Annotated in this window: 31 protein-coding genes (1 of these 31 running past the window's edge); 12 read left to right on the forward strand and 19 right to left on the reverse strand. The window is 49.2% G+C overall.

The window, feature by feature from the left end:
• Nucleotides 1-62 precede the first annotated feature (62 nt).
• The 7 genes from cysG to B2739_RS07280 form a co-directional block, all read right to left on the reverse strand.
• Nucleotides 63-1460: a siroheme synthase CysG gene (cysG, locus tag B2739_RS07250; protein WP_331345199.1), complete on the reverse strand. Its 1398-nt coding sequence runs from the start codon at nt 1458-1460 to the stop codon at nt 63-65.
• Between the two features lie 8 nt (nt 1461-1468).
• The gene (locus B2739_RS07255) at nt 1469-1738 is read right to left on the reverse strand and encodes a Txe/YoeB family addiction module toxin (RefSeq protein WP_331345200.1); all 270 of its coding nucleotides are present in this window, start codon (nt 1736-1738) and stop codon (nt 1469-1471) included.
• Complete coding sequence (locus tag B2739_RS07260) at nt 1719-1991, reverse strand: type II toxin-antitoxin system Phd/YefM family antitoxin (RefSeq protein WP_331345201.1); 273 nt, start codon at nt 1989-1991, stop codon at nt 1719-1721. Before B2739_RS07260 ends, B2739_RS07255 begins: the two co-directional genes overlap by 20 nt.
• Nucleotides 1992-2111: 120 nt before the next feature.
• Nucleotides 2112-3035, reverse strand: coding sequence for a hypothetical protein (locus tag B2739_RS07265; RefSeq protein WP_331345202.1), 924 nt, complete (start codon nt 3033-3035; stop codon nt 2112-2114).
• A 28-nt stretch (nt 3036-3063) separates the two neighbouring features.
• A complete protein-coding gene (serS, locus tag B2739_RS07270; RefSeq protein WP_331345203.1) occupies nt 3064-4350 on the reverse strand; it encodes a serine--tRNA ligase in 1287 nt (428 codons plus the stop codon).
• A gap of 127 nt (nt 4351-4477) precedes the next feature.
• A complete protein-coding gene (gene crcB, locus B2739_RS07275) occupies nt 4478-4852 on the reverse strand; it encodes a fluoride efflux transporter CrcB (RefSeq protein ID WP_331345204.1) in 375 nt (124 codons plus the stop codon).
• A gap of 14 nt (nt 4853-4866) precedes the next feature.
• Nucleotides 4867-6207: a replication-associated recombination protein A gene (locus B2739_RS07280; protein ID WP_414633216.1), complete on the reverse strand. Its 1341-nt coding sequence runs from the start codon at nt 6205-6207 to the stop codon at nt 4867-4869.
• Between the two features lie 276 nt (nt 6208-6483).
• Between B2739_RS07280 and B2739_RS07285 the strand changes: the two genes are divergently transcribed.
• Nucleotides 6484-11142 (forward strand): Ig-like domain-containing protein, encoded by a 4659-nt coding sequence (locus B2739_RS07285; protein ID WP_331345205.1) that lies wholly within the window; start codon nt 6484-6486, stop codon nt 11140-11142.
• Nucleotides 11139-11756, forward strand: a complete 618-nt coding sequence (locus tag B2739_RS07290; RefSeq protein ID WP_331345206.1) for an outer membrane beta-barrel protein — start codon at nt 11139-11141, stop codon at nt 11754-11756. Before B2739_RS07285 ends, B2739_RS07290 begins: the two co-directional genes overlap by 4 nt.
• Nucleotides 11757-11884: 128 nt before the next feature.
• Here the strand turns inward: B2739_RS07290 and lolA are convergent, their stop codons facing one another.
• The 7 genes from lolA to B2739_RS07325 form a co-directional block, all read right to left on the reverse strand.
• Nucleotides 11885-12517: an outer membrane lipoprotein chaperone LolA gene (gene lolA / locus B2739_RS07295; protein ID WP_331345207.1), complete on the reverse strand. Its 633-nt coding sequence runs from the start codon at nt 12515-12517 to the stop codon at nt 11885-11887.
• 98 nt (nt 12518-12615) lie between these two features.
• A complete protein-coding gene (locus tag B2739_RS07300) occupies nt 12616-14985 on the reverse strand; it encodes a DNA translocase FtsK (protein WP_414633217.1) in 2370 nt (789 codons plus the stop codon).
• Between the two features lie 126 nt (nt 14986-15111).
• The gene (locus B2739_RS07305) at nt 15112-16620 is read right to left on the reverse strand and encodes a diguanylate cyclase (RefSeq protein ID WP_331345209.1); all 1509 of its coding nucleotides are present in this window, start codon (nt 16618-16620) and stop codon (nt 15112-15114) included.
• Nucleotides 16621-16698: 78 nt separating this feature from the next.
• Nucleotides 16699-26730, reverse strand: a complete 10032-nt coding sequence (locus tag B2739_RS07310) for a putative Ig domain-containing protein (protein ID WP_331345210.1) — start codon at nt 26728-26730, stop codon at nt 16699-16701.
• A gap of 204 nt (nt 26731-26934) precedes the next feature.
• A complete protein-coding gene (locus B2739_RS07315; RefSeq protein WP_331345211.1) occupies nt 26935-27783 on the reverse strand; it encodes an efflux RND transporter periplasmic adaptor subunit in 849 nt (282 codons plus the stop codon).
• A gap of 81 nt (nt 27784-27864) precedes the next feature.
• Nucleotides 27865-30054: an efflux RND transporter periplasmic adaptor subunit gene (locus tag B2739_RS07320; RefSeq protein WP_331345212.1), complete on the reverse strand. Its 2190-nt coding sequence runs from the start codon at nt 30052-30054 to the stop codon at nt 27865-27867.
• A complete protein-coding gene (locus B2739_RS07325) occupies nt 30054-32081 on the reverse strand; it encodes an efflux RND transporter periplasmic adaptor subunit (protein WP_331345213.1) in 2028 nt (675 codons plus the stop codon). The genes B2739_RS07320 and B2739_RS07325 overlap by 1 nt, the downstream gene beginning before the upstream one ends.
• A gap of 432 nt (nt 32082-32513) precedes the next feature.
• Here B2739_RS07325 and B2739_RS07330 point away from each other — a divergent pair, with 432 nt between their 5' ends.
• The 4 genes from B2739_RS07330 (at nt 32514) to trxB (ending at nt 38127) form a co-directional block, all read left to right on the forward strand.
• The gene (locus tag B2739_RS07330; RefSeq protein WP_331345214.1) at nt 32514-34691 is read left to right on the forward strand and encodes a sensor histidine kinase; all 2178 of its coding nucleotides are present in this window, start codon (nt 32514-32516) and stop codon (nt 34689-34691) included.
• Nucleotides 34684-35139 carry a response regulator gene (locus B2739_RS07335; RefSeq protein WP_331345215.1) on the forward strand — a complete coding sequence of 152 codons (456 nt, stop codon included), beginning with the start codon at nt 34684-34686 and terminating at the stop codon, nt 35137-35139. Before B2739_RS07330 ends, B2739_RS07335 begins: the two co-directional genes overlap by 8 nt.
• A gap of 53 nt (nt 35140-35192) precedes the next feature.
• On the forward strand, nt 35193-36950 hold the full coding sequence (locus tag B2739_RS07340; RefSeq protein ID WP_331345216.1) for a putative bifunctional diguanylate cyclase/phosphodiesterase: 1758 nt from the start codon (nt 35193-35195) through the stop codon (nt 36948-36950).
• 226 nt (nt 36951-37176) lie between these two features.
• Nucleotides 37177-38127: a thioredoxin-disulfide reductase gene (gene trxB, locus B2739_RS07345; RefSeq protein ID WP_331345217.1), complete on the forward strand. Its 951-nt coding sequence runs from the start codon at nt 37177-37179 to the stop codon at nt 38125-38127.
• Between the two features lie 165 nt (nt 38128-38292).
• On the opposite strand, the gene B2739_RS07350 is transcribed toward trxB, so the two are convergent.
• The 3 genes from B2739_RS07350 to purL all read right to left on the reverse strand — a co-directional run bounded on the left by B2739_RS07350 (nt 38293) and on the right by purL (nt 44353).
• Complete coding sequence (locus B2739_RS07350; protein ID WP_331345218.1) at nt 38293-38985, reverse strand: DUF3313 family protein; 693 nt, start codon at nt 38983-38985, stop codon at nt 38293-38295.
• A 245-nt stretch (nt 38986-39230) separates the two neighbouring features.
• Nucleotides 39231-40292, reverse strand: coding sequence for a hypothetical protein (locus B2739_RS07355; protein ID WP_331345219.1), 1062 nt, complete (start codon nt 40290-40292; stop codon nt 39231-39233).
• A 194-nt stretch (nt 40293-40486) separates the two neighbouring features.
• Nucleotides 40487-44353 (reverse strand): phosphoribosylformylglycinamidine synthase, encoded by a 3867-nt coding sequence (gene purL / locus B2739_RS07360; protein ID WP_331345220.1) that lies wholly within the window; start codon nt 44351-44353, stop codon nt 40487-40489.
• Between the two features lie 1295 nt (nt 44354-45648).
• On the opposite strand from purL, the gene mltF reads away from it, so the two are divergent.
• The 6 genes from mltF (at nt 45649) to B2739_RS07390 (ending at nt 57060) form a co-directional block, all read left to right on the forward strand.
• Nucleotides 45649-47166 (forward strand): membrane-bound lytic murein transglycosylase MltF, encoded by a 1518-nt coding sequence (gene mltF / locus B2739_RS07365; protein ID WP_331345221.1) that lies wholly within the window; start codon nt 45649-45651, stop codon nt 47164-47166.
• Between the two features lie 136 nt (nt 47167-47302).
• Nucleotides 47303-50356 carry a D-2-hydroxyglutarate dehydrogenase YdiJ gene (gene ydiJ / locus B2739_RS07370; protein WP_331345222.1) on the forward strand — a complete coding sequence of 1018 codons (3054 nt, stop codon included), beginning with the start codon at nt 47303-47305 and terminating at the stop codon, nt 50354-50356.
• Nucleotides 50357-50394: 38 nt separating this feature from the next.
• Nucleotides 50395-52986: a DUF349 domain-containing protein gene (locus B2739_RS07375; RefSeq protein ID WP_331345223.1), complete on the forward strand. Its 2592-nt coding sequence runs from the start codon at nt 50395-50397 to the stop codon at nt 52984-52986.
• Nucleotides 52987-53478: 492 nt separating this feature from the next.
• Complete coding sequence (locus B2739_RS07380) at nt 53479-54198, forward strand: GntR family transcriptional regulator (protein ID WP_331345224.1); 720 nt, start codon at nt 53479-53481, stop codon at nt 54196-54198.
• Nucleotides 54199-54402: 204 nt separating this feature from the next.
• Entirely contained in the window at nt 54403-55107 is a 705-nt protein-coding gene (locus tag B2739_RS07385; protein ID WP_331345225.1) for a transglutaminase-like cysteine peptidase, read from the forward strand.
• Nucleotides 55108-55146: 39 nt separating this feature from the next.
• Nucleotides 55147-57060 (forward strand): bifunctional diguanylate cyclase/phosphodiesterase, encoded by a 1914-nt coding sequence (locus B2739_RS07390; protein WP_331345226.1) that lies wholly within the window; start codon nt 55147-55149, stop codon nt 57058-57060.
• A gap of 120 nt (nt 57061-57180) precedes the next feature.
• Here the strand turns inward: B2739_RS07390 and B2739_RS07395 are convergent, their stop codons facing one another.
• Complete coding sequence (locus B2739_RS07395) at nt 57181-57510, reverse strand: hypothetical protein (protein ID WP_331345227.1); 330 nt, start codon at nt 57508-57510, stop codon at nt 57181-57183.
• 77 nt (nt 57511-57587) lie between these two features.
• Nucleotides 57588-57671, reverse strand: partial view of a retention module-containing protein gene (locus B2739_RS07400; RefSeq protein WP_331345228.1) — the end only. The gene runs 6312 nt beyond the window's last position; only the last 84 of its 6396 coding nucleotides appear in the window; its start codon lies off the right edge, out of view — the gene reads right to left on this strand; the stop codon is at nt 57588-57590.

The raw sequence follows: 57671 nt of genomic DNA on the forward strand, positions 1-57671 counted from the left end.
CAGTTATTACTTGAATCCGCGTTTAATGTTAAGAAAAAGAAAATAAAAAAACGCCTGAGCAATCAGGCGTTTTTTATTTGCGGTGTAAACCAGCGCAAACTTTCATGCAACTGCACCACTTCACCGACAATAAATAATGTAGGGGCATGTACATCATTGGCCGCAACAACATCAGCGATAGATGTTAAATCCGATACAAGAACACGCTGTTGCTGCGTCGTCCCTTTTTCAATCAAAGCAACCGGAGTATTGGCCGCGCGGCCATGTGCAATCAGGGATTCACAAATTTCTTTTAAACCTACCAGCCCCATGTAAAACACCAGTGTCTGGGTTGGATTCGCCAACTCTGGCCACTGTAAATTAGTATCGTCTGATTTCAGATGCCCGGTCACAAACCGCACTGACTGGGCATAATCACGATGCGTTAATGGAATACCCGCATAGGCAGCGCAACCAGAGGCAGCGGTAATACCAGGCACCACTTGGAAAGGAATATTGTGTTGCGCCAGTAATTCGATTTCTTCACCGCCGCGACCAAAAATAAATGGATCGCCGCCTTTTAAACGCAATACGCGTTTACCCTCTTTGGCCAAATCCACCAGCAACTGATTAATATTTTCCTGCTGCATAGCGTGTTCATTGCGGCGCTTGCCCACATAGATACGCTCGGCATCGCGGCGCACTAATTCCATCACACCGTCTGATACTAAACGGTCATAGAGCACTACATCCGCCTGCTGCATCAAACGCAAAGCGCGCAGGGTTAATAGTTCCGGATCGCCGGGGCCGCCACCCACCAAATAGACTTCACCTTGAGTCAGCTGGGTTTGATCGCCCGCTAATTCACGCGCGATTAATTCATCCGCTGCAGCTTGTTGCCCGTTAAACGTTAATTCAGCAGCAGGGCCTTGCAGAATTTTTTCCCAAAATTTGCGGCGGCTATCGCCATCATCAAAACGCGCTTTCACACGATCACGCCATGAACTGGCCAACTGCGCTAATTTTCCATAACTCGCTGGAATTAATGTCTCTAACTTTGCACGCACCAAGCGCGCAAGAACTGGCGCTTCACCTCCACTTGACACCGCAATCACCAGCGGCGAGCGGTCGATAATTGCAGGGGTTATGTAAGTACAAAGCGCCGGTGTGTCTACCACGTTCACCGGTAAATTCAGGGCTTGGGCATCCGCAGAAATTTTTTCATTCAAGGCTTCAATATCCGTTGCCGCAATCGCCAACACACAGCCTTGCAAATCGCTCGTGTGATATTCGCGCTCATGCAGCTCGCCATTATTCTGCATCACCAAACTGCGCAGCTCGGCAGAAATCTCCGGCGCCACAATACGCAACCGCGCACCCGCTTTAGCAAGCATACGCCCTTTGCGAGTTGCCACTTCACCTCCGCCCACCAACAAGCAGAGGCGGTTTTTTAAATCGAGAAAGACGGGGAAATAATCCATAGAAGTATCTACTGATCGTAATGACCACCGATTGCGAAAACATAAATCGCGTGGTCATCAAACTTATAAATGAGGCGGTCTTTGTGGGAAATACGTCGCGACCAAAAACCAGAGAGATTGTGCTTGAGCGCTTCAGGCTTACCAATTCCTTTGGTTGGATCTTTAGAGCGCAATAACTCCTTCAACACTTTACACAGGGCTTTATGCAGTGCTTTGTCGCGCTCGCGCATAGTTTCATAAGCCGCCCAGGTTTCGCCCTCAAACACCAGTGATTTCATTGAGTTCCCCTTCCGTGGGTTGGTAACCGGAGCTTTGGCTGTGGGTTTTCAGTGAAACGGCTATCTGCCGCATCAAGTCACTGGACTGCAAAACATGCAGGGTTTCTTGCTCCCGCTCCCAATCATCGGCACTCACCACCACAAAATCCTCACCAGCGCGGCGAGTGACTTTCAAAGGGGTGTGGTTATTAATAACCCCCTCCACCACCTCTTTGAGATTGTCACGGAAGCGGTTGACACTAATAGTTTCCATAGCTCACCTGATATGTACGGATTTTCCGTACATAATACCCAAAAAGTGAAATGAAAGATATTGGCATTTTTGGAATCAAAAATAAGACTTATGCATATAACTTTGCCGCCGATGAACCACCTAGCATATAAACTCTTTTGTTATTACTTCAACCAATCTGACGAGTTCATTGGAACGAACTGAAGATGGAGATTTCACACTTAAATCAGATGATCTCAATAAACAAAATCGGCTTAACGTTTGCAGCACGTACTGCATCTGTGAAAATGACAACTCAAGATCAGAAGGAATACTCATCAATGCTTCCCTCCCGGCAAAATATTTAGCCCCTATTTGACTTGTAACTTTTACACCACCCGCAAAACTGATATGCGTTTCTAATAAAAAGTTTGAATATCCACTCAACCACCGTGCAAATACATCAGTGTGAACAAATCGCCCCTCATTCGAAAGGGAGCCATGAAAAATTTCATCTAATTCTTCCATTTTTGAGTTAAATTTATCGACCCAAAATATTATCAATGACTTCTCAGAATCTATTGATCGGGAACTAAACTCAACGCGTAACGGAGAATTAAAAGGAAACAACTCCGCATAAATTTTCTCCTTGTTTGAAATTTCAATTTTCTTATTCTCTTCAAGCCCACTTAAAATATCCATAAATGATTTTTTATGATCCAAATAATTTTTAAATATATTTTGATTTAATGACTCTTGAATTTGTATGCTAGTTTGTTGGCTACGAAAAACAACCGCATAAAAACCGGCTACGGCAAACACTGCAGTTAAAATTGCAATCGGAAGCTTTAAAACATCCATCATGCTAGCCATACAGGAGTAGCTATCGCAGATAAAGGTTAAACCATCCCAGTCAACTATTAAAATCCATAAAATTATTGCTACTGTAATCAACAACCCCAAAATTAGGATTGTTCGAAACACACAATCTTGTCCAAGAGTACGAACGCGCTGATCTTTTACCTTGTGACACCACATTTTCATATCTCCAATAAAAAAGGTGGGTATCGCTTGCGCTCTACCCACCCTACGTTCACATAAGTGAATCTTGTAATTACTTTTTAACTGGCACCAATACTTCAGTACCACCCATATAAGGGCGCAACACTTCCGGAACAATCACGCTGCCGTCTTCTTGTTGGTAGTTTTCCAACACTGCTAGCAAGGTGCGGCCAATCGCCAAGCCGGAACCGTTAAGGGTGTGTAGCAATTCAGGTTTGCCGGTTTCTTTGTTGCGGTAGCGCGCCATCATGCGACGAGCCTGGAAGTCGCGGAAGCTGCTGCAAGAGGAAATTTCGCGGTATTTATCTTGCGATGGCACCCACACTTCGATGTCGTAAGTTTTGGCGGATGAGAAACCAATATCGCCGCCGCACAAAATAACAGTGCGATGAGGTAGAGCTAAATCGTGCAGGATTTTTTCGGCGTGACTCACCAAGGCTTCAAGCGCTGCATCTGATTCTTCCGGGCGTACAAACTGTACCAGCTCTACTTTTTCGAACTGGTGCTGGCGAATCATGCCGCGGGTATCGCGGCCATAGCTGCCTGCTTCAGAACGGAAGCAAGGTGAATGGCAGACGAGTTTAATAGGCAGTTGGGTTTCATCCACAATTTCATCGCGATAAATATTGGTCACCGGCACTTCGGCAGTGGGGATCAAATAAAATTCGCGGTCGTCGGTTAATTTGAATAAATCTTCTTCAAATTTAGGTAGCTGGCCGGTGCCGAATAATGAATCGCGATTCACGATAAAAGGCACGTTCACTTCTTCGTAACCGTGTTGGTTGATGTGGGTATCCAACATAAATTGTGCGAGCGCACGATGCAGACGCGCCACGCCGCCGCGCAATACCGCAAAGCGGGTGCCGGTGATTTTGGTGGCGACTTCAAAATCCAAACCGCCCAGTTCAGCACCCAGATCAACGTGATCTTTAATAGGGAAATGAAAACTGCGTGGCATGCCCCAGCGGCGCACTTCTACGTTGTCTTCATCACTTTTACCTTCCGGTACTTCAGCGGCTGGTACGTTGGGAATTGCTTTTACAAACTCATCCCACTCGGCTTGAATTGCCGCAAGCTCTACTTCTGCACCGGTCAATTGCTGCTTGATGTTTTCCACCGCTTGCATCATGGGCGCAACATCTTCACCGGCTTGTTTGGCTTTGCCGATACCTTTGGAAATGGAGTTGCGCTCGGCTTGCAGGTTTTCAGTTTTTACCTGAATTTCTTTGCGTTTTTCTTCCAGTGCTTGAATTTTGGCAACATCTAATTGATAACCGCGTTTTGCCAAACCCTGTGCTACTTCTTCAGTAGCGGTGCGAAGTAATTTTGAATCTAACATGATGAGTAATTATCTATTTGAAAGTTAAAAAAATGTTATCCGTAGCCCGTATGGAGCCTAGCGGAATACGGGGGAATAATTGCCAATACAAACCCGGCATTTCGTTAGGCTCCATGCGGGCTACAATCTAAAAAAACTTCTGTGTTAAGGCCATTCCAGTGAACGCCATTAACAGACCGACAATCACTGAGCTGCTTGCATAAATAAGCGCATTCAATACATAACCGCTCTGCCACAACTGAAATATTTCCAGCGAAAACGCGGAGAAGGTTGTAAAGCCACCCAAAACGCCGGTGATAAAAAACAACCGCCATTCAGCAGACAAGGTTGTTTTTTCAACCAGCAGCACATAAGCAACGCCGATTAAAAACGATCCGACAATATTCACGATAAACGTGCCTAGCGGAAAACGAATCCCTAACAGTGGTGTTAGATAGCCGACCGCCGCGAATCTGAGTACAGATCCGAGCGCACCACCTAATGCGATTGCTAACCACTGCATTGTGTTTTCCCAGTCTATTTTTTGTAGCGTTGCTGCTTACTTTGTTTATCCAGCTCTTGCAAATGCGCGAGCTTTTCCTGAATTTTTAATTCCAAACCACGCTCTACCGGTTGATAGTAACGCGCTTGCGCAATCTCTTCCGGCAAATAATTTTCACCCGCTGCATAAGCGCCCGGCTCATCGTGGGCGTAGCGGTACTGCGCACCATAATCCATGTTTTTCATGAGTTTGGTGGGGGCATTGCGTAAATGCAGGGGAACATCGTAAGCCGGTTGGTTGCGCACATCGGCCATCACTTGGTTGAACGCATTATACACAGCATTACTTTTGGGTGCGCAGGCGAGATACACCACTGCCTGAGCGATAGCCAACTGCCCTTCCGGGCTGCCCAAACGTTCCTGCACATCCCACGCGGATAAACACAACGGCAGCGCGCGCGGGTCGGCGTTGCCTATATCTTCACTGGCCATACGCACTACACGGCGGGCGATATAAAGCGGATCGCAGCCGCCATCGAGCATTCTGGCAAGCCAATAGAGCGCGCCATCGGGCGAGGAGCCGCGCACAGATTTATGCAGCGCAGAAATTTGCTCATAAAAAATATCGCCGCCTTTATCAAAGCGGCGCACATCACTGGCGAGCACTTCGGCCAGAACGTGTTCATTGATGACTTTTTTATCGCCATCGTCATCGGCCAAATCAGCAGCGATTTCCAACAAGTTGAGCGATTTACGTGCATCACCATCGGCCGCTTGTGCGAGCGTCATCAGGGTATCGTCGTCGATACTGATCTGCTGTTCACCCAAACCGCGCTCTTTGTCATTGAGTGCTTGCAGCAATACGTTTTTCAATTGCTCTGGCTGTAAGCCACGCAGTACATATACACGACAGCGCGAGAGCAACGCATTATTTAATTCAAACGAAGGGTTTTCAGTCGTCGCACCGATAAAAATAAAGGTGCCGTCTTCCACGTAAGGCAGAAATGCATCCTGCTGGGATTTATTAAAGCGATGCACTTCATCCACAAACAAAATCGTTTTGCGACGAGTTGAGATTCGCTCCTGCTGCGCCGCCGCAACCGCCGCACGAATTTCTTTTACGCCGGATAACACCGCCGAAAGCGTTTCAAAACGGGCATCAGCTTGTTCGGCAAATAATTTTGCGAGCGAGGTTTTACCCACACCGGGAGGCCCCCACAGGATCATGGAATGGAGTTGACCGCGGGTAATGGCTTCGCGCAGGGGTTTGCCCGCGGCGAGCAGATGCTCTTGCCCGATGTAATCATCCAGATTGCGCGGGCGCATACGCGCGGCAAGCGGTTGATAGGCGGGTGTGGGTGATCCGAATAAATCCATGTCTATCCTGTTATGAAAACAGCAAATTAATCTTGTAACACCTCAACACCTTCCGGTATTTGAGTAAGAAATGGGAGTGCAGCCATTATAAGTCGCGAGATCATCAATCTCATATAGATAGAGTCAAAACCAATATAATGTACGAGCTTTTTATTCTGTTCTATCTTTACTCAATAGGATTTTGATCAAGCAGTCCCTAACCAATAGATCGATCAACAAAAAAGCCCTACCAATTTTAATAACAACTAACAGTAATCCAGATCTGAGGTGTAGCTATTGACTCGCTCATTGAATCGCCACAAAAACGGGGGGTGTACATACCTCGCCCACCTATTCACCCTGACAATGTTCTGTGGTGCTACCCAAGCCCATGCGGGGGATTTGGTCGCTTATTGGAAGTTTGATGAGACTGTCGCTGGAACCCAAGCCGCAGACAGTTCGGGCACAGGTTATCCAGGCACACCTACAGGTGCTGGCGGGGCACAAAACATGCCCCAACCCAACACCACAATAAAAGCGCCCACTGACTTCCCCAACGCCGCCAGCCTGTATTTTGATGGAGATGATGACTATCTGGATTTGCCGGATGGATTTGCCGATTTCCGCACGGGTATGACCATCACCCTTTGGGCTCACCCTACTGAGTTGAAAGAATGGGGGCGTTTTTTTGACTTTGGTAATGGTGCATCGAGCGACAACATCATCATTGCCAGAAATGGCAACTCTCAATTTTTTTACTACGAAGCTTATAACGGCAGCAGCACCATCAAGGTGAATGGCGCTACACCCATCAAACTCAATGAGTGGCACTACTACACAGTGACGGTTGAAGGCGCAGATTCAGCCACGCCCGGACGAACCCGGATTTACGTAGATGGCGTGCTGGATGCAGACCAGATGGGCAATGTTCCGTTGAACTTAACCCGGATAAATAACTACATCGGCAAAAGTAACTGGGGCGACCCTTATTACAAAGGTTATATCGATGAACTGCGTATTTATAAACGAGCTTTGACAGCGGCAGAAGTACTGGCATTAGCAGAAGGAGAAGAAGGCCCTTCCGGCCTGCCCATGTCCACTACTCCCGATATGCAAGCCGCCAGTGATTCGGGAGCATCCAATAGCGACAACATCACCAAGATTGTCCAGCCCGTTTTTTCCGGCACCGCGGATGTGAGCACCACTGTTACACTCAGCTCCGATATTGATGGCGATCTGGGGACAGTAGCTGTGGATGGCAGCGGCAATTGGAGTATCACCCCCAGTAGCGCCCTGACCGCGGGCACCCATAAGATCACGGCCAAAGCAACCGATGCAGGGAACAACACCGGTATTTCCAGTGCCCCGCTCACCGTTGTTATCGATACCACTGCTCCGGTAGTGACGGTAAGTACCCTCACGACCAAAGACACCACACCGCCTTTGTCCGGTACTGTGAATGATGCCAACGCCAGCGTCAGTGTGACGGTAGCAGGCCAAACCCTTGCCGCAACCAACTCGGGAGATGGCAACTGGAGCCTTGCCGATAATAGCCTGAGCGCACTCACTCCCGGCGTACTTGGCGTATTGGCCACCGCTACCGACATTGCCGGTAACTCAGGCCAAGACGCTACCAACAATGAGTTGAACCTTGACCTTACTGCACCCAGCGGTCACAGCCTGGTGATAAATCAGGCAGTAATTAACACAGCAAACGAAAACGCCCTCAGCTTCACCATCAACAGCGGTGAAGTAGGTGCGAGTTATACGTTTACGATTACCAGCAGCGGCGGTGGCACAGCCGTCACCGGTTCGGGCACGATCAGCAGTGCCAGCCAGTTGATCAGCAACCTGGATGTTACCGCTCTAGGCGAGGGAACCCTCACGCTCACCCTCGTCCTGACAGACCCGTTGGGGAATGTCGCCAGCGATGTGACGGCCACTGTGCTGAAGCAATATGCACTGCCACCAGTCATTACCCAAGGGGCAAGCACCAATGTCACCATGAGTGAAGATGGCGCACCCCAATCCTTCGCACTTAGCCTTTCCGCCACGGATCCCAATGGCGATACGCTCAGCTGGAGCCTAATGTCTGCCCCAGTACAGGGAACCGCCAATGCCAGTGGTAGCGGGGGCAGTATTAGCCCGGGTTACAGCCCTCGTGCTGACTACAACGGTAACGACAGCTTTGTCGTCCAGGTCAGCGATGGTGCCCTCACCGATACTATCCGGGTGAATATCACCATCACCCCAGTCAACGATGCGCCTGTCATCACTGGTACACCGGCCACCCGTGTCAGTGAAGACAGCCCCTACACCTTCACACCCGGTGCCAGTGATGTCGATACCGGAGACCTGCTGGGTTTTACCATCGCCAATAAGCCTGCATGGGCACTGTTTGACCCCGCAACAGGCCGCTTGAGTGGCACTCCAACCAATGCGGATGTGGGTGTTTATAACGCCATACAAATCAGTGTGACCGATGGCGTTGCAAGCACCGCGCTGCCAGCTTTTAACCTTGAAGTCATGAATAGTAATGACACTCCGGTTGCCAGAGCAGACCGTTTTTCTATGACCGCCAATAGCAACAACCAGTACCTGCTGGATGTGTTGGTTAACGACGAAGATATGGATGGCGACTCACTCCAGCTGATGCAGGCGCGAGCACCCCTCGGGCAAGTCAGTATGGAGACCGGAGGGCTGAGATATATGGCACCTGCCGGTTTCCGCGGTCAGGTCAATCTCAGCTACACCATCCGCGACCCTTCAGGTGCTACAGCCCAGGCGGATGCAGTGCTGCTGATTACGGGCGAAAGCAATGCGGCAACACCCATTATTACGCCACCGGAAGATGTGGAAGTGAATGCCACCGCGCTCTATACCAAAGTAGATTTGGGGCAAGCCTCGGCGGTAGATACCAACAATCGCCCCATAGCGGTATCACTGGTGGACGGCACCTCCATATATCCCCCCGGGGTTTACCAAGCCTATTGGCAGGCAACCGACAGCAACGGCAACCAAGCGCTGGCCAGCCAAAAAGTCAGTGTCCATCCGCTGGTTTCCCTGGGCAAGGATCAAACGGCCAGTGAAGGCACCCAAGTGACCCTTAAAGTGCATTTGAATGGTGTCAGCCCGGTTTATCCACTCGTGATTCCGTTCAGTGTCGGCGGCAGTGCCGATATTAATGACCACGACCTGCGCAGCGGCTCAGTCACGATCACCAGCGGCACAGAGGCCAGTATTCAAGTTCATCTGCTGGAAGACGGTCTTGCAGATTCCGGTGAGGAACTGGTGATCAGCCTGTCACCCTCGTTAAATCTGGGCGCAAAATCCTCCTCACAGATAACAATCAGCGAAGCCAATATTGCGCCTGAAGGGCGTATCGAGGTGACCCAAAATAGCCAGAATCGCCTCACGGTGAGCCAACTGGACGGGTTGGTTACTGCACAAGCCAAGGTGAGTGATGCCAACCCTGATGACGCTTTAACATTAGTGTGGGATGGGGGCTCTTTGGTTAACTTTTCCACCCGCCCCGATCACTTCCAATTTGACCCCAAGTCGCTCGCTGCAGGGGTTTATCCTCTCGCGCTCACAGTGACCGATGCAGGAGGCCTGAGCAACCGCGTTCAAGTCTATGTAGAGGTTCTGCCGCAATTGGCAGTGCTGGGTGACGCAGATACCGATGGCGACCTGATTCCCGATGCCATTGAAGGTTATGCCGATGCTGACGGCGATGGTATACCTGACTATCTGGATGCCATTAGCGACTGCAACGTCATGCAAGAAACTTTGCAGACATCGGTCGAGTACCTTGCCGAAGGTGATCCGGGTGTCTGCCTGCGTAAAAATGCCTATCTGACAACAGATTCAGCAGCAAATCCATCGGGCGGATTGTTGGTTAACACCGTCGGGATTGCCGATGAGGCCGCGCACAATACCGGCGGTTTATTCAGCTTTATCGCCTACGGCCTGCCACAGGCGGGGCAAAGCTACAATCTGGTTCTGCCCCAACGCCAATCCATTCCCGCCCAAGCGGTCTATCGCAAACTGCTCAATGAGCAATGGCAATTTTTCATCCAAAATGAGCGCAATCAGCTATTCAGCACACGCGGTGAACCCGGATTCTGCCCACCACCGGGCGATGCGCTCTGGCAACCCGGATTAACCGAGGGCGACCACTGTGTCCAATTATTGATTGAAGATGGCGGCCCCAACGATGCAGACGGAGAGGCTAATCGCGCGATTCTGGACCCGGGTGGCGTAGCGGTAATGTTGAGCGACAACCGGCCACCTCTGGCAGTGGGTGAAACTCTGCAAAGTCTGTGGAATCGCACTGTCGAGCTGGATGTATTGACCAACGACAGCGACCCCGATGGCGATAACCTGACTTTGGCCAGTGCATCTTCCCCGCTGGGACAAGTCGCTGTCATCGACCGGACTCGCCTGAGTTATAACCCGCCGACCAACTTTGGCGGCAACACCTGGATTGACTATTCCGTGAGCGATGGCCGTGGTGGCATTAGCACTGCGAGGGTAAACCTCACCGTAATAACGAATAGCCTTCCGGTGGCGCAAGTCGATCAGGCCAGTACCGATGACCGCACCCCCATCACCCTGAACGTTCTGGCCAACGATACCGATGCCGATGACCATACCCTCAGCATTGTCTCGGCGACCGCCCAGCATGGCACCCTGAGCATTAATAGCGATCAAACCCTCACCTACACGCCTAAAGCGGGGTTCGATGGTATGGATCAGATTGTCTATCAAGTCGATGACGGCAATGGCGGTCAGGCTCAGGGGACTGCCAGTATCAGGGTCAAGGCATACCAAACCACCAGTATCAGTAACCAGTCTTCGTCCGGCGGCGGCAGTACAGGCACCAGTCTTCTGTTGCTGCTACTGGGCTTACTGGTGCCCTACTCTTACAGGCTCCACAAGGATCGCATTCAATGAAAAAAATAATCCTCATCGGCAGTTTATTCTTCGCCCTGCCTGCATTGGCAGAAGACCTACGGATTGGCCTGCAACTTGGCAAAAGCAACACTGCAACACCCGCCCTACCTGACAATCTGCCGGGGCAAAATACCGCGATAGTGACCAGTAAAGATTCCGATACCAGTTGGGCAATCGAGCTCAACTACAGCTGGGGGGATAACAAGGAGTCATGGAAGGGAAAAGGCTATTGGTTGTTGGGTTACAGCGACTTGGGAGAAGGTAGCGCCAGTATCCGCGGCGATAGCCTAACACCAGAGCAATATCATCAGGCACTAGCAGAAGTTACCCCTATTTTAGGAGCAGGCTGGTTACTGGGCGCGGGCTATGAGCTGGTACAAAAACAGGCCTGGTCACTGGTGGCCGATGCGGGAATCTTTAGCTGGGAAAACACCATCAAAAGCAATGCAAACAACCGCACACTGAAGAGCGAGCAGGATGGCAATGATCTATTCGTTGGTGCGAAGTTGATTTACGAATTGGATAGCCGCTGGGCCTTGCAAGCCGCTGTACGCCAATACCAATTGCCAGAGCCGGTGACGGATTTCAGTGTGGGCGCAAGGCTGCAGTTTTAAACCCGCCAAGCGCTCTTATGCAAACAATCGCTGTTATACAAATACGCAGTGAACATTCACCGCAACGTAACCCCCGAGAGCAGGGATTCACAAGACTAATCGCAACAGAGATTAGTCTTTCAACACACTTAATCTTGTAACACCTCAACACCTTCCGGTATTTGAAAAAAGAATTTTTCTTCCGCGAGAGGTTTGTTGCGCTGAACATTGCTGAGCGCACAGCGAGTTACCTGCCCCAAGCTGTCTTTGATCGAAAACTCGGTTAACTGGCCGTTTTTAAATACCAGCGTTAAATGTTGGAACATGCCTTCAGTCACTTTGGGCGTGAGTGTAAACGCATCGGCAGTTTTGTTGCTGGTATCGCGCGTGACTGAAAATTGTTTGCGCAATTGCTCGGCATCTGCACTCAATAAAAGTGCCGGGGTTTCGCGCAGGTCATCGGTGAATTCGCGCACGGTGACGGTTTCCAGATCCGGGTCGTACAACCAAATCGTTTTATTGTTGGAGACCAATAATTGCGGCATAGGATCGAGCGTTTTCCAATAAAACTTGCCCGGGCGCATAAGCATAAATTCGCCGCTGCTGGAGTCTTGTTCAGCGCCGTCTTTGTTGTCGTAAGTGGTTTGTACAAAATTGCCTTGCAGGCTATTCATGGCATCGAGTTGCTTGCGCAATTGCGCAGCAGCCTGATCATCGGCCGCCAGCGCGGAAAACGAAAATACACACAATAAGCCAGCAAATATTCGGGCGAATAGTTTCATAGAAAATCCAATAGTTAATGAAGTGACCGACACCCGAATCCTATCGGGTGCGGATGAACGGCAGGTAAATCACGCGCGATAAATTCTGCACAGAAACGCTAATTAAAATCGCGCCCGCCACCAACTAATACTTCGCGGTTGCCGTTATGGCCCGCCGAGGAAACAACACCGGCCGCTTCCATGGTCTCGATCAGACGTGCGGCGCGGTTGTAGCCGATGCGCAATTTGCGCTGTACCGATGAGATAGAAGCTTTGCGCGATTCAATTACAAACTGCACGGCTTCATCGTAAAGAGCATCGGTTTCACTATCATCACCTTCGCCACCTTCACTCGGTAATCCCGGTACCGGAATGGAGTTGTTGTCATCATCGGTAATGCCGTCGATATATTGTGGAGCGCCGCGTTTTTTCCAATCCGCCACGACTTTATGCACTTCGTGGTCATCCACAAACGCACCGTGGACACGAATGGGAACGCTGGTGCCCGATGGTAAATAGAGCATGTCGCCGTGACCAAGCAACTGCTCTGCCCCGCCCTGGTCCAAAATGGTACGCGAGTCGATTTTGGAGGAAACCTGGAATGCGATACGTGTGGGCACGTTGGCTTTAATCAAACCGGTAATGATGTCTACCGATGGCCGCTGGGTCGCGAGAATCAGGTGAATACCTGCCGCACGCGCTTTCTGCGCGATACGGGCGATCAGTTGTTCGACCTTTTTCTTATCGACAATCATCATCATGTCGGCGAATTCGTCGATCACCACCACGATAAACGGCAGCTCTTCCAAATCCGGCGCGGTTGCAACTTCGGCTCCCGGTTCAAAATTTTCTTCCGGTTTGAACAACGGATCTTTGATAGGTTCACCCGCTTTAATCGCATCATCTACTTTGCGATTAAAACCAGCGAGGTTACGCACACCCAGCGCTGACATGAGCTTGTAGCGGCGCTCCATTTCCCCCACACACCAACGCAGGCCGTTGGAGGCGTCTTTCATATCGGTGATTACCGGGGTAAGAAGGTGAGGAATCCCCTCATAGACCGACAATTCCAGCATTTTTGGGTCCACCAGAATCAAGCGCACTTCTTTGGGAGTGGACTTATACAACAGGCTGAGCAGCATTACGTTCACGCCCACGGATTTACCCGAACCGGTAGTACCGGCCACCAGCAAGTGCGGCATTTTGGCGAGGTCAGACACAATCGGCTCGCCGGAAATGTCATGCCCCAATGCCATAGTGAGCGGCGATTTGGCGTTATCGAAAACATCAGACGCGATCACTTCTGACAAACGCACCATTTCGCGATGCGCATTAGGGATTTCGATCCCCATCACCGATTTGCCGGGAATAACTTCCACCACACGCACAGAAACTACTGCAAGTGAACGCGCCAGATCTTTCGCCAAACCGGAAATACGGCTGGCTTTAATACCCGGTGCAGGTTGGATTTCAAAACGGGTCACTACTGGCCCCGGCTGTACCGAGACTACTTCAATCTCAATACCGAAGTCTTTGAGTTTCAACTCCAACATGCGCGACATGGCTTCCAGCGATTCTTTGGAATAACCCTTATCGCTGCGTTTATCAGCAGGATCGAGCAAGCTCAACGGCGGCAACTGCCCCACCGCGGGCTCCAGCGATTCAAACAACGAAGGCTGTTTTTCTTTCTCGATACGCGGGCTGGGTGCCGGTTTCTTTTTAGGCGGCTCGGTAATAATGACCGGCGCAACGCGTTTGGCTTCCTGTTTTACATGCTGCTCAACCACTTCACGGCGATGTTCCTGAGCTTTGGCGGCAATTTGTTTTTCTGCTTTTTCACGGCGATACACCTGCCACTTTTCCAAACCACGGTTAATGCCGATAAGCACCCAGCGGCCAATATCTTCACTGAGCTTTAACCATGAAAGATCGGTAAAAATAGTCATGCCCACCAAAAACATCGACAGCATCAGCAAGGTGCCGCCGGTGTAATTGAACGCATTGAATACACCATCAGAAACCGCTGCGCCTAATAATCCACCGTTTGAATAAGGCAATACCGATGCACCATCGCTGTAGTGCATGGCCGCAATACCGGTGCCTGCCACCATCACCAAAATAAGCCCTACCGCGCGCAATCCGAAGAACAGCCAGTCAATGCCATCCTGCTTGGTGCGGTCGCGCAGTACCAGCCAGGCGCGGTAAGCAATCATTACCGGAAATAAATACGCGAGATAACCAAACAGCGAGAAAAATACATCGGCGATCCAGGCACCAAAAGCACCGCCAGCATTCTGGGCGATAGCATTCTCACCGGTTTTTGACCAGCCCGGATCGTTAGGATCGTAACTGGCCATCGCAATCAACAGATACAAACAAACAGCGCCCAAACCAATCAGGGCACCCTCTTTCAGCAGGCGGACCAGCAGGTTGGATGTTTGCTCGGATGCGGGGGCACGGCGTTGTGGTGTGGCTGATTTCAAAACAATATCCCGTTAGCTTTTTATAGAAGTCGATACGCAATGGCGTATAACAGATGGGGCTATTGTAATTACTGGCGGCAGATTTACCACCGGCAAGATCATCTCGTGAGGAATAGACAGACAATTAACCGCTTAATGCTGGGTTTCAGCAATGATGGATTCCATACCCGGAGCCCAACAAGTGACCTGATTGCGGCCGTGTTGTTTGGAATAGTAGAGGGCTTCGTCTGCTTGTTGGACTAATTGGTTGGGCGTAGTCGCCCCCATGCGGATGGAGGTCACGCCAAAACTGCCGGTCACTTTAATGCCGTTGGTTTCGGCTTGGGCGATTTTTTCGCGGCAGCGCTCGGCAATCATTTGCGCCTGCTCCAGCGGGGCGCCGGGCAGAATGACGCAGAATTCCTCACCCCCAAAGCGCGCCACCATATCCATATCGCGTACCACTTCGCGCAGGCTGTTGGCGGCCATTTTAATCACTTCATCACCCGCGGCATGGCCGTAGGTATCGTTTACTTTTTTGAAGAAATCGATATCCGCCATGATGCAGCTGAACTCGGTATCGCCCGCGCGCGCGCCATCAAATTTCCCGTTGAGATGCTCATACAGTGCACGGCGGTTGAAACAGTTGGTCAACGGATCGCGCGTGGCAAGGTAGGTCAGCTCTTTATTTTTGCTTTCAATCGCCGCCTGGCTCGCCGCCAGCTCCTGGATCATGTTCTCCAGCAAACGGCTTTTGGATTCCAGCTCGGTAATGTCTTCAAATACCGCAATGGTGCCCTGGCTTGAGCCTTTGGCATCCAAAATGGGAACCGCATTCACATGGAAGATTTTATCCTTGTCATCGGCCTGTGGTAGCAACACACGAACACCGGTCTGTTTGATGCCGGTATTGATGGCCGTAATCCAGGGATATTCGAGCGCCTCCTGCTTGGGGTCCAGATACCAGCCGAGGTTACTGGCCTTTTTCGCCAAAACCGACTGTTCACTGCGCCCTAAATGTTCAATCAACGCGGTATTGGCCAGCACGATCTGTTCACGCCTGTCCAGAATCAGCACCCCTTCCGCCAGAATATTCAATGCATTGCGCACCCGTGAGGGTACAACTGCACTGGGGTCAAGGTGTTTCAGTGCGCGCTTGATGTAATACCAAAATCCCACAAAGCCGCTGAGCGATACAAAAATAATCAACAAAACGAACGTTGGAATCCCAAAAATGGGATGGCTGTCGCTCATCAGGGGTTCAAAAGTGATTTCAAAATCGGCGCGCTTGGCTCCGTTGATCATGAGTGGAAAACGCACATGGGTCGGCGTGGATTCGTGCGGTTTTGCCTTTGTCCATTTTTGCGCATGCAATTTGGTTTGCGCGACGATAATGCCGTCGTTGCGGCGCACACCGGCCGATTCAATTTCCGGATTGCGCTCTACGGTGGATTCCAGCAAATACTGCAGCAGCACATCATCGCCACGCAAAATAGCTACCGTCACTTGCGATGCGAGTGTTTCCGTCAGGCGCTTGCGCACATCCAATTGTTGGCGCTCGGCACCGGGAGCCAACCCGATGGCTTGCGCGAGGATCAGGATGGACACTGTGAGTACCACCAAGCCCAAACTCAACCTGACTGCAGGAGTAAAACCTAACATTATCTCGCTGGATTCCTTAAATAATTAGCTACATCAATAATTAGCTACACACGACCCATGACAACACCTGCTGATAGATCAGGGGCCTGGTTCTTTACGTTGGGCATGGTCAAACAAATAGCCCACTTCTTTGGAACTCTTGTCTTCACGCTCACGGTCTTTGCGCTGCTGCTCCAATTCTTTTTTGCGTTTATTGACTTCATCCAGAATCGGCAAGGGGTCAAGCCCACGCCAGAGCGGCAGCATCGACATCATGGTTAACAATAGACTGCTCGCGCGCAAAGACCAAACCAGCAAACCGGTTGTGATGGAAAAGGTAATACCCGCCACTATGGCGCGGCGATCTTGCTCCTCTTCCATGGCCTCATCCATTTGCGCGCGCAAACGACGGACTTCGCTATCAAAATCCGCTTCTTCCCATGGGGCGAAACCCGAATCCGGTGCGATCAACCCCGCCAATGCGGTTGAGGCTGTGAGGGTGGTGACAGGAGTAGCATCTGCCTTGAACATCTCTTGCGCGCGCTCTATATCGCGGCTGGATTTATCATCAAACCCGGCATCGGAGCGTGGCTCTGTATCAAGCGAATCCACAACCAGAGCCTGACCATTGCCGGGCAATCCGGGAGGAGTGAGGATGCCTGAGCCTCCATCACCGCCAGACCCACCAGCGTCAGGCACGGGATTGGTGCCCGGCACCTCGGTTGAGGGAGGTGTTGTCGGTGGTGTTGTGGGTGGATTCACAACCGGTGGTGTTGTGGGCGGAGGCGGTGTGACCGGAGGTTCGATCACCGGAGGCGTGACAGGCGGCACAACCGGTGGTGTTACAGGCGATCCGGCAACAATCACTTTGAAGCGAGTGTCTACCCAGGCCCCGTCTGCATCCTGGGCACGCAGGGTGATGGTGGACTCACCTCCCGTCGCCGGGGCGAATGATAATGTCATCACACCGGTCAGCGGATCTATCTGCACACTGGTGGCGACTGCGCTATTGGTATTGTCTACCAATGACCACACCAGATTCGTCCCATTTTCGATATCACTGAACACATTGCCCAAGTTCATTTGCTGCGGGGAACTACCTGCAGCCACTCTGATATCGGCAATGCCTGTGGATACGGGGGCGTCATTCACCGGCTCGATAATGATACTTACCCGATTATCGACCCAGGCACCCTGCGCATCCTGGGCGCGCACAACCAGATCGCAGCTGCCAAACTGGTTAGCGCCATAATTCAGCTGCAATTTCCCGGTTGCGGGATCGATGCTGGCATTGGTAACCAATGCAGGGTTGCTATTGCCAAGGAGGCTGTATACCAAATCACGGCTGGCGGTTTCGGCATCGCTAAACATCGCCCACAAATCAACCTGATCACCTGCGGCATCTTCAAGATTGTTAATCACCACAGTGCCCGATGTCTGCGGCGCTTCGTTGACTGCCGTTACACTCAAGCGGAAGTTGGCCGTTGCGGTAGCAATACCGTCGCTCGCAACAATCTGGATGGCGATGCTGCCTTCATCTGCATTGGAAGGCGTACCGCTAAAATTCAAAGTCGATGAACTAAATACCAACCAATCGGGCAAGGGTGAACCATCTGCCTGGGTAGCGGTGTAGGTCAACACCGTACCTGCATCGGCATCGGTAAACATATTCGCGGGAAAGGTCACGCTGAATGGGCTGTTGGCCACAGCAGCCTGGTCGGCAGGTGCAATCGCCAATACCGGAGCGTCATTCAGGTTATTGATGGTGATGACAAAACTGTCGCTCACACTGCCGTTACGGCTATCGGTTGCAGTGACTTGCACGGTGATGCTGCCGATATCGCTCGCCGAGGGTGTCCCACTGAAAGTTCCTGTCGCGGCATCAAACACAAGCCAGGAGGGCAAAGCCCCTCCTCCACTCAATTGCGCGCTATAGCTCAAGGTATCGCCATCCGCATCAACAAAGGTAGATGCGGGGATCGTAAAACCAAATGCCTGATTCTCTTCCACTGACTGATCGGCAATCGGGTTTTGCACCACAGGTAATACGTTAGGTGGTTGCGGGGCGATGGTGATAACAAAACTATCGCTTATTAAGCCGCCGGTACCATCGTCAGCCGCCACTTCAATATTGAGCGCACCCACAGTCCCGACAGGCGGTGTGCCACTAAACGTACGGGTAGCACTATTGAAATTGAGCCAACCCGGTAAAGCGCCGCCATTAGAGGTAGCGGTATAGGTCAGTACATCGCCAACATCTTCATCACTGAATGCAGCGTTGTTAAAAGTGAACGTAAATGGAAGGGTTTCCGTCGCGCTCTGGTCGGGTATAGGGCTGGCAACAACCGGAGCGTCATTGGTATTGGCGACCACAATGTCAAACGTCTCAACCACTTCACCGCCAAACCCGTCATTGGCTGTCACTTCAACCGTCCAGGTACCGACATCACCATTGGCAGGTGTACCGGAAAAGGTGCGTGTCGCGGCATCAAAACTCAGCCATGGCGGCATGCCACCCAGAGTGGCAAGCTCGGCGGTGTAGGTAAAGGTTTGGCCAGCATCCACATCGGCGAAAGTATTGCTATCAAACTGGAAGCTCCAGACAGAGTCTTCATTGACTGTCTGGTTGGGGATTGCCTGATTTACCGTTGGCGCGATGTTGGTGTTGACGACGGTGATATCAAAAAAATCAGAGGTGGATGTGCCGTGGTTATCCGTCGCGATCAACTCAACAGTAATAGTGCCCGCCTGATTCCAATGCGGGGTTCCCCAGAAAGTTCTGGTGGATTCGTTAAACTGCAACCAACCCATACTGCCACCACCCGCCAATTGCGCGCGATAGGTAATGGTGTCGTTCGGGTCGGGGTCTGAAAACGTATTGAGCGGCACCACCAGATTAAATGGATCTTCCGCATCGATTGTTTGGTCATTAATCGGGTAATCCACTATCGGTGCGGTATTGGTGCCATCATCTTTGGCGATTTTGAATACCAGATCCCAACCCGCTGCATCCGGTACCCCATTATCGATAAATGTTCCATCGGGGAAGACATCCCCCGGCAGGCGCGAGAACAGCACTTTGTCGTCGGTGCCGCTACTGCTCACCTGAATGACATAGGTCTGGGAGTCGTTGAGTGCGACATTGGCAAAACTGAAAGTGTGCCACCCAAAACCATCACTACTGATTTGGGTTGATGAAATAGAGGCAGTGCCCAGTACCGCACCATTCCATCCATCGCGCAGCTCTACCGTAATGGTTTGCACCGCCGCATCGGCGAAACGCGCCAAATACAAACCAACTTCATTGACGGTGTAAGTCGCGCCCACACTGTTATAGAAAAAGCTCTGACCAATCGGCGTTGGCGATAGCGGTAGCTGGGTTGTGCCATTGCCTGTGTCGATGTATTCAAGATCGCCTACCGGATTAACCGTCAGGGTAAAGGTGTCAGTTACGGTTGCACCGGTCGAATCTTCTGCTGTCACATCGATAGTTAAGGTGCCGATATCGCCCACACCCGGTACGCCGCTAAAAGTGCGAGTGGCGGGGTCAAAACTGAGCCATGCAGGCAAACCACCGCCACCATTTAATTGCGCAGAGTACGTGAGCGTATCGCCCGCATCTGCATCGACAAACGTGCCCGCATTAAATTGGAAATTAAATGCCGAGGCTTCTGTGGCAGTGCGATCAGGAATGGGAGTCGCAACCGTGGGTGCATCGTTGGTGTTGGCGACAGTAATGGTGAAAGTGTCAGTTACGGTTCCGCCGTTGCCATCATTCGCGGTGACATCAATGGTAAGCGTGCCTACATCACTGTTTGCAGGTGTTCCGCTAAATGTGCGCGTAGCGGAATCAAAACTCAGCCACGTAGGTAAACCACCTCCGCCATTTAATTGCGCGGAATATGTCAGCGAATCAAGCTCAGCATCCGCAAATGTATTGGATGCAAATTGAAAATTAAACGCCGCATCTTCTGTCGCATTTTGGTTGGGAATGATGTTCGCAACAGTGGGTGCGTCGTTGGTATTCGCAATAGTGATTGTGAATGTATCGGTTACGGTTCCACCGTTGCCATCATCGGCTGTGACATCAATGGTGATTGTGCCCACATCACTGTTTGCAGGTGTTCCGCTGAAGGTGCGCGTAGCAGAATTAAAACTCAGCCACGCCGGTAAACCGCCGCCGCCATTTAATTCCGCGGAATACGTCAGCGTTGCTCCGGCATCGACATCGGCAAATGTATTTGCGGCGAACTGAAAATTAAATGCAGCATCTTCGGTCGCGTTTTGGTCGGGAATGATGTTCGCTACGGTAGGCGCATCATTCACATTTGCAACGGTAAGCGTGAAGGTGTCGGTGACAGTTCCACCGTTGCCATCATCGGCAGTCACATCAATCGTGAGCGTGCCTACATCACCGTTAGCTGGTGTACCACTGAAGGTGCGCGTAGCGGAATCAAAACTCAACCACGCTGGTAAACCACCGCCGCCATTTAATTGTGCGGAATACGTCAGAGAATCAAGCTCAACATCCGCAAATGTATTGGATGCAAATTGAAAATTAAACGCGGCATCTTCTGTCGCATTTTGATTGGGGATGATGTTTGCAACGGTGGGCGCATCATTCACATTTGCAACGGTAAGCGTGAAAGTGTCGGTGACAGTTCCACCGTTGCCATCATCGGCTGTCACATCAATCATGAGAGTGCCTACATCGCTGTTGGCAGGAGTGCCACTGAATGTGCGTGTAACAGGATCAAAACTCAACCACGCCGGTAAACCACCTCCACCGTTTAATTGTGCTGAGTACGTCAGTGTTGCTCCCGCATCCACATCGGCAAATGTATTGGCGGCAAATTGAAAATTAAATGCAGCATCTTCGGTCGCGTTTTGGTCGGGAATGATGTTCGCTACGGTAGGCGCATCATTCACATTTGCAACGGTAAGCGTGAAAGTGTCGGTGACAGTTCCACCGTTGCCATCATCGGCAGTCACATCAATCGTAAGCGTGCCTACATCACTGTTCGCTGGTGTACCGCTGAAGGTGCGCGTAGCGGAATCAAAACTCAGCCACGTAGGTAAACCACCGCCGCCATTTAATTGCACGGAATAAGTGAGTGTTGCTCCGGCATCGACATCGGCAAATGTATTCGCTGCAAATTGAAAATTAAACGCGGCATCTTCGGTCGCGTTTTGGTTGGGAATGATGTTCGCAACAGTAGGTGCATCGTTCGCAGCATTAATGGTGATATTAACGGTATCGGTATCTGTTAGCGTTCCGCCCGTGCCGGTATTACCCAAATCACTGGTGGTTAGCGATAAAACAGCAGCGCCGTTGTAATTGGATGTTGGATTAAACGTTAAAGTCGCAAGTGCAGTATTGATGTCACTCTTGGTTCCGGTAAATACCAATGTTGAATCTGTAGTGCCATCACCCGTGGTGAAACTTAACCCGCTCGTTCCCGCGAGAGTTAAGGTGCCGTTTGTCACTGATAAGGTAATTTCCAGATTGCCGCCACCCACATCCAGATCATCAACCTGAATGCGATTGCCATTTACCAAACTGAACACCAGAGCAGTGTCTTCACTTGTAACTTGTGCACCGGGAACATCATTTTCCGGTGCATCGTTCACTGCGGTGATGTTGATCGTTGCAGTGTCATTTCCCGATAGACTGCCATCACTGGCACTGATGGTGAGCAGACGTGTCGCAAGCGGTGTGTCACCAGAAAGACGATACGTCAGCGTACCGCCATTGTTGCCCGCAAATAAATCATTGAGCTGCGCAGCCGTTCCGCTGAGGATCAATGTATCGGTATTAATACCGGATACGATATTGACGCCGGTTGTACCTACGGTTGCTGCAAGATTGCTATTACTGCCCGCACCGGTAATCGTGATAGTCAACGCAGAACTGTCTACATCAGCAACGCTAATACCCGTGCCGTGCAAATCAATCCATGTTTGCTCATCTGCGTAGTAATCGGTGAGGGTAATTACTACGGTAGGTGCATCGTTGGTGTTGGCAACCGTAATGGTGAATGTGTCGGTTACGGCTCCACCGTTACCATCATTTGCTGTGACATCTATCGTGAGAGTACCCACATCGCTGTTGGTGGGTGTACCACTGAAGGTGCGCGTAGCGGAATCAAAATTGAGCCACGCCGGTAAACCACCGCCGCCATTTAATTGCGCGGAATATGTCAGCGTTGCTCCGGCATCGACATCGGCAAATGTATTGGCTGCAAATTGAAAATTAAATGCTGCATCTTCCGTCGCATTTTGGTTGGGAATGATGTTCGCAACCGTGGGCGCGTCATTCGTATTCGCGACAGTGATTGTGAATGTATCGCTTACGGTTCCACCGTTGCCATCATCGGCAGTGACATCGATGGTGATCGTACCTACATCACTGTTTGCAGGTGTTCCGCTGAAGGTACGCGTAGCAGAATCAAAACTCAGCCACGTAGGTAAACCACCGCCGCCATTTAATTCCGCGGAATACGTCAGCGTTGCTCCAGCATCGACATCGGCAAATGTATTCGCTGCAAATTGAAAATTAAACGCGGCATCTTCTGTCGCATTTTGGTTGGGAATGATGTTCGCAACAGTAGGTGCATCGTTGGTATTCGCAACCGTAATGGTGAAAGTGTCAGTTACGGTTCCGCCGTTGCCATCATCAGCAATCACATCAATCGACACTGAGCCCACATGGGCATTTGTCGGAGTACCACTGAAAGTGCGCGTGGCAGAATCAAAATTCAACCATGCGGGCAAAGGCCCACCACCTGCCAGCTGTGCTGTGTAAGTGAGCGAATCACCCACATCCTGATCAGCAAATGTATTGGCTGCAAATGTAAAATTAAATGCAGAATCTTCTGTGGCATTTTGATTGGAAATAGCGGTAGCAATAGTCGGTGCATCATTGCTGTTGGCAATGACTATATCGAAGGTATCCGTGGCAGGCGTACCACCATTGCCATCGTCAGCCGTCACTTTAATTGAAATAGTCCCTACATCCGCATTTGCGGGCGTACCGGAAAAGGTGCGTGTTGTCGCATTAAAACTTAACCAACCCGGCAATGCGCTGCCATCCGCCATAGTGGCTGTGTAGGTCAGGGTATCGCCTACATCCGGATCATTGAAGGTGGTATCGGGAAACTGGAAATTGAAAGCAACATCTTCGGTAGCATTCTGGTTGGGAATAGGAGTGACCAGATCCGGTGAATCGTCCGTATTCCCAATCACAATATCGAAGGTATCGCTAACGCTGGCGGTGCCGTCGCTGGCAATCACTTCAATGCTGATTGTTCCTACATCTCCATTCGATGGAGTACCGCTGAAGGTGCGTGTAGCACTATCAAATGATAACCATGCAGGCAGTGGGGCCCCGCCGGGTATTTGGGCGGTGTACGTCAGGGTATTGCCTACGTCCTGGTCGTTGAACACATTGATGGGAAATGTATAGTTAAAAAGTGCGTTTTCTGTGGCCGTCTGATCAAGAATTGGATTGGCAACAGTAGGCGCATCGTTGGTATTGGCAACCACAATATCGAACGTATCGGACGCAGTTCCACCAGCACCATCATTCACTGTTAACTTGACAGAAATAGTACCTACATCACCGTTAGCGGGCGTACCACTGAAGGTACGGGTTGCCGAATCAAAATTAAGCCACCCAGGCAGTGCACCCCCACCCGCCAATTCCGCTGTGTAAGTAAAACTCGCACCCAGATCCCCATCACCGAAGGTATTGGCAGGAAAGGTGTAATTAAAAGCCGAGTCTTCTGTCGCATTTTGGTTACCGACAGGAGAATTAACGAACGGAGCATCGTTAACGTTGGTTACTGTCAGGTCAAAGGTATCTTCCGCTGTACCGCCGTTGCCATCGGAGGCAGTGACTTTGATTGATATTGTGCCTACATCGCCATCATCGGGCACACCACTGAAGGTGCGCGTTGCCGCATTAAAACTTAACCATGAAGGCAGCGGGTTGCCGTCGGCTCTTGTTGCCGAGTAGGTGAATGTCGCACCGGGGTCAACATCACTAAAGGTGTTATCTGCAAACTGAAAACTGAAAAAAGATTCTTCCGCTGTTGTTTGATCAGAAATAGGATTCGCCACCGTCGGCGCATCATTCACGCCGGTGATATTGATGGTGGCAGAATCATTCGCTGACAGGCTTCCATCACTGGCCGATACCGTCAGGGTTTCGGTTGCGGGAGGGGCATCACCGGAGTAACGGTAGGTCAAGGTGCCGCCGTTGTTGCCTATGAATAAATTATTCAGCTGGGTCGATGTCCCTGTCAGTACCAGCGAGTTGGTACCGTTACCGGACGAAATCACCACGCCAGTGGTGCCCACGGCAGCCGTCAGTTGGCTAAGCGCCAGGGGAGCCGAAATGGTGACAGTGAGGGTGTCACCATCAGAATCGTTTACAACTATTCCAGTACCGTGCAAATCCAGCAGGGCTTGCTCATTTACCGAATAGCTCGCCTCGGTGATGGTTGCGACCGGAGCATCATTAGTGTTGTTGACGCTGATTGAAATATTGTCCTGATCCTGCAAACCACCGCCAAGTCCAAGGTCTTTGGTAGTGATGCTGATCGTATCGTTGCCAGTAAATCCGTTAGACGGTGTGTAGGTAATCGTCGCCAGTGCAGCATTGACTTCGCTGACAGAGCCACGGAACACCATATGGTAATCTTCAAAACCATCATTGGAGGTGAACTTGAGCCCTGTGGTTTGCCCAAGGGTAAGTGAGCCCTGCCCGCTGGTAAGTGTTACCTCTACATCGTTTGGAAATGCATCGGCATCGGCAATTTGTATGCGGTTGCCATACAAATTACTGAAAATTAATGGGGTGTTCTGGTTGGTCGATTGTGCTCCGGGCACTGTGTTGACCGGTGCCTGGTTATTGCCATCGTTGTGGGAAACCAAAATATTCAGGTCATTGGCACTATCACCCACGCCATTGACGATCATTTCCGAGTTATTCCAAGCATCGCTGCGATAAGCGACAGAGACCTTCCCATCAGCATTATTGGTGGTGATTTTGACAATATATGTCTGGCCGTCATTGAGCGAGACATTGCCGAAGTTGACGGTATACCAACCAAATGTGCCGTCCAATGCATTGGAGTTGAATGTTTGGTTGACCAGCGGGGTGACATCATTCCAGCCTTCATCGAGCAATTGGATAGTGATGTCCTGATTCGCAGCGCCCGGCTCCAGGCGTAATTGCACACTGAGTTGATTGACCAGATAAGTCGCGTCCGGGCTATCGTATAAGAACGATTGCCCTACACCGGTTGTCGACGATACCGTTTGTGCGTTAGTGCCACCCTGGATGTTGATCCAGTTGCTTGTCGCCATCGCTTTGACCCACTGCTCCTGCGCTGCAGCACTGACCAGCAACGCGGTATCAATCTCACCCGAGCGGTATTCAAGATCCCAATCACCCCCAAGGGTTTTGTGACCGGTTGTGTCATCGCTGGCGGCAACGTCAGCATCAGTTAACTGCGCCATGCGTTCAATCAACGCCTGACCGGTGGGATAGGCAACAACATCACAGCCGTACAACAAAATATCGCCCGTTTCACCCAGCGCCTTGCCCCAAGCGGCCAAATCATCTTCGTATTGGAACAGGGTGCTATCGGTCAGCCGGGTGTTGCCCAGCTCTACAGCACCGGCACTGCCATGGGAAATAATGTGGACCGCACTGAGGTTGCTGTATTGCGCAAGCGCCGAGGCAATTTGCTCAACACCGTCTGTTTGTGGGTCAAGATAAATCACCGCAATCTTGTCAGCATCGCTACGGCTTTTTATGTCATCCACGATCGCTTCGTAGTCACTGACCGCCATATCCACAAATACGACGCTGGTGATCCCGTGTTCGCTTTCAGACGGTTGGTCAAAGGGGGCGACATCAGACGTGTCGTTTTGGCTCGCCATCATTAATGGCTGGTCTTGCAGGTAAATGCTGGCCAGATCCACTTGCTCTGCCGCCTGCGCCAAATACTGGGCATCGGAATTGCCATCATCAAAGACGGCGATATCCGCAGTGGCAGAAAAAAGTAACCGGGGCTCAAGAGCCTCAATTAACGGACGACGATGGCGAGGTAGTTTGGACATGGATACCGAAATTATTGAGTCGGACACCCGCCCTGGGCGACGCAGACAGGAATCATAAACACACGGAAACCCTACCCCAGGTTTCTTAAAGATCAAAAAATAACCTGATTTGGTTATTTTGGCACATTTTTCAACTTATGTGCTGAGCTATCAACGTGTTATTAAAAATAATCTAACTCACATGCAATACGGTAGTTGTCGGCTTTATGGCAGATTGCGCACATCAAGCAAGTTCAGGGTGACGCCATCAAAACTCACCCGGCATTTCAAGCCGCTGGGTAAGCGGTTATTGGGATTGGGGAATGACAGGCGGATACCGAAAGTATTGCTCGGCCCATCAATCACCTGGTCAACCAACGTCACTTCCGCCGTGTAGCTTCGGTCTGCTGTCGCAAGCTCTGGCACCACACTGGCCTTCATCCCCACTTTGACCTTGCCGTACAGGCTTGCCGGGGCAAATACCTCCACCCTCAAAGGGTCTAGCTGCGCCAACTTGAGTACCGGTTCAAAATCGATGTGCTCGCCCGGCTCTTTCATACGCTCAACCACAACGCCGTCAATCGGGCTGACAAGGGTGCGGCGCTGTAAATCTGCCAGTGCGCGCTTGTGTTCAAGCTCTGCCTGACGTCTGCGATCCAATGCCTGCTGCAACTGCTGTTGGGCAATGGCATGTTCAGTTTTGAGTTTGTCCAACTCGGAAAAAGAGGCCGCCTTTTTTTCGTAGAGATCTTTTACGCGCTCCAGCGACCGGTTACTGAACTCCAACGCCAGTTGTTGTGCTTGCACATCACTGGTCAGCTCAGCCTGGACGCGGCGCAGCTCAACGGTGGCAGACTCCAACCCGGCATCGAGGCGCGCCACTACATCGCCCTTTTTCACCTGATCGTTTTTATCGACCAATACTTCGCTGATAACCCCTTCTACCGCGCTACTCATTTCCACAACGACAGAAGGTTCGATACGACAATTCAATTGCGCGGGTTCTTGTGTCTGCGCCCAAGCGCTGCACGCCATTAGCATGGTGGAACAAGACACTGCAAAGCCTTTAAACATGGTTAACTCGATATAAAAAAACAACTTGCTTATGAATATAGTTTAAAAAAAACAGATAGCTACGACGAACTTATAACGAACTTACGAAAAATGCTGGATAAAAACCTGCTGTAACTTGCGATACCAACGGTGCGCCAGCGGTTCAGACGGGTGCTGAAAACGTACATACACCCGCTCACCGTAGTGGCCGGATTGGACGAAATCGCCCAGTACCACATCCAACAAAAATACTTTTTCTGTGACGCGCGTACCCGATGGCTGGCTGGCATCCACCGCCAAACGGCCCCCACCCTGCGCGCCCAACACAATACTGGGCAACTCCTGTGTCGCAATCGGCGTCTGCGATAACAGCTGCGCCGGTATCTCCTGCGCTGGATTGCTCGCCAACCTTACACTGATGCTATGGGTAGCCTGGCGCACAAGCCCAACCTCCTGCTGCAGCAATGCCGCCCGCACCCGCACAGCATCCGGTTTTTCGATTAAACCCACCTCATCTCCCTGGCGCAGATAACTGCCGGGCAAATAGTGCTGACGGGTAATACGAAAAATCCCCTCTGACGGACTACGCACCACCAGGTTTTGCACCCGCGTTTGCAGCAGAGCAACTTCGGCCTTGATGGCATTGAGGTCTTGCTCTAGCAGTTGCGCCTGCGGGCGGTCACTCACCCACGCCTGCTGATAGCGCGCATCGTATTCGCGCAAGCGGGCTTGCTGCGATAACAACTGAGCGACCAGTGCGGGGTTATACAATCGCACCAATTCCTGCCCCTGCGTGACCGCCTCGCCATTGGCTACCAATAACCGGGCAACTTCACCGCTGGATTCCACCTTCACCCGCGCTTCATCCGGCAGCCAGAGCACCGCCTCAACAGAGGTCGATTGCGGCACCGGCACAAATACCAACCCCGCCACCAACACTGAAGCACCAGCTACTGTCACCGCTAACGCGCGCAGGCGGTTGGAAGCGAGCTGTTTGTCGCGCGCGACGTAATGCAGTGCTTTTAATGCAGGCCAGATCAGCTGGAAAAATACTAACCAACCACCAACAACCAGCCCCAAGGTAGGAAAATAATTGGCTACCAGCAGGATGATAAAAAACAGCATAAATACGCGATATAAAAATGCCGCAATGCTGTATCCGGTAAAAATAATGGCTTCGCGGGTATTGGCAGCGGGCGAAAAAATCCCGCTCACACCATAAGCATAACGGCGCAATAAATAACTGAATTGTTGGTTGGAACGGGTGGCGAGATTGGGCAGATCACAGGCATCGGTCAGCAAGTGATAACCATCAAAGCGCATCAACGGATTGCCATTGAAAAACAACGTAGACACGCTGCCGATAATGATGATGTTGTATAAAAAATCGCGCAGGAAACCGGTGCCGGAACCCGATGATAATTGCAGCCACAACAACAGTGCAAGCGCCGCCAGAAACAATTCCACCGCTATACCCGCCGCGCTCACCATCAAGCGCTGGCGCTTGGAAGAAAAACCGGTCGCGGCGCTGGCATCTACATAGGGCAGTGGCGTCCCAACCACAAACACCAAGCCGCAATCATTGACTTGTCCACCCCAGACTTTGGTAAACAACCCGTGCCCCAGCTCATGCAGCACTTTAAAAAAGGGATAGGTCAACCAGAGCAATAATAAATTGGAGGGCGACAACACGCGGTCAAGCTGACCCCGCGTCAATTCAATCCAGTGATTGCCCGCTTGCAACAAGGCATAACCAACCACTACCAACCAGATAACACCCATGGTGCGCGTGGCGAGCAAACGTGCCAATGGCATGAGTTTATCGAGCAATTTATCGGGGTTGCCGAGTGGGATATTCCAGGTAAGCGGGTTCATAAACAGCCGCACCCAGCGCTGTTGCTTTTTCTGTTCCCGCCGCGCAAATAATTCCTGGGTATTGGGCGGTAAATCGCACACCAATAAATCGGCGACATGCAGGTACTGCAACAAATGGATCAGATCATCACGCGTGGGAATATCATCGGCCGATTCATAAAATTCAGCCTGACTGGCTGCCGCCAATACCTGCGCAAGCGTGTTATGCCCGTCCATCGCACTGATTAAACGCCATGCCGAAGGCGTAAGCCGGTGAAAACGGCCGTTGCTTTTGTCTTGCAATATGTACCAAGGCTCACCGCTATAGTCGCGCCGTTGGATGTGGATATGGCGCGGCAACGAAGGCCGCAATGACTCAAGGCGTTGCCACATGGGATTCGCAGGTGCGGCGTGGGAATCAGGCGCTTGTACGTCCATTACCACACACTCAAACGCAACCAATGCCAAAGATCATGGAACCAGATCCAACCCAGCGCGCGCTTACCTACCGCTAACTTGCCACTGCCCGTCATACCGGGGCGCAGCACATCCGATTCGCGTGCAAGCTCGGCCTCAACCCGAAAATAGTTGCGCCCATCGCGCACTTCACTGATCGGGGTAATGGATTTTACCGTCAGCGCAAACCGCTCATTGGGCAAACTGGTCAGTTTGACTTCGCCCTGTTGCCCCACTTGTACCGCCGCGATATCACGCTCATCAACGAACAACCGCACCAGAAATCCGCTAGTCGCGGCGACTTCAAACAACAGGTCACCCTGTTTTACCGGCGCGCCCTGGGTTTGCGATATGTCGTCAGACACAATCATGCCGTCCATAGGCGCGACCAGCTGGGTACGCTCCAATTGCTGATCCACCAAGCGCAGCTGGATACTCGCCTGATCCATTTGCGCACTGGCAATCGCCGCTTCCACGCGCTGGGAATTGGCGAGAGCGGTATCGTAGGTTTGGCGATATTGCTGCACCTGGCTCGCGAGCTTGCGCCGCTCCAAACGCAAATCGTCGTCGTTCATTTGCGCAAGGACAGTCCCTTTGGCAACCGTATCGCCCGGGCGGACAAGCACTTTTCCCAGATAACCGTCCTGAGGTGCTACTACCCAATGCTTCTCGGTGGTTTGCACACTGGCATCGGCAGACAGGCGATACTCCACCGGCACAAACAGCATCACCACAAATATCACCAACGCCACAGCAGCCAGTTTGCCGCGCCAGGAGTCTTCGCCAAACCAGCGCGATAAACGCCGGGCAATGCGCCCTTTCAAGCTCTGCCAAACACTGGCCGACGCCTGTTGTTGCAGCGCCACAATAGCACCGGCGAAATGCAGCGCCTGCTGCACAAATATGCGCTGGGTGTCATCGAGCGATGCTTGCTTATCCAGTTCGATTGTCAGGGCACCAATGATGTGATTGCCTCTGCGCAACAACAGCGTATGCACCGCCCGCAAATGTTGCTGCTGCAATAATTGCTGATGCGCGCGATGGATGATGCCGGGCGAACCGGCATCATCGCCCGCCAATTCATTCCCGGCAGGTTGCTCTTCAGTTGGTCGAGGTTCCGGAGATTGATGCTCAGGAGGTTGATGCTCAGAGGATTGAAGCCCAGCAGCATCCAGCATCGGAGAAAAATCAATGTTCACTCCCTGTTCCACTGCCTCGGCCATGGCATCCACAATCGCCTGCATGGCCAGGGTGCGCTGGTCAAAATTAGCGGAAAATGAAATCGCCTCCAGCGTGAGGTTTTTGCGCCCGCACAAACCCAGGCTTACCCGCGTCGCTTGCACATAACCGGCAAGTAAATTCACCAAACTGATGACCATTTCCTGCAAGGAGTTTTCTTTTAGCAAACTGGCACTGAGTTGCAATAGCGCCGCATCAATGTCGCTTTTTTCAAACGCGGGCATAGCCGGTGTAAAGGTGCCAGCAGATAAGTCTGCCGATTGCTCTTGCGGTGAAAGTGGCAACGTAGAAGCTTGTGTTTGAGGCGCTTGTGTTTGAGACGCTTGTAACGGGGAAGTTTGTAGCTGAGAGTCTTGTGGATATTGTTGCAGTAAAGCTTCCTGCTGCAACGCCTGTTGTTGCAATAAAAAGTGCAACCAGAATTGTCCTAACTTGAGATATTTCAGTACGCTGGGGAGTGCTTTTTTATCACTGGACTCCAAGCGGACAACTAATATTCCCCACACCTGTCCATCAATTTCCAATGGCTGCCCAAGGATCAACTGCTGCCCCTGCGGCGCAAGATGCAATCGCCCTTTCTCGCGCACCTGAGCAAGTACATCACGCAGGTTTGCATCCAGCACTATACCTTGCGGCCATTTGGCAACAATCAACGGTTTGGACGAAGAGGTTTGTACCAACATACCCGCACTGGCATTGCCAAGCATTTGGCACTGCATACTGAGCCAGATTTTGAGCGATGCATTACTCGATGCGACGGACAATGGCATGGTTATTATTCTACGCAGCTGTGTTATACAAAAAGTCTAGTTCTAATAGACGCAATGTGTATAACAAAAATTATGATTATTTCTTTGTCCCGCAGGATAAACCAATGATGAATTGCACGCCAACCTATTATGGTTTTTCTCGCATAAACGGTAGATCTTGTACGTCAAAAACAACATTCATTTTTCTTCATACCCACATTCATCCCTACACATTCACTCCTAATAGTTATGGCTGATTATTATAAATAGCAGGCAAGACTAATTATTTTCTTCGGAACAAGGTTATTTAAGAGTATTTATCAATTGCTCATCTACACTCAGTTGTGATTAGTGCTTTTCCTTTATCGCCAACACGATTGTCGAATGACACTGCCAAAGACAAGCAGTACGACAAAGGAAAATGATTCTCAGTGGATACGGATTAAACGAGACATGCACAGTATTGTGACGAATGGCGCTGATAATACCAGCGCAAGCAAAGCCCACTATTGGCCACTTTTTTTACTTGCAACACTGCTGTTGTTAACAGGTGGCTGCGTGCTGCTTAGTTGGCACGCCCCGCAACTGCTTGCCAGTATTTACCCTTATACAACACTGATGGCTTACAACACTGCACTTGCTTTTATTGCATGCGGTTTAGGGCTGATCGCTCTTGTAAAAATGGAATCGGTCCTGCTGTTTATTTGCAGTTTTATAGTGTTCACCATCGCGACACTGACACTGCTGGAATTGACAGCAGGACTTAAGCTCAACACAACTGACTGGTTTGTAATATTTCTGAATGAGCCACCGGTACACAGCCAACCCATTTCACCCTCTACCAGCTCGGTATTGCTGCTCGCGAGCGTAGCATTATTACTTTCCCGCTATTCGCAGGGTAATTACACACTTTTCACAACGTTGTTATGCGCATTGATGATTTTTATCACCTTGTCGGCAATTATTGGCCAGGGTTTTGGCATTTTCCCTACCTTTGTTTGGCTAGGCATCAAAATGGCGCCGCAAACTGCACTGGGTCTGCTCGCATTTTCCGCCGCAATTTTAAGTTTGCGTTGTCGCGCAGCGATTGATGCATTTAATCGCCTGAGTGTGTTTAGTCGTTTGGCGACCGGCTTTATTTTTATGAGCTTGTTATTCATCGGTATTGGTTCCGTCGGCCTGCTGCAAATTAATAAAGTGGCTGCCATTTCGCAAAAACTCTACGATGAACCCGTACAGATTAATAATGCCGTTCTGCAGATCCGTACTTATATCGGCAGGCTTAACCGTACGATGAAAGACATTGCAGTGCATCCTGAACTCGCAGAAGAACACAACATTCCTCAACTGATCGAATATACCCAAAAAAATCTTGATCAAAACCTGGCAATTATCCAGCGCGATCCTATCCATAACATCGACACCGACCAAATAGATCATCAATTCAAACAATGGCGTCTGATCGTATTGGAAAGTTACGCCCAACTGCAGGCAGGCAACATCGAAAGTTACCGCCAAACAGCAGTGACACTCAGCCAGGAAAAAACATTTGCGATAGAAGCACTTTGCGATGCCATTCTCCTGAAAGTGCAAGAACAAATGCTACAGCTCAATGCAGAGGCGATTAATACAAAAAATCATGCTGGCAATTTAATGGTCGTCGTCATTTGTGGATTTTTGCTGATGGGTATTTTGGTTTCGAGCCTCATTACCCGTAGCCTGAATTGGCAGCTGGAGAAAATCCGCCGCACTATGCTGGCACTGGCTGATGGTAATGCCCAAACCGTTATCCCATTCCATGATCATCCACATGAAATCGGTGAAATGGCGCAAACACTCAAGGTGTTTGCGCATAATATTGATGAGCGCAATAAAGCCATGCGCTTAATAGAACAGCATCAACAAGAGCTGGAAAAATCCAATCACCGTCTCGCGCAAACCAACAAAGAACTGGAAACCTTTGCCTATGTTGCCTCGCATGATTTGAAATCCCCTTTGCGCGGCATTTCGCAACTGTCCAGTTGGATCGATGAAGATTTGGAATCCAAAGAATTTAACGAAGTCGAAAAACACACGCGCATGTTGCGCAACCGCATCCATCGAATGGAAAAACTGTTGGATGACCTGCTGTTATTTTACCGCGCGGGTAAAACCGACGGCGCTATCACCACTATTGACGTCGCTCACATAGCGAAAGAATTATTTGAAATCCAGAACACCAAACCGGGTTTGCGGCTGGAGTTGGGGGATGACCTACCTGTGTTTGAGACCTTGGGCACACCCTTTGAACAAATTCTACGCAATCTATTTTCCAATGCCATAAAACATCATGACCGCGATGACGGCATTATTCGCATTGAGGCGCAACGTATTTCTACCGACTTCTATGAGTTCAGCGTAAGGGATGACGGCCCCGGAATACCTGAAAAATTCCAGGCGCGGGTATTTGGTATGTTTCAAACCCTGAAGTCGCGCGATGAACAGGAAGGCAGTGGTATGGGGCTCGCGCTGATCAAAAAAATTGTGGAAACCTACGGTGGCAGCATCCGTGTCTTCTCCAACGGCAGGGGCTGCCAATTCACCTTTTCCTGGCCGGCACATATAACGAAAAGGAAGCAAAGTCATGATTGATAAACTTCATCCGACTGACAACCAGGAATTCAAAACCGTCAGCCTGCTCATTATCGACGATGACGATATAGACGCAACGGCACTGCGCAGAGCCCTGCATAAACTCAAGCTACTTAACCCGCTGTATCGCGCAAAAGACGGCCTTGAAGCGCTTGAAATATTGCGTAATGGTGAAATACCCAGTCCTTACATTATTTTGTTAGATATCAATATGCCGCGCATGAATGGACTGGAATTTTTGGAAGTCTTGCGCTCGGATCCGGAACTCACGACAGCCGTGGTATTTGTCCTGACCACATCAAAATCAGATGAAGACATTATGGCGGCCTACCGCGAACATGTAGCCGGTTATTTGTTAAAACAACGGATGGACAGTGATTTTATGCAGGTGGTCAGTTTGCTTGACCACTACTGGCGAGTCATTGAGTTACCTGTTAACCCGCAATAAAAACTAACAGGTGATACGTGGAGCAATAGGAACCAAGCAAAGAGGTATTTTGCATGAAGTTATTACTGATTGATGATAACGAACTGGATCGCCAGGCAATTATCCGCACGTTTAAAAAAACCGAGTGGAATATCACTATTGCCCAAGCGGGATCTGCCAGCGAAGGGCTGGCCCAGTTTGATAGCAATGACTTCGATGCGGTGCTACTTGACTATCGCCTTCCCGATATTGATGGCATGGAAGTTTTGCATTTATTAAATAAACATCCTCATCATCATGCGGCCATTATTATCCTTACCGGTGCCAGCGCCGATGATGATCTTGAACGCGAATTTATTGAAGCAGGCGCGCAAGATGTTCTCTTTAAATCTGAAATTGCCCATAAACATTTAACCCGCGCTATCACCCATGCCCGTGCACGCCATGTTCTGGAACGGCAACTACAGGAAAGTCATCAACGTTTGCGTGCACTAGCCGAAAATGATTCGCTGACCGGGCTTGCTAACCGCTATTACTTTGATGAAAGTTTGCGCTCGGCAATCCAGCGCGCCAAACGCCACAATGAACAACTTGCATTATTATTTTTGGATCTTGATAACTTTAAATTCATTAATGATGGTTTAGGCCATGTGATTGGCGATCAGGTATTGAAAGAAGTTGCCAATCGTTTACTGCATGTTGTCCGTGCGGGCGATATTGTCTGCCGTTTGGGCGGCGATGAATTTGCCATACTCGCCCACAATTTTGATTCACAAGAAGCCATCAGCCAATTGGCGCAGCGCATTCTCGATGATTTACGGCGACCGGTATTGGTGGGCACTAATGAAAATACCATCTCAAGTAGTATTGGTATTGCCACTTATCCTGATGCAGGTGAAACCGCCAGTGATCTGCTCAAAGCGGCAGACATGGCGATGTATCGCGCAAAACAGGATGGCCGCAATAACTTCCAATTTTTTTCATCGTCTATGCAAGCGCAAATGCAAGAGCGATTGCGCCTTGAAAAAGAATTGCGTGCACTGATTCCCACCAACCATTTTGTGTTGTTTTACCAACCGATCGTCGATGCACAAACCTTTGAAATCTGCGGCGCAGAAGGCTTGATCCGCTGGGATCACCCGGAGCGTGGCATTTTGCCCCCTATCGAATTTATCGGGCTTGCTGAAGAAATCGGGTTGATTGGTGAAATCGATTCGCGCAGCCGTTTTAATGCCTGCAAACAGTTAGCTGACTGGCGTCAACAAGGGTTGGTAAATAATGACTTCAACATGAAATTTAATGTGTGCGCGCAGCTGCTGACTGATGAGGATCTCTATCAGGGCATTATTGATGACCTTGAACGCACCGGTTTACCCGGGAGCAGTGTCAGCCTGGAAATTACCGAGTCCATTCTCATTGAAAATTTACAAAGCACAGCGCAGCGCCTGAAACAAATCCGGGATTACGGAGTGGATATTGCGGTGGATGATTTTGGTACAGGTTATTCCTCAATGGCGTACCTGAAAGAATTGCCTGCAAGCACACTCAAAATTGACCGCAAATTTGTACAGGGCGTGCCTGATAACGCAGCCGATTGCCGCATACTGCGCGCCATGATTGTGTTCGCCAAAAGCCTCGACCTGACGATTGTGGTCGAAGGGGTAGAAACCCGCGAACAAGCCCGCATTTGCCGCGATTATGGTGCTGATTTATTGCAAGGTTATTTATTTTCAAAACCACTTTCACCCACCGCATTTGAACAACTCTTGCGCAGCCATAGCGCGCAAGAATGGACAAACCGTATGTCCACACTGGGAGTAATGACAGGGTAATCAATACTCACATGCAGCCAGCGCTCGCTCTTCAAGCAAAAATGCGTGTATATCGGCCTTTCATCGCGCCGTTATCAAGGGCAAAAAATGCCCACATAGTCATTTCCAATCCGGCAGATTGAACCAGACAATTTTGCACGACTGTTGTGATTGGCCTATCATGCCCCCACATTGCGATTGTCCCCTATCTGACTATCCCATCTTTATTGAAGATCAAGGAATACCTATGAGTGAAGTACAACACCATCGCCTGATTATTCTCGGTTCTGGCCCTGCTGGTTACACTGCTGCTATTTACGCCGCTCGTGCCAACCTTAAACCTGTGGTTATCACCGGCATGCAACAAGGCGGTCAATTGACCACTACCACTGAAGTAGAAAACTGGCCCGGTGGTGTTCACGATCTGCAAGGTCCGGACTTGATGGTACAAATGCAGCAACATGCCGAGCGTTTTGATACACAGATCGTGTTTGACCACATTCATGAAACTGTGTTGAGCGAGCGTCCATTCAAGTTGATTGGCTCTAATACTTACACCTGCGATGCTTTGATTATTGCGACCGGTGCTTCTGCGCAATATCTGGGCTTACCGTCAGAAGAAGCCTTCATGGGCAAAGGCGTAAGCGCTTGTGCAACCTGTGATGGATTCTTTTACCGCGACCAAAAAGTTGCCGTTGTCGGCGGCGGCAATACCGCAGTTGAAGAGGCGCTGTATTTGTCCAATATCGCAAGCGAAGTCACGTTGATCCATCGTCGCGACAAACTGAAGTCAGAGAAAATTCTGCAAGATAAGTTGATGGCGAAAGTAGCCAACGGCAACATCAAAGTTATCTGGAACCATCAGTTGGAAGAAGTATTGGGTAACGATTCAGGCGTGACCGGATTGCGTTTAAAAAGCACGCAAGACGGCACAACCCAGGAAATTGACGTTGCCGGTGTATTCATCGCCATCGGTCACAAACCTAACACCGATATTTTTGAAGGCCAGTTGGACATGCACAACGGCTACATCAAAGTAAAAAGCGGCTTGGAAGGCAACGCGACTCAAACCAGCGTTGAAGGTGTATATGCTGCGGGCGATGTGGCGGACCACATTTATCGCCAGGCGATTACCTCTTCTGGCTCTGGTTGTATGGCTGCGCTGGATGCTGAAAAGTATCTCGACGATTTGAAATAATCGCGATTTTTTTCACAGCATTTAATTGAAACGCTTTTTCTTTTTATCGCAGTGAAAAAGAAGTGATTAAAAAGAAGCGGCTAAGCTAAAAAAGCGTGATAAAAAAAAGAGGAAAACCCGTGCGGGTTTTCCTCTTTTTTTTTTGCGCCACGTAATGCCTGTGAATTAATGACGATCCGATGCTTTATCCAACTCGGTGCGCAAATTACGCAACCAATGGTTAAACGCCAAACGCACCTGGATATTGTTTGTCACCCGATTATTTTCCTCCCATATTTTTCCCAAATCACGCTGGTCAGTAATAATCGCAAGCGGCTTACCGGATACGGAGTCGTACAATGAAATTTCCAAGGTCATGGTCCCCATACCTTCGCTATACACTTTCATTCGGTTGGGGCGGCCCTTCATGTCATCTTTGCTAGCCAAAGGCGCAATTTCCAATACTTTAGCGGATACCGTCATCACATCCGGGCCCGCCTCCACTACTGTGGCGTAAGTACCATCAGCAATTAAATTATTCATCAGCGCTTCGGTGTAACGCTCTGAATAATAGCGACGGTCTGTGTCATTTAACTCCCAAGGTGTATCGTCAACCATATTGGTTCCCGACTGCTTACGGATTTTCACATCGCTCAAATCCAACTGTTCAACCAATAACTTTTTGTACTGTGAAAACTCGGCACCCTTGGCGATAAACGTCCCATCAAAGCGTGTTTTCTCTACGGCCGTCAGGCCTGCCTTATCGGCTTTTAGCTGGGCATTTTTTTCATGGGGTTTGGTAAATGAACAACCGGTCACCGCACTGGCTGCCAGCACCACCAGCGCGATAGTTGTCATAGTGCGTTTCATGGTTTTCATAGCATATCCACCTGATCCTTTAACAAAAGTTTTCGACATGATTCCCGCAGCATTGCTGCCTGTAATCAGTAAGACGTTATACGCAATTCGAGGTTCAATAGGTGACATCGCCCGCCCGAATCCAATAGCTATGTCACTTTAGAAATAGGCTCGTAAGTCATTGAAGCACAAAAGCAAACCGGGAGGCCAATACATACCGGCTGAGCTTGTAATATTTTGTAGTGCGCAGTGAAACGAGCGGGCAACTAATGAATAGTGACTTTCATAATGCCACCGCGATACAAACCTAAATAAACGCGGGTTTTGCCGTCTTCAACCACAGCAATCATACTGCGCACGCCGCCAAACAGTGTAGGGTCCGTGTGACGATATTTTTTCCACCGCTGGCCGCCATCGTCAGATACTTCAAAAATCAGCGGCTGCGGAGTATCCCAATTTTTATCCCAACCCGCGGTATACAATGTCGCGGGCGCTAATGGATCTATGGCGACATCAAAGTAAAAACGATAATCCACATCGCCAATTAACGTAGCCCAATTGGCTCCGCGGTCACTGCTGGACAATACCCCTCCCTCACCCGATACCATCACCCAGTCAGGGCGAGCGCGATCAAATTGAATCCCGTAAATCACGCTGGGATTAGGCAACAAATCGCGATAGGCACGCAGCTCTTTTGTATCCAGAGAATACACATTCAACACCAATTGCTCGAAAGCATTTTGCCCGCCGAACCAAATTTCATTGGTCACAGGGTTGCGCTTTACGATTGTTTTGCGCTGCCCAAACCCATGCCACATACCACTCAGCAATTGCCAGCTGCGCCCTTCATCGTAAGAAACGCCCAAAGCTTCAATGCCTGTTGCATAAAGGGCATTATTATCATCATCGTAGTGCATACCGTAGAACGCTTCTGTGCCTTCGTCACCACCAAAATTGTGTGCAATCTCCTGCCATGTACTACCGCCATTGAGAGTTTCAAATAAACGATGATCAACCAGATCATTATGTTGGCGCTCTGTCATGACGAGATAGTGATTGGGAGCGATAATCGCAAGATCCAACACTTCCCGATCTACCAATCCAACTGCCTCCCACGTACTTTGCGCGCTCACTTTGCGATACACACCACGATCAGTCGCGGCTAACAACGTCTGCTTATCAGCATACAACCGTGTGATGACTCGCCCCTCAAGACCATCGTGTGCAAACGTGATGCTGGGTTTGGGTAAATCATCGCTACCACAGGCCGTTAACAATAATCCCAAAATAATGCCGCACCAACGCGTAATGCCGTTTGATATTTTCACCTTCATCACTCCTCTTCGTATTGCATCAGGTCAATTTGTCGTACCGGAGTATGCGAAAGGAAATTCAAAAGAATTGTAAGAAATTGTGACTAGCAGTACTGGTCGTGCCATTGAAAAAAAAAAGGAGGCCGAAGCCTCCTATACATAATTTTTATACATGATGTTGTTTGTTGAGAATTTGGGATTGCCAGTAATTAACTCACAAACACGCGCGCATTGCGGAACAAACGCAACCATGCACCATCGTCTTTCCAATCATCCGGTTTCCATGAGTTGGTTACCGCGCGGAATACGCGCTCGGGGTGCGGCATCATAATGGTGACGCGACCATCTTTGCTGGCAACGCTGGTGATACCCAATGGAGAACCGTTCGGGTTAGCCGGATAGGTTTCCGTTGCTTGCAAATTGTTGTCGATAAAACGCAGCGCAACAGTACCGCTCTCGTTACACACTTTCAGCGCATCGGCATTAGCAAATTCCGCATAGCCTTCGCCGTGTGCAACAGCCACTGGCATATGCGACCCCGTCATGCCTTTAAACAGAACTGACGATGACTCCTGCACTTGCACCAAGCTAAAACGCGCTTCAAATTGTTCAGACAAGTTGCGCACAAAACGCGGCCAGTGATCGGCACCAGGTATCAGATTTTTCAGATTGGACATCATCTGGCAACCGTTACACACGCCCAAACTGAAAGTGTCGTTGCGATGGAAGAAACGCTCGAATTCATCGCGCACTTTGTTGTTGAACAAAATCGTTTTTGACCAACCCTCGCCCGCACCCAATACGTCACCGTAGGAGAAGCCGCCGCAAGCAACCAGGCCTTTGAATTGTTCCAGCGATACACGACCTGAAAGCAAATCGCTCATGTGCACATCAACGGCTTTGAAACCAGCGCGATCAAATGCTGCCGCCATTTCCACATGACCGTTAACGCCTTGCTCACGCAATACCGCAATAGCAGGACGAACGCCAGTGTTAATAAATGGCGCTGCAACATCGTCATTTTGGTCGTAGCTCAGTTTCACGCTTAAACCGGGGTTTGGTTTGATGATTGCGGCAAATTCTTGTTCTGCGCACACAGGGTTGTCACGCAGAGCTTGAATGCGATAACTGGTTTCGCTCCACAGTGCTTGCAGTTGCGCGCGCGGTTGATCGAACAATACTTTTCCGTTCAGGCTGATATTTAAGGAATCGCTGCTGTTCAAACCACCGATTACATTGACTTTTAATCCCGCATCAGCAAAACGTTTTTGCACTGCAGCAGATTGCGCACGTGCAACTTGTACTACGGCACCCGCTTCTTCACTGAACAATACAGCAAGCGCATCATCACCCAAGCCATCCAAATTAATGCTTACACCGGTGTGACCTGCGAATGCCATTTCTGCAACAACCGCGAATAAACCACCATCAGAGCGATCGTGGTATGCAAGTAACTCATTAGCCGCAAGGCTTGCTTGTGTTGCGTTAAAGAAATTTTTGAGTTGCTCAGCAGAATCCAAATCAGCAGGTGTTTGGCCGAGTTGGTTGTAAACCTGCGCGAGGATCGAGCCACCCAGACGATTTTTACCGTTGCCCAAATCAATCAGAATTAAATCGGTATCGCCTTTGTCGGTTCTGAGTTGTGGAGTCAGTGTTTGACGCACATCTACCACAGGTGAGAACGCAGAGATTACCAATGACAATGGCGCAGTAACCGCTTTATTTTCATCGCCATCTTTCCAGGCGGTGCGCATGGACATGGAATCTTTTCCAACCGGAATAGTAATGCCCAACGCCGGGCACAACTCCATCCCCACTGCTTCTACTGTGCGATACAGTTTTTCTTCTTCGCCTTGATGGCCAGCAGCGCACATCCAGTTAGCAGACAGTTTTACATCCGACAATTTTGCAATGCGCGTTGCCGCGATATTGGTGATGGCTTCGGCAATCGCCATGCGGCCAGATGCTGGTGCATCCAACAATGCGACCGGCGTGCGCTCACCCATACTCATGGCTTCGCCCGCATAAGAGTCGTAGCTCACCGTCGTAACGGCAACGTCAGCAACCGGCACTTGCCATGGGCCAACCAATTGGTCACGCGCAACCATGCCCGTTACCGAGCGGTCACCGATAGTGATCAGGAAATTTTTGCTCGCGACCGCTGGGTGTTTAAGCACACGCTCAGCAGCCTCTTTTAATTCAATACCGGCAGTGCTGAATTCAGCTGTTTTTGCAGTGTGCTTTTCGGTAACGCGATGCATTTTTGGCGGTTTGCCAAACAATACTGACATTGGCAAATCAACCGGTTTTGCATCGAAATGTTTGTCATTAACCAACAAATGTTTTTCGTCAGTCGCTTCACCGACAACAGCGTAAGCCGCGCGCTCGCGCTGGCAAATCGCTTCAAAACGCGGCAGGTCTGCCGGCGCAATTGCCAAGACATAACGCTCTTGCGATTCGTTACACCAAATCGCCAATGGACTCATGCTCGGTTCGTCGTTAGGTACATTGCGCAATTCAAATTTGCCGCCAGTCCCACCGTCTTTTACCAATTCAGGGAAAGCGTTGGAAAGACCGCCTGCCCCCACATCGTGAATAAACGCGATCGGGTTTTTATCGCCCATCTGCCAGCAAGCGTCGATAACTTCTTGACAGCGGCGTTCCATTTCGGGGTTCTGGCGTTGTACAGAGGCGAAATCCAGATCTTCAGACGAAGAACCGGAAGTCATCGAAGAAGCAGCACCGCCGCCAAGGCCGATCAACATCGCCGGGCCACCGAGCACAACCAACTTGGTGCCAGCACCAAAGGGCGGCTTCTCGATGTGTTCAGTTTTGATATTGCCGTAACCACCCGCCAACATAATGGGCTTGTGATAGCCACGGCGCTCGCCGTCAAAGTTTTCTTCGAAGGTACGGAAATAACCGCAAATATTCGGGCGACCAAATTCGTTGTTAAACGCAGCGCCGCCGATGGGGCCTTCGATCATGATGTCGAGCGCGTTCACGATACGGTTAGGCTTACCGTAATTCTGTTCCCACGGCTGTTCAAAACCCGGGATTTGCAGGTTGGAAACGGTAAAACCGGTCAAACCGACTTTGGGTTTGGAGCCGCGACCAACAGCACCTTCGTCACGGATCTCACCACCGGCACCGGTACCTGCACCCGAGAACGGGGAAATCGCCGTTGGGTGGTTGTGGGTTTCCACCTTCATCAATATGTGAATTGGTTGTTGGGTATATTCGTAAGCCTTGGTTTCCGGATTCGGATAGAAACGCCCTGCTTCGTGACCAACCATTACTGCCGCGTTATCAGCGTAAGCGGAAAGTACATCTTCGCCGCCAACCTCGTTGGTGTTTTTGATCATTTTGAACAGACTGCGCTGCTGCTCTTCACCATCAATCGTCCATGAGGCGTTGAAGATTTTGTGGCGGCAGTGCTCGGAGTTAGCCTGTGCAAACATCATCAACTCGACATCAATCGGGTTGCGCCCCAGATTGGTGAAACTCTCTACCAGGTAATCAATTTCGTCTTCTGCTAACGCCAAACCGAGGGATTTATTCGCTTTTACCAGAGCAACACGGCCACCGCCGAGGATATCTACCGACGTTTGTGGCGCCGGTTGCTGTTGGATAAATAGCTGTTCGGCTGCTTCCAGACTATCAAATACCGTTTCTACCATACGGTCATGTAACAAAGCTGCAACAGCAGCGCGATCTGCCGCCGATGCGCCAGTCACGTAATAGGCAATACCGCGTTCAATACGCTTTACGTTTTCCAGACCGGTGTTTTTGGCAATATCGGTCGCTTTGGATGCCCAAGGGGAAATAGTCCCCAAGCGTGGGACGACCAGGAATAACTCGCCGTCATGGCTCGCTTCTTTCTCAACTTTTGGGCCGTAAGTCAGTAATTGCTTAAGCACATGCTGTTGGGCATCGCTCAAGGGAGTGGAAACGTTGGCAAAGTGAACAAATTCCGAGCTGACACCGGTCACCGCAGGAACGCGTTGTTGCAGGCTGGACAGGAGTTTTTGGGTACGGAAACTGGAAAGAGCGGGAGCGCCACGCAGGATTAACATAGTGGGAAGAGCCTCGGCATGGGTGATAACAAGGATTAATGACAAAAGAGAGGCGCGCATTGTACTGGATTTAGGCACTGCCCGAGAGACTTTTTTCCCCAGCCCAACCCGGCTTGCTGATTGGATACCAAGACGTTTATGGATACGGCTAAGCGCTACTGGAGTAATTCCCAAAAAGTGTGCAAATCGTTCCGGGACAAACGCCCGACCAAGCCCGCTTCAACACCTGTGGCGCCTGCATGCCAAAATATCAACCTCGGTGCTATGTATTTCAGTTCATTGTATAGATAAGAATCTTCGCTTCAGGTATTCAAAAAGACATTCGCCAGAGTAACAATACAATTTCCGTCTTTTTCACATATCAAAAAAATTAATTATTCAGAAAAACAAGAACGAAAAAATTTCTGGATTACCTGATAGAAAAAGTAGCTTTCTTAATAAATAGAAACAGTAGCTTTCTTAATAAACTGAAGCATGATTCATGATGCGTATGGACAACAAAAATGCTATTGAAATAGCAGTAAAATTTTCCATAAAAATTTACTTTCCCTATTAAATTCGAAAAAATTAAACGAAAACACCTATGAATTTACAACAAATAATTTTTTTAATTGCTGGATGATCATCAGGGATCAGACTAAAAACATTGTGTATCTGACAAAAAATAGAAACCTTCAAATATGACATCATGATAATTATTTTTAATAAATAAATTCGTCCACATCATTAGATCGAGTTTATATCACCAGGTAAAAATAAAAATTCCAAAATATCTTTTAGCTTTTTTACAGAATGAAAAACGAGTCAAAAATAAATACATCCTGGAATTAAACTTCAAATTTCTGCTTATAACTTTTTAGTAATTCGATAAAAAAATTAATCGCGCAAACGCAAACAGGTTCTTATAACTAAAAAATCTGAATATTTGTTGCATTTTTGTACGGTTTTTTTACAAAAACTTACGAAATCATGCATTTTTGCGTTCAATATTGGGTAGAAAATAAGGTTTGTAATCACATTTTTTTACTTTTTTTCGACCGTCTGTCGGCTTTTTCCTGCACACAACAATTTACTGAATCCCGCACCAGATCTGCTCCCAGAGCCAAAAGATCACTTTTTCACCAAAACTGCTAGCCCATGTATGCTCAAAAAACAAGCTAGGCATACAAAAAAAGTGCCTATACCATGTCGGGGTATTTGCACGGGTCATTAATGGATTGGATTCGGCATGAATGCGCACACACGAAGAGAACACCCTTTCGGGCGTTGCAGTTCAGCAACCGGAGTAACCCCTTATGGAAATTCGCAAACCATCAGTGTTAGTGATTAAGTCCATCCTGACGAGCCTTGTTGTCGGCACGTCATTAATTGCCAGCAGTGTTTTGCTGGTACGCAGCACCACCCCAACCCAATTGGAAAAGGTGCTGGAAGCAGGCGAGTTGCGCGTCTTATCAAGCAACGGCCCTACTACTTATTACGAAGGCTCCAATGGCCTCACAGGTTTTGAATATAGCCTTGTAAAAGGCTTTGCGGATTCGCTCGGCGTAAATCTGGTGATTGAAGATCAATCCAACCTTGGCCAGATGCTCGATAGCGTTGCCGCACAGCAAGTGGATTTCGCCGCTGCTGGCCTGACGACTCTGGAAAGCGCTGATACTACGCTGCGTTTCTCTACCCCTTTTATGCAAATTACCCAGCAGCTGGTCTACAACAGCCGCCTGCCTATGCCTGCCAGTATTAAAGACCTCAAGGGCAAGAAAGTACTGGTAATTGCCAACTCATCGCACTGGGCACGTTTGCGCAAACTGCGACAGGATTTCCCTTACCTTCAGTGGCAGCCACTGGAAAATGCCGAAATGATCGACCTGCTGGATATGGTCAATAAAGGCGAAGCAGATTATGCCGTGATCGACTCCAGCGCCTATGACCTGAATCGTTATTCTTATCCCAAAGCCCGTCTGGCGTTTGATGTAAGCGACCCACAACCTTTAGCCTGGGCATTCCCGGCACAAAAAGACACCAGCCTGTTCGATGCCGCCCAAAAATACCTCAACAGCATTAAGGCCGATGGTTCATTGGCTAAAGTCACTGAAGAGTTCTTTGATCGCCACATAGAAGAGGTCACTACCGGCGAAGCCATGGCCTTTACCTATCGGCTGGAGCAACGGCTGCCGCAATGGGTTGAGGACATGAAGCTCGCCGCAGACGAGTTTGATCTGGACTGGCAATTACTGGCAGCGATTAGCTATCAGGAATCGCACTGGAAAGCCGATGCTCGCTCGCATACCGGGGTACGCGGCTTGATGATGTTGACCAAAAATACCGCTAAAGCCATGGGTATCAAAGACCGCGAAAACCCCCAACAAAGTATTTATGGTGGTGCCAAATACCTGCGTATGTTGCTGGGGCGTTTACCAGAGCGAATCGAAGCTGAAGAGCGCCTGCATTTTGCTTTGGCAGCTTATAATCAGGGTCTTGGCCATTTAGAAGATGCACGTGTGTTGACCGAACGTATGGGCGGCAATCCGAGCAAGTGGGAAGATGTGCGCAAATACATGCCGCTGCTATCAAAACAGCAATATTACAGCCGCGCTAAACATGGTTATATGCGCGGTTGGGAACCCGTCAAATTTGTCGATAACGTTCTTAACTACTACAAAATTATCGCCTGGCATCAGCAGCAGGAAGAATTCCGTATTGCGACCACCAATGCTGGCAGCCGGTTATCTGCCAATACCCGCCAAACCGGCGAAAACAACCGGAACAATACCCCCACAAGTCAGGAAACAAGCCCGACAGTTTCAGTGCTTTAACCGGTTATATTCTCTATTTAATGTCTAAACTGCCGCCTCTGCGGCAGTTTTTGTTTTAGCCGCAAGATCAGGACATTGAAAAGGCAAGGGAGTAGAATGGCGGCCTATCAAATAGCAGCCGATCGATGACCACCCCATGATTCCACGTATTGACCAGACATCTCCCGTCCAAACGCTCTACCTCAGCTTTATCAATGCCCTGCGCGATGCAGGCTTTAGCGGGGACTTGAGCCCGGATTATGCCAATCGAACCGTATTGGCAACAGATAACTCTATTTATCAAGTATTGCCGCAAGGCGTGCTCTACCCGCGCGATACCGCTGATCTGGTGCGTATTGCCAAACTCAGCCAGGAACCGCAATTCCAAAACATTGTGCTCAGTCCGCGCGGTGGCGGTACCGGTACCAATGGGCAATCGCTCACCGATGGTTTGGTGGTAGACACATCCAAATACATGAACCAAATTTTGGAAATTAATGTAGAAGAGCGCTGGGCGCGCGTTCAATGCGGCGTTGTTAAAGATCAATTAAATGCAGCCATTAAACCGCACGGATTATTTTTTGCTCCGGAGCTGTCAACCAGCAACCGCGCGACCATTGGCGGCATGATCAATACCGACGCGTCAGGCCAAGGTTCTTGTCGCTACGGCAAAACCCGCGATCACGTATTGGACTTAACAACCGTTTTGCTTGATGGGACTGAATGGACATCATCCGCAATTGATGAAAAGACGCTGGAAGATTTATGGCGACGTGAAGACCGCGTGGGCGAAGTGCACCGCGTTATTGATGCAATCCAACGCGAACACCATGTACTTATTGAACAAAAATTTCCCAAATTAAATCGCTGCCTCACCGGCTACGATCTGGCACATATCCGCGATGAACAGGGGCGATTTAATCTCAACAATATTTTGTGCGGCAGTGAAGGTACGCTCGGTTTTATCACCGAAGCGAAAATCAATTTATTGCCAATCCCAAAATGTAGCGCGCTGATTAATGTGAACTACCGCGATTTCAACGTCGCGCTGCGCGACGCCACGCAACTCATGAAAGCGAATCCAACCTCTATCGAAACCGTCGATTCAAAAGTATTGAATCTGGCGATGAACGATATCGTATGGCATAGCGTTTCTGAATTTTTCCCTGCACCGGAAAACGGTGAAAAAATCCAGGGAATCAATCTGGTTGAATACACTGCTGACTCCGATGATGCACTTAAAGCAGATGTAAAAAAACTGACTGATTTATTAGACCAAGCGGCGCAAGACAACAGTACAGGGCGCATTAGTTACTCCATCGCATGGGGCAATGATGCGGTCAATAAAATCTGGGGAATGCGCAAGAAAGCAGTGGGGCTACTCGGAAACGTCGAGGGAGAAATACGTCCGGTTCCTTTTGTGGAAGACACCGCTGTACCACCGGAAAACCTGGCGGATTTTATTTTTGAATTCCGTGCAGTGTTGGATGAGCACAAACTTACCTATGGTATGTTTGGCCATGTAGATGCTGGTGTTTTGCATGTGCGCCCAGCGCTCAACATGAAAGACCCTGCACAAGAAAAAATGGTGCGGGTGATTACCGACAAAGTGGTCGCACTTACCCAAAAATATAATGGTCTGTTATGGGGCGAACATGGCAAAGGCGTTCGCTCGGAATATGCACCGGCATTTTTTGGTGAACTCTATCCGCAAATCCAACGCATCAAAGCCGTGTTTGATCCACGCAACCAATTAAATCCCGGAAAAATTGCGACGCCATCTGCTGATATTGAATTATTAAAAATCGATGAAGTACCAACACGCGGCCAAATCGATAGAAAAATTCCCGTGCAAGTATGGGAGGGTTACAGTGAAGGTATGCACTGTAATGGCAACGGACTTTGCTACAACTGGAATCCGAATGATGCCATGTGCCCAAGTTGGAAAGGCACACGTGAACGCAAACATTCGCCTAAAGGCCGTGCATCATTAATGCGTGAATGGCTCAAACAAATGAGTGAACGCGGTGTTAATGCAGTAGAAGAAAGTAAAAAATTCAAGCACACCAGCTTTGTATTCAACTTACCTGCCCGTGTAATCAATACGTTTGGTAAGCGCAAAGGCGAATATGATTTCTCCCATGAGGTACACGACTCCATGATGGGCTGCCTTGCGTGCAAATCCTGCGTTGGCCAGTGCCCTATCAAAGTGGATGTGCCAGAGTTTCGCGCAAAATTTTTAGAGCTTTATTACAGCCGCTACTTGCGCCCGTTAAAAGACTATTTCATCGGCGGTCTGGAATTTATGATTCCTACCCTCGCTAAAATGCCTTGGGCGTACAACCTGATGATGAAGCCGCAATTTATGCAGCGCTTTATGGCACGCTTTATCGGCATGGTCGATAGTCCGCTGCTAACCGGTATCAATTTACACACTGCAGCGCAAAAGCTCGATGTGAATTACGCGACTCTTGAAAACATCGCGCAGTTGTCTGCCAGTGAAAAATCCCGCGCAGTTATTTTGGTGCAAGATGCCTTCACCAGTTATTTTGAAACACCATTGGTAATCGACACACTGACGCTTCTTAAAAAACTGGGCTTTGTTCCTCTGATCGCTCCCTTCAAACCCAATGGAAAGCCGTTACAAGTCCACGGCTTTTTAAAAGCGTTTGCCAAAGCCGCCGATGCGAATGCAACACAATTGAACGGCCTTGCCTCTTCAGGAATTCCCTTAATTGGTATTGAACCCGCAATGACATTGGCTTACCGCGCGGAATATAAAAAGGTATTGGGCGATAACGTACCCAAAGTGCAATTGATTCAAGAATGGCTGGCCAAACAAAGCGAGCAGCTCGGTGAAAAAATACGCGAGTTCAAAAGCGCCGATTTTTCATTGCTTGCGCACTGCACCGAAAAAACCAATGCTGTGAGTTCGATTAAAGATTGGCAGACCATATTCAACACTCTGGGCCAAAAATTGAATGTGATTGAAACAGGTTGCTGCGGCATGGCAGGCACCTACGGCCACGAAACCAGCAATGTGGAAACCTCCAAAAAAATCTACTCACTTTCCTGGTCGCAAGTTGTGAATAACCCTGCAAATGCCGGAAAACTCACCGCTACAGGTTATTCTTGTCGCAGCCAGGTGAAACGCATCGACAACACAAAACTACCGCACCCGGTACAAATTTTATTGCAACAACTCCTGTAACACTCATTACTACCATCACTGACTGACGAGCCACGATTATGAAATTATTACGTAAACTGTTTGGTGCCAAACCCAAAGCTGAACCCATCAAGGCAGCACCTATTCCGGTAGCAGAACCTAAAGCACCGAAGCCGATTATTACGCTGGATATCGTTGAGCAAACCAACGATGAAAGTGAATTACTCAAATTGGCAAGCGATGGTGCAACCAGCCAATTACGCCAAGCTGCAGCAGAAAAAATACATAGTCGTGAAATATTGGAACAACTTGCCAAGGTGGTAAAAACCAAAGATAAGAATGTCTTTAAAATCGTAAAAACCAAGTTGGACGTATTTAAAGCAGAAGACGCAAAAATCGCAGAACTGGAAGCCAGCGCAGAACGTATTTGCGAGAAAATTGAACGTCACGCCCAATTTGATGCCGATGCACTCTTCAAAGCCAAACTGGGCGTACTGCAAAGTGAATGGGACAATCTTGGACAAGTCTCCATTATTGTCCAATCCCGTTACCAGGCAGCGCTTGCTGCTTGCGAGGCAAAGATCAACGCACAGGCACAAGCGATTGCGGATGAAGAAGAAAAACAAGCGCTTGATAAGCAAGCCCTGCAACTGGCCGAAGAAGCACTCTCCAATCTTAAAAAATTGGCCGCTGATATTTACAGTGCAAGCCATGTCGATGATCTGCTCAATGCCAACTATGAAGTAAAAATACAAGAATTAAATAATGCGGTGCGTTTGGCTGCGAATCGTCATTTACCACTGGACAAACTCACCAAAGAATTTGAACAGCGTAAACAACAAACATTGAACTTGATCGACCAAATCAAAACCTCTGGCACGGTTAAACAGCTGACTGAAAAACTGGAACAGGTAGAAGACTCTGAACTGGTAAAAAACACCCAGCAAAAATTACAGCAACTCATGCGGTCTGCCAGAGATTTTGGCGATGAACTACCTGAAGCGCTGAATGAAGCCAAAGCAAAAATGGATGCGCTCTGGGCACAGCGTCATCAAGCTGAACAGGCAGCCAAAAATACGCTGCGCGATTTTAGTGAACTTGCACGTAAGGGGCTATGGGCCGCTGAGCAAGGCTTTGTACGTAAAGCACGTGCAATCCAAAAAGAGCTTCAGGAAAAGCGTAGCCAGCTTGCCGATATTCCAAAAGGAATCCAAAACAAAATTGATGACTTTGAAGCGCAGCTAGCCAAATTAGGGGACTGGCATGAATTCGCCGTTACACCTAAAAAAGAAGCGCTGATTGTGCAAATGCAATCACTGGCAAACAGCAGTATGAACCCTGAGACACTCGCCACCAAAATCCATGAATTACAGGATAGTTGGAAAGAGGTGAGTAAAGGTGTGCAGCAACAAGATGACGAACTCTGGCAACAATTCCAGCAAGCTTCTGCTATTGCTTACGCACCCTGTAAAGATTTTTTTGAAGCACAAGCTGCAGAGCGCGATAACAATTTGGAAAAGCGCCGCGAGCTGGTTAAACAACTGCAACAATATTTACAGGGTTACGATTTTACCAATGCCGTCTGGAAGGATGTTGAACAGACATTGAAAACTGCACGCGCAGAATGGCAAAACTATTGGCCCGTACCGCGTAAAGCCGGCAATGAGCTGCAAAAAGAATTTGAAAACCTGATGGAGCAATTGTTCAATAAAATTACTGCTGAATATGAGCACAACAAGAACGCCAAGCAAGCACTGGTTGAACAGGCACAGTCGTTAGTAAACAGTACAGATAGCCGCTCAACAACGGAAACCGCTAAACAATTACAAGCTCAATGGAAAGCGATTGGAAAAAGTTGGCACAAAGAAGATCAGCAGCTGTGGCAAGAGTTCCGCAAGCATTGCGATGCGGTGTTTGCACTGCGTAACCAGGCGTTTGAAGCAGCTAAAGAACAGCGTTTGGCAATTGTTAACCAGGCCGAGCAATTGATCGCACAACTACACGCTATTGCAGAAAAAAGCGCGGAAGCGATCACTGTGGCAAAAGCCGACATCGATAATATTGCCGCTCAATTCAATGCCCTTGAACTTCCAAAAGAGGCGGCAAAACAACTGCACAATAAATTTCATGCAGCTATTGCCGCCATTAACACCCAGCGCAATGCCGCAAAGACAAAAGCTGAAGAACAAAGTTGGGCAGATTTATTCTCTGCACTGAATGCAATACGCCAATATGAACTGGCAGTGCTGACGCAGCAATCGGCAGAACAACTGGCCACACAAAAAGCAACACTGGATGCATTATTGACTGACACTCCACGCTGGCCTAATGGCACGTTCAATGCGCTGCAGCAACGTTTGGCCAAGACAGATCAATTGACTAGCGAAACGCAAATAGCCAACGCCGGATTATTGCGCACACTGACTATCCGCGCTGAAATCGTTACTGATCAGGAATCACCTGAAAGCGATAAACAAGCGCGCATGGAATATCAAGTCAAACAAATGCAAACCGCTTTTGGACAACGCGATAGTCGTTTTGAACTATCGTCTTTTCATCCATTAATAGTGGAGTGGATTAGTTTGGGAGCTGTCGCTGATGATATTTACCAGCCACTTTGGAAGCGCTTTGATCACTGCCGCAAGCTGGCAGCACAGGTTCAGGATAAATAGTCCGGCCCGGAATTAATAACCAAAGTGAAAAGTATTTTGACAAAGAAAAAAGGCAGCTCCGATATTACAGAGCTGCCTGACGGTATATCCGAAAATACAAGAGAGATTCATGTACAACGATAAACACTGCATTACGCAGTCAACGGGATAACTCAAAACTACTTCAAGAAAAAACTGGCGGAAAACTTCCGCCAGAATAAGGTCAAACACAACCCCTGCTCATTGGAAAATCGGCGATGAACCAATGAACATTGAGTTAATCCTAATCCCTGCATACTAGTAGGTCAAGCTTTTTGTCAAAATGACTTTATGATATCCCGATTAGTTTTATTGTTGAACATTTATTCACTAATGATCATGATTAATGCCACTTTGATGTGCAGCTTTTTATGCCATTCATTGTCTGCCCACAGTGGCTGTGGCATGGTTGTCGGCATTAAATCCGTCAGTCCAAATATTGTGCTGACATATTGAGTATCCGAGGAGATGAACGTGGCTAAACAGCCTGTAATTAATATGCGACCGGAGTCCAGAGGGCTGTCCTTTGACCGCCCAGCGGCAAGCCAGATCTTTGGTTTTATTCGCGACTCCATCATCAGCATGGAATTACTCCCCGGACAAATGGTGTCGGAAACGGCCTTGGCGCAACAGTTTGGTGTTAGCCGGACTCCTGTGCGCGAGGCGTTGATCCAGCTCGCCAATATTGGCTTTGTAGAGGTGCTGCCCCAACGCGGAACCTATGTGTCCAAATTCAGTATGGAGAAAATTCTGGAAGCGCGTTTTATTCGCGAGGCACTTGAGGTTGCAGTAGTCACACAACTGGCAGCCAATAGCGATGAAGCGATTCGCCTGGAAGCAGTGGATCAGTGCGAAAAAATTATCGCCGACCAAAAAACAGCTGCCGCCGATGATGATGCCCTCGCCTTTCAAATGCTTGACGATACTTTTCATCAAACACTGGCCAGTTTTACCCAGTATCCACGCGTAGCGTCTTTTATTGAGGCAGAAAAAGCCCATATGGATCGCGTACGCAATTTAAGCCTGCATGTAAGTGGGCAATACAAACGCATCCTCAATCAACACAGCGCGATTATCAAAGCCATCAAAGAAGGTTCAGCACAAAAATCCGCAGCGGCAATGAGCGTGCATCTCAAAGATGTGTTCAATATCCTTGAAGTAATTCCGCAAGAACATCCCGAGTATTTCACCTGATTGTGTTTTGCTTTTAACAAACGGCCTATCCCACCCAGGATAGGCTCAAGCAGATGCGCAACAATGTTCAATCCGCACCATCAAATTACTGTCTATACTGCGATGCATGTTAATGATTTGATGCCTGGCTGAACCCAATGCCGTATTTTTTTATACACCGCGCCACAACTACTGCAGACAAACCGATATTAGCGGAGCCGCTGCATGCGTGTGCCTAGCATTTTCCTGCTTGGTAGCGCATGGAAATTGCCGGGGTTATCGGTATTGCGTACTAAGTTGCCGCTGTTGCTACTCAGCCTTTCACTGCTAGTCAGCGCCGATATTCAGCCACAGAAAATGCAGGAATCCATGCGCAGCCGTTATGGTGATGACGGGATTGCCCTGCTAGATGCCTGGCAGCGAATGCTGGTTGATGCCATCCACAATTCCAATGAAGACAAACTCATCCAGGTCAACCAATTTTTTAATCGCCACGTGCGCTACACGGAAGATGCCGTGTTGTGGAAAAAATCGGACTTCTGGGCAACACCGTTAGACCTGATGGGTATGCGTGCAGGTGATTGCGAGGATTACACCATCGCAAAATATCTCAGCTTGTTGCAATTAGGCTTTTCTAACCAACAGTTGCGATTGATATATGTCAAAGCGCAAATTGGCGGCCCCCAAAGCAAAATTTTCCAGGCACATATGGTGTTGGGCTATTACCCGACACCCGATGCTACCCCATTGATCCTCGATAGTCTGATCAACACCATTGAACCTGCAAATCAACGGCCGGACTTGCGCCCGGTATTCAGCTTTAATAGCGAAGGTTTGTGGGTAGGCAATAAGGAAACCACGGCTGACCCCACTGCCCGCTTATCGCGTTGGCGTGATTTGCTGGCACGTGTTCATGAAGAAGGTTTTTAAAATGCAGACTACAAAAATTGATACCAAAAGGCACAGACCATGTCACTGATAAAACAATTGTGGATAGGCATTATTTTACTGTTGCTACTAGCGCTTGCCGGTAATTTTATTATCAGCATCCTGACTGCAAAAACTTATCTGCAAGAACAATTGCGTTTAAAAAACATCGATAACGCCAACTCCCTTGCACTGTCTATTTCACAGATGCCAGAGAAAGATCCGGTCACGCTGGAGTTATTGATCACCGCACAATTTGATGCAGGCCATTACGAGTACATTCTGTTTCAGGATGCTAACAACAAACCGATTGTCGCACGCAATTTTGAAGAGAATGATAAAGATGCGGCACAGGTTCCCGCCTGGTTTGCGCGATGGGTTGCACTGGATGCAGCACCGGGAATTGCACAAGTACAAGATGGTTGGCAACAAGCAGGGACATTACTTGTAAAAAGTCATTCGCGTTATGCAGTGGAAGCACTGTGGAGCAATACACGCAATTTATTGGACTGGTTTATTATCGCAACACTGCTCAGTGGATTGATTGGTAGTTTCATCCTGAAATATATTTCACGTCCATTGGATTTGATTGTGGATCAGGCCGAAGCCATCGGCCAACGTCGATTCATTGTGTCGGAAGAGCCCAGAACCAAAGAGTTCCAACGGCTGGTGCGGGCGATGAACACCTTATCGCAAGGTGTTAAACAAATGCTTGATAAAGAAGCGCGCCAGCTTGAATCACTCAGACGTGAATCACAAACCGATGTATTGACTGGACTTGCCAACCGCACCCATTTTTTAAATTTGCTAGATGCCCAATTAACTAATGAAGAATTGCAATCTGATGGTGTGATGGTGATTGCGCGGGTCATGCATTTAAATGAGCTCAACAATCGTTTAGGTCATCAACAAGTCGATCAGTTACTGCGTGCAATTGCCGGGGTATTCAGCGATATCCAAAATAAACATCCCGATAGCTATGCAGGACGCTTAAACGGCAGCGACTTTAGTTTGCTGATTCCCACCGACACCCCCATTGATATTATTAGTGCAGAAGTTTCCCAGGCACTTAACTTTCAATTGATCGCAGGAGGTTTTGATAAAGTTGCCGTACCGCTGGCACTGTGTAGCTTTAATCATGGTGACAAATGCAGTGAAATCTTGCACAAACTTGATGGCGCCCTTGCGCAAGCAGAACTAAAAGGCAATCGCGCTGTGGTAACAGTTACCCAGCATCAAATTGATTATGCACAACACAATCTCAGCCAATGGCGCGATGCGATTAGCCATTCTCTGGCCACTCAAAATCTGTCGTTGGCAAAATTTCCGGTGCGCACAAGCAATCAGGAGTTATTGCATGAAGAAGCTGCGGTGCGCTTACAGTTGGATGAAGCGTTAAAACCTGCCGGATATTTTATGCCCTGGGCAGTACGCTTGGGGCTCATGCCCAATGTTGATATCGCGGTATTAAAACTCGCACTCACCGAGTTGAACCGTTACCCGGCTCCACTCTCAATCAATGTGTCAGCTGCATCGCTCTGCAGCACCAATTTTCGTGAGCAAGCCGTTTCACTATTAACTGAAAACCCCGGCTGTGCCGCGCGGTTGTGGATTGAGTTTCCGGAAGTGTGTGCATTGCGCCATCTGGAAGAGTTGCGCGCATTTTCATCCCGCTTACGCACGCTGGGCTGCCGTGTAGGTTTGGAACACGTAGGTTTGGAATTTACCCAATTTGCTAATTTGCAAGATATGGGCTTGGCCTATTTAAAAATCGATAGTGCCATTGTGCGCGATATACAACACAACACCAGCAGCCAGAGTTTTGTCCAAAGCCTCTGTACACTCGGGCATTCATTGGGTATTCAAATGATTGCCGAAGGCGTAATCAGTGAAGGAGAACAACAAACGCTGATTAAAATTGGCCTTGATGGATTTACCGGCACGCATATTGTTTGAGTTTGGCACGGTTGTGTCACAAATAAAAAAAACCGTTGCGATCTTCTCGCAACGGTTTTTTATTGGCTGATTGATTTTTTAAACACTAGCAGTTTTTGTGTGCGGCTTTCATCATTGATTTTATAAAGGCAAGTTATCCCCGTCATCCAACAACTCTATGCCCTTTCGCTTACCGCGCAACTCGCGGCGATTTAATAATTTGTCTTGTGCGATTGTGGGTAAATCCGTAAAGCGGATAACCCCTTGCTCAACCAACAAACCCACCACATCTTCCATTACCCGCGCCATGGATTGGTCTGTTTGTTCCAGTGCGATTTGTTCAGGCGATTTTTCACTCTGGATAAATTGCAGCAATTCAGGTGAGTCATCGGCAAGGCGTTCGTCGATACCATCCTCTGCCACTTTACTCATGGCAGTAATTTCACCACTTGCATTACGTTTTACAAACATACCGTTTCCTACAAAGAAAGCATGTGTAAAAAATCCCGCAAGAAAGCGGGATTTTTATTCGCGTCCAACATTTTTTATTAATCAGTAATCAACTTATTATTGTTGAGTAACTGGGTAATAATTTGCTGATCGGTTGTAGCACCGCTGTAAAGCGATTGCAG

Origin of the sequence: Cellvibrio sp. UBA7661 (assembly GCA_002483365.1) — a bacterium.
Taxonomy (GTDB): Bacteria; Pseudomonadota; Gammaproteobacteria; order Pseudomonadales; family Cellvibrionaceae; genus Cellvibrio.

Excerpts from the sequence above, each read along its gene's own strand:
- cysG (WP_331345199.1), bottom strand. The coding sequence starts at position 1,460 with ATGGATTATTTCCCCGTCTTTCTCGATTTAAAAAACCGCCTCTGCTTG.
- B2739_RS07255 (WP_331345200.1), bottom strand. The coding sequence starts at position 1,738 with ATGAAATCACTGGTGTTTGAGGGCGAAACCTGGGCGGCTTATGAAACT.
- B2739_RS07260 (WP_331345201.1), bottom strand. The coding sequence starts at position 1,991 with ATGGAAACTATTAGTGTCAACCGCTTCCGTGACAATCTCAAAGAGGTG.
- serS (WP_331345203.1), bottom strand. The coding sequence starts at position 4,350 with ATGTTAGATTCAAAATTACTTCGCACCGCTACTGAAGAAGTAGCACAG.
- crcB (WP_331345204.1), bottom strand. The coding sequence starts at position 4,852 with ATGCAGTGGTTAGCAATCGCATTAGGTGGTGCGCTCGGATCTGTACTC.
- B2739_RS07280 (WP_414633216.1), bottom strand. The coding sequence starts at position 6,207 with ATGGATTTATTCGGATCACCCACACCCGCCTATCAACCGCTTGCCGCG.
- B2739_RS07290 (WP_331345206.1), top strand. The coding sequence starts at position 11,139 with ATGAAAAAAATAATCCTCATCGGCAGTTTATTCTTCGCCCTGCCTGCA.
- lolA (WP_331345207.1), bottom strand. The coding sequence starts at position 12,517 with ATGAAACTATTCGCCCGAATATTTGCTGGCTTATTGTGTGTATTTTCG.
- B2739_RS07305 (WP_331345209.1), bottom strand. The coding sequence starts at position 16,620 with ATGTTAGGTTTTACTCCTGCAGTCAGGTTGAGTTTGGGCTTGGTGGTA.
- B2739_RS07310 (WP_331345210.1), bottom strand. The coding sequence starts at position 26,730 with ATGTCCAAACTACCTCGCCATCGTCGTCCGTTAATTGAGGCTCTTGAG.
- B2739_RS07315 (WP_331345211.1), bottom strand. The coding sequence starts at position 27,783 with ATGTTTAAAGGCTTTGCAGTGTCTTGTTCCACCATGCTAATGGCGTGC.
- B2739_RS07320 (WP_331345212.1), bottom strand. The coding sequence starts at position 30,054 with ATGGACGTACAAGCGCCTGATTCCCACGCCGCACCTGCGAATCCCATG.
- B2739_RS07325 (WP_331345213.1), bottom strand. The coding sequence starts at position 32,081 with ATGCCATTGTCCGTCGCATCGAGTAATGCATCGCTCAAAATCTGGCTC.
- B2739_RS07330 (WP_331345214.1), top strand. The coding sequence starts at position 32,514 with ATGCACAGTATTGTGACGAATGGCGCTGATAATACCAGCGCAAGCAAA.
- B2739_RS07335 (WP_331345215.1), top strand. The coding sequence starts at position 34,684 with ATGATTGATAAACTTCATCCGACTGACAACCAGGAATTCAAAACCGTC.
- B2739_RS07340 (WP_331345216.1), top strand. The coding sequence starts at position 35,193 with ATGAAGTTATTACTGATTGATGATAACGAACTGGATCGCCAGGCAATT.
- trxB (WP_331345217.1), top strand. The coding sequence starts at position 37,177 with ATGAGTGAAGTACAACACCATCGCCTGATTATTCTCGGTTCTGGCCCT.
- B2739_RS07350 (WP_331345218.1), bottom strand. The coding sequence starts at position 38,985 with ATGAAAACCATGAAACGCACTATGACAACTATCGCGCTGGTGGTGCTG.
- purL (WP_331345220.1), bottom strand. The coding sequence starts at position 44,353 with ATGTTAATCCTGCGTGGCGCTCCCGCTCTTTCCAGTTTCCGTACCCAA.
- mltF (WP_331345221.1), top strand. The coding sequence starts at position 45,649 with ATGGAAATTCGCAAACCATCAGTGTTAGTGATTAAGTCCATCCTGACG.
- ydiJ (WP_331345222.1), top strand. The coding sequence starts at position 47,303 with ATGATTCCACGTATTGACCAGACATCTCCCGTCCAAACGCTCTACCTC.
- B2739_RS07375 (WP_331345223.1), top strand. The coding sequence starts at position 50,395 with ATGAAATTATTACGTAAACTGTTTGGTGCCAAACCCAAAGCTGAACCC.
- B2739_RS07385 (WP_331345225.1), top strand. The coding sequence starts at position 54,403 with ATGCGTGTGCCTAGCATTTTCCTGCTTGGTAGCGCATGGAAATTGCCG.
- B2739_RS07390 (WP_331345226.1), top strand. The coding sequence starts at position 55,147 with ATGTCACTGATAAAACAATTGTGGATAGGCATTATTTTACTGTTGCTA.
- B2739_RS07395 (WP_331345227.1), bottom strand. The coding sequence starts at position 57,510 with ATGTTTGTAAAACGTAATGCAAGTGGTGAAATTACTGCCATGAGTAAA.